A 57,671-nucleotide genomic window follows, 5' to 3' on the forward strand; every position below is an offset into this window, starting at 1 on the left:
TACTGGTGCAAAAGGACAGTTATCTGCTTGAAGTGAGTCGTTACATTGTATTAAATCCGGTGCGTGCAGCCATGGTGGAAAGCTGCGACGAGTGGCTCTGGAGCAGTTATCGCTTTACCTGTCATGATCAGGAGCCACCATCATGGCTGGCGGTGGACCAGTTGTTGTCGCTGTTTGGTAATGAGTGCTCTCAGGCTATTGGTCACTATCAGGATTTTGTAGCGCGTGGTGTGGGCAGAAGTTTGTGGCCTGAAGTCAAGCAGCTGATTTACCTGGGGTCTGATAGCTTTGTCAGCGAAATGCAAAGCAAAATTTCTTACCCTGAACTGTTATCTGAAGTTCCCGCGAAGCAAAAACGTTTACCTGCGAAGCCATTGGATTGGTACGTGCAGAACTACCCAAATAGCAGAAACGACGCTATTAGCATGGCATTTGCCAGTGGAGGCTATATACCCGTCGTCCTTGAAGCTGCGGCTTTGTTGACTGCGCCATCTCGCCCCAGTCACATAGGTTGACTATGCTCCTGGGGGCTCACCGGCTTGCCGCCTCGCCGCAACTTCAAGTCACTTGGGTATAGACAAGCTGAACTTAGTCGCTATTTTGATTTACATTACGGCACTATCAGCAGGATTATTTCTGGCAAAAGCCACAAGTAAAAGCGTTCGATCCTTAGCCCTGCTTACCCCAATGTAAAATCCGGCATAACTGCTAAAAATCCTGTAAACGATGCAAAATCACATGTTCGGTCACTGTCAGGCAAGTTTTCAACAAAATCAGTTCACTCAAACTCTTTTTAAATGGCTATAATTATATCCATTAATGACTATTTATTATAATAATGGACATGGTTGTGTCTGTTAGGGTTGCTATGGAACACTTAAGCCTTTTATCAGTCCACGACGTTCAAACCGATCTCAGCCAATGGCTGCGTGACCAGCGTAAAAAGCACAAGTGGTCCAGGGACGACTTAGCCGAAAAGAGCTTAGTGCCAGCCGCCACGATTAAAAAGTTTGAAACTACAGGTCAGATCTCACTGCGACAATTCCTGATGCTGTGGCAGTCTGTCGATGATCTGGCAAGGCTGCATCAGTTGACGACACTGACCGATCTTAAGCCACTGCCCACCAGCATTGACGAGGTATTAGCCAATGAACTTTAACCGCACCAATCGCTTAGATGTCTATCGTACCTTGTCGAATGGTGAAACAGTGTTAGTTGGTGTGATGGCGCAAAACCGTCAAGGTAGCTTTTTTCAGTATCAAGCTGACTATCTGCAAAAGTTTGGCAACTTGTCGCCATTTAAACTTAAATCCGATACGTCACTGCAACGTGCACCAACAGAACCACATTCAGGTCTGCATGGTGTGTTTGCCGATTCTTTACCTGATGGATGGGGTATGTTGCTGATGGACAGATTGTTTCGGCAGCATCAAATACTGGCTTCACAAATTACCGCGATGGACCGGCTGGCCTTTGTTGGCAATCGTGGTATGGGGGCTCTTTCATTTAAGCCAGTATCAGCATTGTGTATGCAGCAGCAAAATGAGTTTTTTGATCTCCATGCGTTAGGTACTGAGGCACAGTTATTTTTTGATGGCCATACAGAAGATGTTTTGTCAGTCTTAGTCCAGGCTGGTAGCTCAGGTGGTGCGCGTCCTAAAGCACAGCTGTATTTTGCAACTGATGATTATCTGTATTGTAGTACTGCAAAATTTCCGAAATCCGAGGCTTGGTTAGTCAAGTTTACTTCTGAGCGTTTAGCCCTTGGCCATGAGGAAGGTGTGTGTGAAGCCACTTATTTGCAGTTGGCCAAAACAGTTGGCATTGCAGTGCCTGATTGGAAATTGCTGGAGTTTGCGGATGGCCCTGCAAAAAGACGATGGTTGGCACTGAAACGATTTGATGTCGTCACTTCTGATACCAATGTCGATGGCCGCGTCCATCTCCACAGTGCTTGCGGTCTGCTTGACGCAAATTACCGGTTACCAAGTTTAGATTACGAAGATCTGATAAAAGTGAGCAGTACACTCTGTAAAAGTCCTGCAGCGGGTCAAGAACAATTCAAACGGGCTGTGTTTAATCTGTTTGCACTGAATCAGGATGATCACAGCAAAAACTCTGCTTTTTTGCAGGCTGACAACGGCCAGTGGCAACTAGCTCCATTTTATGATGTCACCTTCAGTCCATCAGCCTATGGCGAACATGCCACTGCGTTTAGCGGTTTTGGTAAAACACCTTCACTCAAGGCCATGCAAAAGTTAGCAGCGCAAGCCAACTTTTCTAACTGGCAACACGCACAGCGAGTGATCAAAGAAGTGATCGATGTGATACAGCAATTTGCTGTGGCGGCAAAAGAGAACGGTGTGTCTGCACAGACCATTAAGCTTATCTCGCTACAGTTGGAAAAGGTTCGAACCGCGAATAAATCGCTGATTAGCTAGATGTTTAGTTAACCTGAACGGGATAATGAGTGTCGAATACTCTAAATTTAACATTACAAATCAAGCAGATAAATCAATTCATTGAAGTTTATCCGGGGTCAGACAGTTTTGTCAGCGAAATGCTCCAGGGCGCTCACTGGCTTGCCGCCTCGCCGCAACTTCAAGTTACTTGGGTATACACAAGCTGAGCTTAGTCGCTATTTTGATTTACATTAGGGTACTATCAGCAGCATTATTTCTGGCAAAGTCACAAGTAAAAGCGTTCGATCCTTAGCCCTGCTTACCCCCAAGTAAAATCCGGCATAACTGCTGAAAATCCTGTAAACGATGCAGAATGACATGTTCGGTCACTGCCAGTTGCAAGCGTTGATATTCGTGCACAGCGATGTTTCTGAAACCAATTTTTTTTCAGATTGTCGGCAAGTTCAGCCGGAATAAATTCAGCTGTGGCTAACAGGCTAAATACGTCGCGGGAGCTTTGCGGCACCCCAAGCTTATGCAGGCGGATCAGATGCTGGCCCATATCAAGTGCCGCTTCACAAGCGCGTTGAATATTCAGAATGGCTGCATCCTGACGAGTAAAGTCTGTGGCAAAAGTGGCAGGGTTTTTATTGTATTCTTCCAGGGCACGAAGGATGCTACGCTCAATAGTTGCAGCTTTATTCAGCAGCACATCATCAGGTGGCGTATCAGAAAGCTGCTTACCTGAAGGCTGCTCACCAGAAAGCAGCTCACCTGAAGGCGGGGAGTCATTATCAACGGCCATAAACAGACCCATCCTTTTTAATATCAGCTAAGAGTCCGGCGCGGGCTTCGTTTAGTGTGGTCATTGCTGACAGCAGCGTAGCTTCATAACTGCCAACCTGTTGATCAAAGGCATAAAGCCGCTGTCCTTTGGTCAAAATTTGGTATTGCATCACAGTAGAGGCGGCACGAAAATCCAGTAAATCCACTTCAGAGTGCAGCAGCTCTGCCAGATCGCTACTGATATCCCATAAATCAATCACATCGGCATAACCTGGCACCAATACGGCTAAATCCAGATCGCTGTTCTTATTAGCAGTGCCTTCGACCTGACTGCCAAACGCATAGACAGCCATAAGACCAGGCAAGCGTTGCTGCAATAGATTAACAATAAGGGGAAAGTTCAACATAATCACTTGTTTGCTGCTTCTGTTCTGCCAATCATAGTAACTTTTAAGCCCAAGCACGACAAATAAAAGCACGACAAATAAAGATCTAGCCTGTCCGCTTTGGAAAGCTTTCCAATCCTTGCTGCAACCAATCCAGCAGTAAGCGCACTTTGACTGGTAAATGCCGGTTTAGTGGATACAAAGCCCAGATGCCTTCGTCGGACGGTTGTTGCTCTGGCAATAAGGCCACTAAACGGCCGTCTTCTAAAAAGGGCTTTAAGTAATAATCAGGCAGCTGAGTGATGCCTAAACCTTTCAGCACTGCATCTGTTAACGCCACACCGCTATTGCAGCGCAAATAAGGCTGGGGTTTAAATTGCAGCTTTTGGCCTTGTTGTTCAAAACGCCAGAAATCGACAGAGCCCACTAAACAGCGGTGCTGATGTAATTCCGCTACTGTAGCTGGAGTGCCGAATTTTTGCAGATAGTCGGGGCTGGCGCATAAATACAAGGTGCGCTTGCCTAAGGCTTTGGCTTGCAAGCTGGAATCGGTAAGATTTCCTAACCGGATGGCGCAGTCAAAACCGCCTTGGACTAAATCCAGTTGGTCATTAGTCAGCTGTAAATCCACTTGCACTTTAGGGTAACGCAATAAAAACTCATGCAGCAAAGGCGCGATAAATTGCTCGCCATAATACACAGGAGCGGTAATTTTTATCGCGCCAGAAGGTTCATGCTGCAAGCTGGTCAGCAGTTGATTGGCTTGTTGCAAGCCGTTCACTAAAGCGCGGCAATGTTGGTAATACAAAGTGCCTTGTTCAGTCAGTCGTACCTGGCGTGTGGTGCGAAGCACCAGTTTGCAGTTCAGCCGCTGCTCTAATTGCAGTACGGTGCGACTCACCTGAGCTACAGAAATAGCTAAGACTTTGGCTGCTTTAGAAAAACTTCCCAGTTCTGCTACAGCCACAAATTCGCTGATGCCTTGCCATTCTTTCATTTATGCAAAACTCATTTGTTATTTGCAGGGATTATCTTCGATTAAGAAAAAATTACAATAAGCTATAGTAACTACTAGTCTGGTTTGGAGAACAAGAATGAATATGATCAAAACACGTGCTGCTGTGGCCTGGGGCCCGGGTCAACCGTTAAAAATTGAAGAAGTAGATTTAATGCCACCACAAAAAGGCGAAGTGCTGGTGCGTATAGTGGCGACCGGAGTGTGCCATACCGACGCTTACACCTTGTCGGGTCAGGATTCTGAAGGCAAATTCCCTTGTATTCTGGGTCATGAGGGCGGTGGAGTAGTTGAAGCTATTGGCGAGGGCGTCACCAGCGTGGCTGTGGGCGATCATGTGATCCCGTTATACACGCCTGAATGTGGTAAATGTAAATTCTGTTTATCCGGTAAAACTAACTTGTGTCAGGCTATTCGTGCCACACAAGGTCAGGGTCTAATGCCGGACGGCACTACACGTTTTTCTAAAGATGGTCAGCCTATTTACCACTATATGGGTACTTCTACCTTTTCTGAATACACTGTGCTGCCAGAGATTTCGTTAGCCAAAATCAATAAAGCAGCACCTTTGGAAAAGGTCTGTTTATTAGGTTGTGGTGTCACCACAGGCATGGGCGCTGTAATGAATACCGCCAAAGTGAAAGCAGGCGATACAGTTGCTGTGTTTGGTTTAGGTGGTATAGGTTTATCTGCCATTATTGGCGCTGTGATGGCCAAAGCCAGCCGCATTATTGCCATCGACATCAATGAGTCTAAGTTTGATATTGCCCGTCAGTTGGGTGCTACTGATGTGATTAATCCAAAGAATTTCGACAAGCCTATTCAGGATGTGATTGTTGAAATGACAGACGGCGGTGTGGATTTTTCTTTTGAATGTATTGGTAACGTCAACGTGATGCGTTCGGCTTTAGAGTGCTGTCATAAAGGCTGGGGCGAGTCGGTAATTATTGGTGTGGCGCCTGCTGGTGCTGAAATATCTACCCGGCCATTTCAGTTAGTCACAGGTCGGGTATGGCGTGGTACTGCTTTTGGTGGTGTCAAAGGCCGTACTGAATTGCCGGATTATGTGGAGCGTTATTTAAAAGGTGAGTTTGAACTCGATACCTTTATCACCCATACCATGCCGTTGGAGCAAATCAACGAAGCCTTTGATTTGATGCATGAAGGTAAGTCGATCCGTACCGTGATACATTTCTAACTCTTTGTAGTTGAAGCAGCAGCTTTTTTGGCAGCTGTACTGTGGTTGGTTAAAATATGCTATTAGATGAAATGCGGGCAGGGCAGACTCTTTCTGACATCTGATTGGCATTACAGACGGGCGGGTACAAGACCCGCCCCTACAATTTTGCCTCGCCGCAATCCCAACTAAAGTGGGAATTCATTTTCATTAAAAGCCCGGTTCGCCGGGCTTTATCTACACAAGGATAAAGCAATGACCTTAATTCAGTTATCCGAACATAAGCTGTTTGCTGGCCGCCAGATTAAATATCAGCATCATTCAGAATCCGTCAAAGGCCTGATGCAATTTTCGGTGTATTTACCACCTGCAGCTGAAACACAAAAAGTGCCAGTGCTGTACTGGTTATCAGGTTTAACCTGCACTGATGAAAACTTTTCGGTTAAAGCCGGGGCGCAGCGTGTAGCCGCAGAGCTGGGCATAGCTTTAGTGATCCCTGACACCAGCCCACGAGGCGAGCAGGTAGCAGACGATGCCGCTTATGATTTGGGTCAGGGCGCTGGTTTTTATGTCAATGCGACCCAAGAGCCCTGGGCAGCCCATTATCAGATGTATGACTATATCAGCCGCGAACTGCCATCTTTAGTGGAAGCGCATTTACCTGTCACCACAGCCAAGGCGATTAGCGGTCATTCGATGGGGGGCCATGGTGCTTTAGTAATTGCTTTACGTGAAGTTGGCGCTTACCGCTCAGTGTCGGCTTTTTCACCTATTTGTCAGCCAACAAAGTGTGACTGGGGCAAAAAGGCTTTTACTGCCTATTTGGGCGATGAGCAAAGCCAGTGGCTGCAGTACGATGCAAGTTTTTTGCTGGCGCAACAACAGAGCAGTGTGCCTATGCTGATTGATCAGGGCGAGGGCGATCAGTTTTACCCGTCACAGCTTCGCACTGAAGCTTTGATCGAAGCCAATCAACGCAGCCAAAGTGGCGCGCAAATTCGTCTGCAACCGGGGTATGATCACAGCTACTTTTTTATCAGCAGCTTTATCGAAGAGCACCTGCGTTTTCATGCAAGGCACCTGAAAGACTAAGCTGGATAGTGCTTCGGCGGAGTTTTTGCTTGCCGAAGCGCCCGGATAGCGGCTAAAATGCCGACGCGCTTAGGGGAGTAATTTACAAAGCCGCCAGGTTTTGTGTTGTTGTCAACATACTTGTACCTCACTGTACATGGCAACAACGTCCCACAGATCAAGCTTGATCAGGTATTAATGAGACCTAAGACAACCTACTAACCCCAGGCGGGAGTTGGTCTGTTGTCTTATGTTTAGTTTTCCCGCCAGGTGCAGTTTATGTATTTTGATGCCTTTGTAGCCTCCTTCGCTTCTGTTGCTGTTGCAGAGATTGGCGATAAAACTCAGCTTTTGTCTTTATTCCTCGCTGCCCGCTTTCGCTCCCGTGGCGCTATTATTGCAGGTATTCTGGTGGCTACTTTATTGAATCACGCCGCATCGGCCTGGTTTGGTGCCTGGGTGGCGCAGTTTATTCCACAAGGTTGGCATGAGTGGCTATTAGGTGGCTCTTTTATTGCCGTAGCTTTGTGGTTGCTTATTCCGGATAAAGACGACAGTGAAGAAGTCAGCGTTTTAAAATATGGCGCTTTTTTTGCCAGCTGTATTTTGTTTTTCCTGGCAGAGATTGGTGATAAAACTCAGGTAGCGACAGTGCTATTGGCCGCCACTTACCCAGAAACCTGGCAGGTTATTTTAGGCACCACTGTCGGTATGCTGGCTGCCAATGTGCCAGTGGTCTATGCCGGCAGCTGGTTGCTGGAACGTATTTCCTTAGATTGGGCGCGCCGTGTGGCTTGTGCCATCTTTATGCTACTGGGTGTCGTGACTATTCTGATGTATTAGGTCGCACCAGAGCCGGTATTTGTACCACCAGACTGAGTTTTAAACGAAAGTCTGGTGATACAACCTTTCTGTAACTTCAATCTATGCTGTTTTTTTGTTTAATTTGTGAACATCATAGTTCTGCCTTAATGTTAGTATTCTTAAGCTGAGTCAAGTATAATGCGCGGCCATTTTTGGCAGGCAAAACCGAGTGAAACAACAGATGCAAACGAATCAGGTCCCTTTAAGAAAATCCGCAGCAGTGGACCGCATGGCGGCCGAGCGGGGACTATTTTCTTATCCTAAATACTGGGCTGAGTCCTTTGGTACTGCACCATTTTTGCCAATGAGCAGAGCCGAGATGAAACAGCTGGGTTGGGACAGCTGCGATATTATTTTGGTGGTCGGCGATGCTTATGTCGATCACCCCAGCTTTGGTATGGCCGTGGTCGGCCGTATGCTGGAAAGTCAGGGCTTTCGCGTCGGCATTATTGCCCAGCCAGATTGGTCGTCCAAAGACGCTTTTATGGCACTTGGCAAACCTAACCTGTTTTTTGGCGTCTCTGCCGGCAATATGGACTCGATGATTAACCGCTACACAGCGGATAAAAAATTACGGCACGACGATGCCTACACTCCTGGTAATGAAGGTGGAAAGCGTCCTGATCGCGCTGTGATTGTCTATTCACAGCGCTGTAAAGAAGCTTACAAAGATGTGCCAGTGATCATAGGTGGTATTGAAGCCAGCTTGCGCCGTATTGCCCATTATGATTATTGGCAGGAAAAAGTTCGTCGCTCCATTATTTTTGACGCCAAAGCCGAACTGCTGATTTACGGCAATGCTGAACGACCACTGGTCGAAGTGGCGCATCGCATTGCCAATGGCGAGGACGTTAATACACTTCACGATATTCGCGGCACTGCAGTTATTCGCAAAGAGCCGTTACCGGGCTGGCGTGGTGTCGATTCCACCGCTATTGATAAAGTCGGCAAAATTGACCCTGTGCCCAATCCTTATGGTGCAGACGATGTAGGTTGCGGCACCTTTTCTGAATTTGCGCAGCAGGGCATCGATTTAAGCAAAGCGCCTGAAGTGGAAGCTAAGCCAATACTAGTGCAGCCGCCACGCCAAAAGCCGTGGGAGAAAACCTATGTCAAACTGCCTGCTTTTGAGCAGGTCAGTGTCAATAAGTCGTTGTATGCCCACGCTTCGCGTATTTTGCACCAGGAAACTAACCCAGGTTGTGCCCGCGCTATTTACCAGCGCCACGGCGACCGTCATTTATGGGTTAATCCGCCTGCGTTTCCGCTGACCACTGAAGAGATGGATGGCGTTTTTGGTCTGCCTTATCAACGTGTGCCACATCCTGTGTATGGCAAAGCGAAAATTCCTGCCTATGAGATGATCAAAACTTCGGTCAATATTATGCGGGGTTGTTTTGGTGGCTGTTCCTTTTGTTCTATTACCGAACACGAAGGCCGCGTGATCCAAAGCCGTTCTCAGGAATCAATTTTAAAAGAAATTAAAGAAATTCGTGACAAAGTTCCGGGTTTTACCGGAGTGATCTCGGATTTAGGCGGCCCAACCGCGAATATGTATCGCTTACGTTGTAAAAATCCAAAAGCGGAGCAAACCTGTCGCCGGCCTTCTTGTGTCTATCCGACTATTTGTGAGCATATGGATACAGATCAAAGCCCAACTGTGGATTTATACCGTGCCGCCCGTAAAGTGGATGGCATTAAAAAGATTCTGGTGGCGTCCGGTGTGCGTTACGACTTAGCTGTTGAAGATCCAAACTATGTCAAAGAGCTAGTGCAGCACCATGTCGGTGGTTATTTAAAAATTGCTCCTGAGCATACTGAAAACGGGCCTTTGTCGAAGATGATGAAACCCGGCATGGGCGCCTATGACAAGTTTAAAGAAATGTTCGACCGTTTTAGCCGTGAAGCGGGCAAAGAGCAATACCTGATCCCGTACTTCATCTCCGCGCATCCTGGTACTACAGATAAGGACATGGTGAATTTAGCGCTTTGGCTGAAAGAACGTGATTTTAAACTGGATCAGGTGCAGAACTTCTACCCAAGCCCAATGGCAAACGCGACCACTATCTATCACACAGAGATGAACTCGCTGAAAAATATCAAAGGCAATACCGAAGTGGTGCCAGTGCCAAAAGGGGAACGTCAGCGCCGCTTGCATAAAGCACTGCTGCGTTACCATGACCCTAAAGGCTGGCCGATGATCCGCGAAGCTTTAGTCAAAATGGGCTTAAAACACCTGATTGGCAGAAGCAAAGGTTGTCTGGTGCCGGAAGAGGGTAAAGAGGACATGTTCCTTCGTAACATCAAGGTACCAGGTAAAAAACCAGGTCAGGTGGCATTAACCCGGCACACAGGGGTTAATCCAGCGGCCAAAGCTGTGGAAAAAATTAAACGCTCATCCGGTAAGCCATCTTTTAGCAAAAAAGCTAAGTAAAAAAGGGTCAGGCCTTGATTATTGAATCAATAATCAAGGCCTGACCCCGTGCGAGGGACATCGAATGAACGTCATACTTGAAACTCCCCGTTTAATCTTGCGCTCTTTTACGCTGGATGATGTGGATGCCATGTATCAGCTGATGACTGTGCCGCAAGTGATACGTTATGTTGGCAATAAACCAGCGCAATCGAAACAGGATGTGCTGGATTATCTGCAACAACATCCGTTGCGGGATTATCAGGTCTATGGCTACGGCCGTTTTGCCTGTGTCTGGAAAGCAACGGGGCAGGTGATAGGTTTTAGTGGCATTAAGTATCTTGAGGAAATTCAGGAAACTGAGCTTGGTTATCGTTTTTTACCAGAATTCTGGGGCCAGGGTTTAGCGACTGAAGCAGGGTCTGCCGTGATTCAGTTTGCTCAGGCTTTAGGCCTTAGTCGATTGGTCGCAGTGATCCATCCGGATAATTCTGGCTCGAAGCAGGTGGTCACTAAACTTGGCTTTCGTCTGGAAGGCAAAAGCCGTTTGTCTTTATTGGATGAGCTGGAGCCATTGCTGTTTTCCCGCTGCATTTAAGCAAAGTCTTTAAAAATGTGATCTGCCCCCATTTTTAGATGGTAAACTTTGCCGCCTTTTGATTGGAGTACCTATGGCGTTTAAGTTTCTGCTTCATTTACAGTCTGCAATTACTCAGTGGCTGCTTTGTTTGCTATTGGCGGGAGCCGCCGTTTTTGCTTATCAGACGAAACCCTGGTTAGCATTTTGGCTGTTACCTGAACCTATGACTCAAACTCAACTAAATCAGGCTATTGATTTTGAAACGAGAAACCCTGAAGCGGCGCAGGTGCTTCATGCCTATCTGGGGATCCGGTCTTTGATTGCTGAAGAAAAAGCTTTGCTGGCGCAACATGCAGAATGGGACGAACAAGAAAGAGACGAGGGCTGGGCTGAAGCCACTGAGTATCTGCTGGCCCATTTGGCTGTGACTACCACTAATAACGAGTTGCGTATTATTGCGAGTGAGTGCCGTAATACCTTGTGTCAGGTTAAGTTGATGGCCCCAACGCCTTTGACAAAAGAATTCACCGCAAAAATTCTGCAATACGCCAAAGTATTAAAAGCAGGAGAGCTGGAATATGCTGATCTGGAAACTTTGCAAGGTGCTGTTTGGTTAAAACTGAAAGCCAATAAAAGCTATAAGTTTGACGAAGCAACCACTAAAAAGCTGTGGCCGGAAGAACGTAAGCAATGGGAACAGGAGCTAAAAACATGGTACACAAAATAAAGTATCCAGCAGTATTCCTACTGATTTATTTAATTTGCGCTCTAATTGATTTGGGTACTACCTATTATCGCCAGGCAAAAATTCCAGCCACTACAGGCAGCAGCGCAGAGCTGTCAGTCGCTATGCAGCAACTGATGCAACAACATCGTTTGACCGGTACTGATTTATCTCAGGCGATCAGCGATCTGCAACAGCAGAAGAAACGATACCTTGAATAGGGGTTCAGCTTGAAAACCTCCAGGCTTATTCAAAGGTTTCAGTTGGGTCTGCTTGATAAACCACAACCTTGTTACGACCGGTTTTTTTACCCTGATACAGAGCTATGTCGGCGGCTGAATGCCAGTGGTTAAGCTCTAGCTCCACATCGTGTAACTGAGCAAGACCAAAAGTGGCGGTGACACTTATTTGATGTTCGCCATAGGCTATAAGCAGTCGCATCAGGCTCTGGCGTAATTCTTCACAGACCACAAAAGCCCCTTGTGCCGTAGTTTCAGGTAATAACAGAATAAATTCTTCACCGCCCCATCGAGCAAGGACGTCTTGTTGACGCAGGCGCTGATTTAAATTTTGCGCTATTTTAGTCAGCACCAAGTCACCGGCATCATGACCATAAGTATCATTAATTACTTTAAAGTGGTCGATATCCAGCAACACTAATGTAAAGGCTAACTTTTGTCGTATGGCTTGGCGTTGCAGTAGTTCAAACTGTTCTGAGAAAGCCAGTCTGTTGGGGAGGTCTGTTAAAAAGTCGGTGCGGGCTTGTTGATTTAAGGCTAAGTTCGCTTGTTCCAAATCCATAGTACGTTGTCGAACAAGCTCGTTCAGCCTCGAGTTTTGTTGATGCAAGTTGCGGGTACGAGCCTGCCACATCAACCAAAGCGATAATAAGCTCACCAGAGAGATAAATAACCACAGCCTTTTGTCTTGTGCCAAGGGAGTAGAGATCACAAAATACAAGCTGGCGATTCGTTGTTCTGAGTGCTCCAGGCTATTTCGTACTTGAAAGTGGTAATGACCAGGAGGCAATCTATTGAAACTGATCTGATGTTCATGTCCCAAATAATGCCACTCGTCGTCCAGGCCTGATAATTTGTATTGATATTGATGACTGTCAGTAAAAAAATACTCCAGAAAACTGAAATGAATGGTGATCTCTTTTGCTGTAGCCGGAAGTTCCAGTGGGTTTTGTACTGAGCTTTCAGGATCCAGCCACTGTTTCTGATCGGCTTTGAGCTTACTGATCAGCATAGGAGCGTTAAATTTATAACTCTGCATCAGTCTTGGGTTAAATTGGTATAAACCCGCTGCAGTCCCTAACCAGAATGTGCCTGAAGAGGAGCGGTTGAGCGCTCTGGTTTCGAGTAATAGTGAATTTGTGTTGATTTTTTCTGCAAAAATCTTGAAGGTTTTACTGGCTAAATCCAGTTCAGTCAGCCCTCTTTTGGTACTGACCCAGACTGACGCTGGATCCTGAGCATTGATAGCAACGACTCTGTTGTCTGGTAGACCTTGTTCTATCTGATAAAGCTCTGTGCGGTTGTGTTTTAAGTCCATAAAAAACAAGCCCTGATTGGTACAGAGCCACAACTGGTGGTCCTTGACTTTCTCGGCACAGAGTAGGACATCGCTTGGCAACTGAATCATGCTGTCTTTACCGCTGTGATAGCGAGTAATCAATCCCGTGCTGCGTTTGAGTTGATACAAACCGCTGAAACGACTGACCAGCCAGATGCTGTCTGATGTGTCGCTTATCATACTGATAATAGCGTCACCAGGTTGAGACGTGATATTGAAATATTCGAGCCTTCCTTCGCTGTTTTGTTGTGGCCACTTGATCAGGCCTTTCTCCCAGATCCCAAGCCATAGTGTGCCATCGGCATCAGCTGCCAGAGTAGTAACCCCAACCAGCTTTTTGATGCTATCGGGCAAATCTTGCTGGCTGAATGGGTCAGCTAAGCGGGGGGTAACAAATAAACCAAGATCAGAGCCCACCCAATACTTGCCCTGATGATCTACAGCCACAGCTTGGACCTGATTATGCGGACGACGGCTAGGCAAAGGGTAGGAGCGCCAGATCTGTTGATTCAAATCGTAGCTTAGTAAGTCATGATCCACTCCAAGCCAAATCTTGTCGTCTATGATGGTCTGACTGTAAATACGTCTTAAGGATTTTTCCGGGCCAGCAGCCAAGGGAAAAGGCAAAGCTTCAAAGTTCTGAGGCAGAGGATTCATTTTAAAAACGCCTCTGTTACGACTGGCAACCCAGATAACTCCAGTTTGATCTTTAAAAAATTTACGGATATCAGCTGTAGGCAAAAAGTGTTGCGGACTTCGCTGCTGCTCACTGCTGTTTATTCTGAACAGGCCAGCGCTGCTGCCTACCCATAGCTGATCGGGTTGAGGTTGAAACAAGGTGTTGATAACACCAAATTCAGCGGGATATAGATTGGTGACCTTGTCTGCTTCAAAGCTAAAGAAAAACAAACCGAGCTGAGTACCAAGCCATATCCCTTGTTCCACTGCCAACAAAGTCCTGATCTCGGTTGGATTCAAGACTTGCTCTCCCTCTGGCAATGAGGGTAAGGGTTTGTGGTCTAACTGCTGTAAATCTTCAGACAATCGATACAACCCTTTTGAGCTGGCAAGCCAAAGATAGCCATCGTCTGATTGTGTGATTTGCCAGACTCGCAAATCTGACAATAGCTGCACTTTTTCAAGTTTGTTTGGCTCAGCAGCCTGGACATAGCGCAGACCGCCTACTGTACTTATCCAGATCCTTTGTTGTTGGTCTTGAAAAAAGCTTTGCGCCCTGTCTGACGGCAGCTGTTGTGCAGCCTCTGCTTTGCTGTGATAACGCATCCTGACGTTTAGTTTTTCATCAAGTAATGTGACGCCTTGACCCCAAGTACTGATCCATAGTCGTTGCTGATTATCTATCAGCAATTGATTCACATTGGCCATGGTTGTGTCTTGCTCTGTCGGGCTCAGTATGTTCCAGCGGCTAAATTCGTACCCGTCAAAACGTTGTAAGCCGTCTAACTCGCTGGCAAACCAGATATAGCCTTTGCTGTCTTGTTTGATATCGTAACTGATGAGAGGTGCGTCAGTATGCTGTTGAACTAAGGAAGAAAACTGCATCGAAGCTGCTATTGGGGCAGGGAACAGCATCAGCGAAGCAAGAAGCAGACAGCAGATCAAAGCTTTATTCATAAGTTCAAAAAGCCTCGAAAAAACAAATAAATGGGCTCGGGTACCCGTACCTTCTGCAAATGCTAGCACTCAATAGACAGGAAGCAAAGTCGGAAAACGCTGTTCCGAACAGAAAAAACCGGCTTACGCCGGTTTTGTTGCTAAGGTCAGAGACTGAGGCCAACGCTCAAGGTTGAGAGCTAAAAAACCACTGGGCTCTTTGTTTTTTTTCTGGGTATATTTGGTTCATCGACGCTGCGTCATACAAACGGCCATTCACCATGCTATATTTCACTTTGTCGCTGTCCATTATATTTTTCAGCGGATCTGCATCCAGAATAATTAGGTCCGCCAGCTTTCCTGCTTTTATTGAACCGAGCTGATGGTCCATTCCAAAGGTTTTCGCTGGATTAATGGTCGCAGTTTTTAAGGCTTCAAGCGGGCTCATGCCACCTTGGGCAAACATCCAGATCTCCCAGTGTGCACCCAAACTTTCACGCTGGCCATGGGCGCCAATGTTAGTGACTACTCCCAAATCGGACAATTCTTTAGCCATTTTGGCAATAGCGATATGGTTGTAATGATGGTCCGGTGCTTTAGGCCGGCGCATGCTGCGTGGACGCAGTTCATCAGCTGGTACATACTGGCTTAAACGAGGATGTTTCCACACGTCAGTTTTATCGTACCAGTAGTTTTCACCAAAGATACCGCCGTAAGCCACCACTAGGGTGGGGGTATAGGCTGTGTTGCTTTGTTGCCACAGTTGCTTCACGTCATCATAAAGTACTGCCGCAGCCAGAGAGTGCTCCAGTGTGGTATGGCCGTCTACCACCATACTCAGGTTATGCTGCATCAGAGAGCCACCTTCAGGTACCACCATCATTTCGAGTTCACGAGCAGCTTCAATCACCTGTTGGCGCTGGTCGCGGCGCGGCTGGTTGTAGCTCTTTACTGAAAAAGCTCCGACTTTTTTCAGCCGTTCCAGATGGAATTTCGCATCGTCCAGGCTATCAATGTGCGAGGTATAACCTGCACCATAAGCGCCATACAAAATAGTTCCGGTGGAGAAAATACGTGGTCCTACAGTAATACCGGCTTTTTGCATTTCACTGGCGGTGAATATTTCCTGAGTATTATTCGACGGGTCGTGAATAGAAGTGACACCCAAAGCTAAGCTTGCGTAGTTGGCATAGTTTTGCTGTGGGATCAGTTGGTTAACCCCTTGAGGACCATGAGCGTGAGCATCAAATAAACCGGGCAATAATGTTTTTCCGCTAATATCTATAACTTCGGCACCAGTTGGGATTTCCACTTCAGTTTTGCTGCCAACGGCTTTTATTTTGTTGCCTTCTACTAGCACTACCGCATCCTGTAGCACTGAATCGCCTTCCATAGTGATGACCTGACCGCCGACAAAAGCAATCTGGCCTTTGGGTTTATCCATAGGCACACTGAAGCCAATAGTGCTGCCATTTTTAGCGTCCACTTTGATGTTGCTGTTCACATCAAACAACCCAGTAATGCTGTGATGGTATAGCTCTGGCCCTAAGTGCCAGTACAAGCTACTGCTGTCAGAGGTCCAACTGATATCAGTACCAGCTTTGACAGAGAGTTGTTTTACAGGAAATTGCTTGTCTGAGCCGCTGATATCAATGACTGCGCCACGTTCGGTAAAAGGCGTTACATAAACCTTGAAGCGATCAACAAAAGCTAAATATTTACCATCAGGAGACAGCTTAAATTCTGTGCCGTACTTGGCTGTATACAAAGTGCGTTGCTGCTCTGTCGCCAGGTCAATACTCAGTAGGGTGGGTGATTCGCCATAACCCTGTGCAAATACTCTGGTATTGCCTTTGCCGAACATAGGTGCAAAACCAGTGCGGCTGATCAATTTGGGCTGCTCAGCACCAGTGACGGCTACCGCGTACAGGCCAGTATGAAGAGACCACTTTTTGTCTAATAAAGAGCCAGCGCCGGTTTTACGGTACACCACAGTGCGTCCATCAGGGCTGAAGGTTGGCTCAACATATTTGCCAGGCTCTGACGTCAGGTCACGACTTTGCCCTGAAGCTAAATCTAAAAGTTTAACCCGACCTTGTTCTGTGTCATGCCAACTGACATACACCAGCTTGCTGCCATCGCGGGAGAATTGAGGATAAAATTCAAAATGCTGGTTCTGACTGGTCAGCCTTTTAGCTGAACCTGATTTTAAGTCTTTAATATACAAATGACCCAAAGCCGAATACACCGCCTTCTTAGCATCAGGAGACATCTGCAAGTTGCCCAGCACTTTCACGTCTAGCTGAGCTTTGTCTAAATCCTGCCGGAACTTCACCGCAGTTTGTATGGTTTTGCTGCGTTCAACAGAAAAAGGAATAGTGGTTTTTAGCTTATTGCTAACATCCAGACTATTAATTTTACCGCCCGCCCAGTACACCAGCTTTTTGTTGTCCGGAGTCCAGCTTAAGGTTGGATAAACGCCATGAATAGCCCAGGTTTCCTGCATATCACGGTCAAGCTGGTTATCCAGCTGCGTATGTTCGCCACTTTCTAGATTGTATAAAAATAAGCTGGTTTGAAAATCGACACGGCGTATATAAGCTAAGTATTTGCCATCAGGGGATGGGGTAGGGCGTATAGCTCCCCCTGCGCCTTGCAGCAGAAGATCAATGTTGCCGGTCTCACGCTCAAAACGTTTAATAACATAAATGCCTTGTTCTGAGTCTTTACTGTAATGGAAGGTTTTGCCTGGCGTATCGTCTTGCGAAAAATAGATGTATTTTCCATCAGGCGAAAAGGCGGGTTCACCCAGATCTTTTTGGTCATTGGCTTTGGCGGTTAACATCACACCAGCGCCGCCTGATTTATGGTATTGCCATACTTCACCAGCCCCTAAAGAGCGGCTTGCAGTAAAATGCTTGCGGGCAACAATAAATTCACCGTCCGGACTCCAGGCTGGGCTATTGAGCAACCTGAAGCTCTCTTCTGTCACTGCTTTTTGCCCCGTACCGTCGGCTTTCATCAGCCAAATATTATCGCCACCGCCCTGATCGCTGGTAAATGCAATGTATTTGCCATCAGGGCTGAATACTGGCTGCATCTGCCACCCTATATCTGACGTCAAGGCTTTGGCTTCGCCCCCGGTGATGGGCATCGTATAGATATCTCCTAATAAGTCAAAAGCAATAGTTTTGCCGTCAGGGCTGACACTGACATTCATCCAGGTACCCTGGTTTACATTAATTGTGACATCAGTGAATTTGCCTTGTGGCTTATCCACATGCCAGTCAGGTTTTTTATCTTCAGCTACGACCAGAGAAGAGCATAAAGCCAGAGCAATCAGACTGTAGTTATAGTTTTTCATCAATGGACCTCGTGTTGTTTGACCCTACGCTGCCATAAAGCCAAAGCGTCGTAAAGCGTGGGTATAAAAACTGCGGTTAAAAGCATAACTTCTCCGCCAGGCGGAGGAAAACTTTGGTCTGAATCAAAAACTGGTTACACTGAACTGAGTTAGAGTAAAAGCCGGAGTTGAAGTGGAATCTCCATGTGTAGCCTGTTGCAGGTTGAATGAAGAAAAAATATGTGTTGGTTGTTATCGCCATATGGACGAAATAGTCGACTGGCGGAAAAAAACGCCGGAAGATTATCAGCAAATTGCCATACGTATTGAGCAGCGTAAAGCCGCAGCCCGCAATCAGGGGGAGACAGTGCCTATGACTGAAGCTGAATGGAAAGCTGCCCGTGCACGTAATGCTCTCAAATTAATATCAGGGGGCTCCCAATGATATTGTCTTCTGACTGGTTTGATATCAGTCCTTTGTCCTGGCAAGCCTTAGCTGTGACTTTGTTGGCAGGCAGTATTGTTGGTCTTGAGCGGCAGTTAAGAGGTAAACCTGCAGGGATCCGAACCTCCATATTGATCACCATGGGGACTTACCTATTTGTCGCTTTGTCTTTAGGTCAGTCAGGAGTCATGACAAGCCCTCTGATTGGGAAAGTGGTGACAGACCCAAGTCGTATTATTGGTCAGGTAGTGACAGGGATAGGGTTTCTTGGTGCTGGCGTAATGTTGACACGTGAAGGCATAGTAGTGGGGGTCACCTCAGCTGCGACTATTTGGGTGCTTGCCGCCATAGGTGTTGCAACAGGTTTAGGTCACTACCAGGTTGCAATTTGGTTATCTGTGGTGGTAGTTGGGGTATTAACAGGTGTAGATATGCTGGAGAACGCCAGTAGCGCATTGCGTCGAGGAGTACACAGAACGACAAAAGACTGGATCTCCCGTAAAACTGCAAAGGATGTAAACGAAAGCCCGGATTCTGAACTAGAAGACGGTAAAAGATAAACAAAGAAGACAGGACGGCTATGTTAGAAGCAGTGTGGATAGGTTTTGCCTTCAGTTTGGGTTTGTTAGTGCGCTTAATTGGTCTGCCGCCATTGATTGGGTATTTGGCCGCGGGCTTTATGATCACAGCCACAGCCACAGATTTAGACTTGCCTAAAGAGGGGAATGCCATCATCGCCCATGTGGCACATTTAGGTGTGTTGTTATTACTCTTTACTGTGGGTTTAAAACTCAATATCCGAAGTTTAGGTAAGCCCGAGGTATTGGGTGGCAGTCTGGCGCATTTTGCCAGCTCAGTGCTGCTGTATGCCCCCATCATTTATTTAACCTTTGAGCCTGACTGGTATTATGCCTTGATGCTGGCTGCTGCTTTGGCATTTTCAAGCACAGTACTTGCTGCTAAAGTTCTGGAAGGCAAGCGAGAAATTCGGGCTTTTCACGGCAGAGTTGCTATCGGTATCCTGGTTATGCAGGATTTAATCGCTATGGGACTTTTGAGTTTCACGCAAGGAATTACGCCATCGCCTTTTGCATTACTCGTGTTACTGGTGCCTTTGCTGCGGCCCCTGTTATACAAGTTGATGGATTTAACAGGCCATGATGATTTACAGATTTTATTCGGTGTATTGCTAGCTGTCGTTATAGGTGGTTCGGGTTTTCTTGCGGTAGGCTTAAGTTCCGAATTAGGCGCTTTGGTATTTGGCGCTTTGCTCGCTGGACATAACAGAGCTGGAGAGCTTTCAAAAACGCTATGGGGCTTAAAAGAGTTTTTCCTGGTGGGCTTTTTCCTGAAAATTGGTTTAGGCGGTTTGCCGGATCAACAAGCCTGGTTATTTGCGGCCTTGATGACAGTGTTATTACCTTTCAAAGCTGTGCTGTTTTTCGCCTTATTGGTGTTGTTCAGATTAAGAGCCCGTAGTGCCTTTTTATCCGGTTTAGCTCTGAGTAACTACAGTGAGTTTGCGTTAATTGTTGCCGCTAGTGTAATGCCGCAATTTCTTATTCCGCTGGCGTTAACTGTTGCCTTGTCTTTTGTGGTTTCGGCGCCGTTAAATCGTTTTGCTCACCCCTTATATGAACGACTAGCAAACCGGCTTATTCCGTACGAGCGCGACATTCACCATCCAGATGAACAGCCAGTGTCTCTAGGCGATGCCGAAGTGCTAATTATGGGCATGGGCCGCACAGGCTCGGCTGCTTATGAATACTTGGAGCACAAATGCCATTTAGTTGCTTTGGATTCGGATCCATCGAAAGTGGCGGAACATCAGGAAAAAGGCAATAACGTACTCTTTGCTGATGCTGAGGATCAGGTATTTTGGCAAGGCTTAAAACTGCAGGCTGTTAAAGCTGTAGTACTTTGCTTAAATGATGTGGAAGCCAAAGTGATAGCCACCAAAAAGTTGCGACAAGCGGGCTTTAGCGGCTTAATCGTATCGCACAGTATGCATAAAGATGAGGCTGCAGCGATTTTAGACGCTGGCGCTGATCACACTTACCTGACGATGTCCGAAGCTGGTGTAGGTTTAGGTGAAAGGGTACGTCAGCATATTACGCTTTAATCCGTGGGGTCAGGCCTTGCATGTTGCATCGACGAAGCAACATGCAAGGCCTGACCCCCATAGCTGCCCATGGTTAGCTACTGAGTTTTAAGCCTATAATCCCCAACAAAATCAAGCCAATACTGATTAAACGTTCGGCAGTAGCCGGGTCGCCTAACAAATAAATTCCGACTATCACAGTGCCGACTGCTCCTATACCTGTCCAGACCGCATAAGCTGTGCCCACGGGTAAATCCCGCATCGCAAGTCCGAGCATAGTAATACTTAACAGCATAGCGCCAATAGTCCAGACCGACGGCCAGAACTTGGTAAAACCTTCAGTGTATTTCAAACCCACGGCCCAACCTACTTCCAATAAGCCAGCCCCAATAAGCAGCAACCAGTTCATAAACTGTTTCCATCTTTTTGCAGTTGGGGTCGTCCCCAGAATATAGATGCTCAGTCAGGTCGTCCCAACTGGCCAAAGAAGAAAAAGCGCCGTAATTTTAATCATGCGAGCGCTTTATGACAAGCTTTAGGCTGAAATCTAGTCGAGTGTGCCCGCCGCTATTTGTAAATCTTCAGTGGTTAAAAGCGCCACTGGCAAACAGATTTTTAAGGCCTGCACCACCATGTCTACAGACATTGAAGCCACAGCTTTGCCGATAGCTTGTTCCGGTGCATAAGGAATATGTAAAAAACCAGCCTTTACTTTGGCTTTGTCTTTCAACTGGTGCATCAACGCGTAAAACACAGTATTACAAACATAAGTACCAGCAGTGTAAGACACTGTTGCTGGTATGCCTTGTTGCTTCAGGCTGTTGACCATAGCTTTGACTGGCAAGGTCGTAAAATAGGCAGCAGGGCCCTCAGTTACTACAGCTTTGTCTACAGGTTGCAGTCCTGCATTATCAGCGATACGGGCATCGATAAAGTTGATAGCAACTTTTTCAAAACAAAGTTCAGTACGACCACCGGCCTGACCCAGAGCCAACACCAACACAGGTTTTAATTCAGCAATAGCGGCTTTAAGTTCCTGTTGGCTTTTTTCGAATACACAAGAAAGTTGTCTGCTGACAACCTGCACTTCATCGTCCAGTTGGTAACCATCCAGCTGCTGTACGGCCAGCCAGGACGGATTGTTTTGTTCGCCACCAAAAGGCTCAAAACCTGTTAGCAAAATAGTTTGCATTTGTGCTCCAGCTTTTAAAACATTAACAGATACATCAGCACTATATTGACACCAAGCAGCACCAGGGCTGTTGGAGCCTGAGCTTTAATGACAGCGTTTTTATCTGGCAGCTCCAGAAGTGCAGCCGGCACTATATTAAAGTTCGCCGCCATAGGGGTAAGCAAGGTGCCACAGTAGCCACAAAACATACCTATAGCTGCCATAATGGCCGGATCGCCGCCATGCTGCAGCACCAATAACGGAATGCCTATACCAGCGGTAATCACAGGAAATGCAGCAAAAGCGTTGCCCATAATAATAGTAAATAAGGCCATGCCTATGGCATAACAAGCCACAGCCAGCAAAGGATGGTTTAAATTCAAATACAAGCTGGTCAGTTCTGACACTGTTTCACCCACACCAGCCTGATTAAACAGCAAACCTAAAGTGGCCAGCAACTGGGGTAATAAAAAGGCCCAGCCTATGGCTTCAATTAAACGTGAGGATTCTTTAAATGCTTGTTGAGGTTTTTCCCTAGTCAGATACAAAGCCGCCAGTATGGCTAAAAAGGCCGCTAAACCTAAAGCCGATAAAGTGGCATTATTTTGGTCCAGTAAAGACCAGCCATCGCCTTTAACATGCACCAGAATCAATACAGAAAACACCGTGAGCAGTGGGATCATCAAAGCCGGGATAAACAACTTATTGCTAAGGCGTTTCACCGAATCCAGTCGCTGTTGTAGTGCCAAGGTTTGATAGGTGCCACCTTTGACACCACCAAAACCAGCCACTAAAGCCATCAGCACGACCAAAGCGCCGACCAGAGCGGACGGCATAAAATCACCCAGTAGGAAAATCAGGCCATAACTGAACCAGAACAAAGCGCTGCTGTATCTTTTATCTTTGGCGCTAAAAAAGGCCACAGCAAAAAATAGCAAAGCAGCGACATAATACAGCAAGCTCATACTAATCATGGCGCTGCTCCTGTCGAGGGGCTTGCTTCAGTTCATCTTTAAGCTGGCGTGCCAGATAAGCGTCAAACCTGAGTAAACGGCTACCATGAATCAGAAAAGCAGCAATGGCTGTTGGAATACCCCAAAGCGCTATATGCAGAGGGTCGGTCTCAATACCGGATTCACGCAAAAAGGTATGCATTAAAATAATGGCACCAAAAGCGACAAAAATATCTTCACCAAAAAACAGCCCTATATTGTCAGTCGCGGCCGACATAGCGCGGATTTTGAATTTGATTTTATCCGGCAAGGTTAAGTGTTTTTTCTCAAAAGCCGCTTCAGCCATAGGCGCAAGTAAAGGCCGCACCACTTGTGGGTGGCCACCTAAACTGGTCAGGCCCGCAGCTGCTGTGCTCTCCCTCAATGCCAGGTAGACCAGCAACAAACGCCCTGTAGTCGCAGCTTTGATGTTCAGGATCCAGGCTTGGGCTTTTTCGCGCAGGCCATGGCGCTCCAAAAGACCAATAACGGCTAAGGGCAATAATAAAATAAGCGGTAAGTTACGGGTTTTGATAAAAGCTGTGCCCAGTGATTCCAGCCAGGTCAAAATTGGCATTTTCACTGCCATGCCAGTAGCAAAAGCCGCCACTGTCACCACCAGCACAGGGTTAAATTTCAGTAAAAATCCTAGCATCACCACTGCGATACCAAGCAAAGGCCAAAGGCTGAAATCGGACATAAAAAATCCTGATATTTTTGTTTTCATTGCCTATTGGTACACAGAAGCGGGTTGAAATGCGAGAGTAAAAGACCAAAAATGTGCTGAAAAATAATTTTTACCCACCACTGTTTTTTTGACTGAATAACCAGAGCCTATACAAAAAAATAAAGTTAAATTCGGCCGCCAAGCCGCGCCAAACCTGATGTTTCATCAAAAGCTCGACTCGGCGAAAAACCCTCGCTATAATGCCGCGTCCTATATAACAGGTCTGGGTAATGCGTCCAAATGCAGAAGCCGGACAAGCGAAGAGATGGCGTAGTCAGACGCCCGATTTGATTTTGAGGTAACAAGATGCAAGTTTCTGTTGAAACCACACAGGGTTTAGAACGCCGTTTGACCATTACTGTTCCAGCTGCTGCAATCAGCACTGAAGTTGACAAAGAATTAAGAAACATCGCGAAAAATCGCCGTGTTGACGGTTTCCGTCCAGGTAAAGCGCCTGTTGCAATGATCAAAAAAATGTTTGGTTTGTCTGTATTACAAGACGTGGCTTCACGTCAGATGCAAAACCATTTTTATCAGGCCATCATCGCAAACAAATTAACTCCTGCTGGCGCTCCTACCTTTGCTCCTGGTCAACTGGCTGAAGGCAAAGATTTAGAATTCGCAGCAACTTTCGAAGTTTACCCAGAAGTTCAACTGAACGCTCTGGACAAAATCGAAGTCACTAAGCCTGTTGTTGAAATCACAGCAGATGATTTAGAAACTATGTTAGGCACCTTGCGCAAGCAACATGCAACATGGGCAAAAACTGAGGCTGCTGCAGCTTCAGGTGACCGCGTGATCATCGATTTCGTTGGTTCTATCGAGGGTGAAGAGTTTGAAGGCGGTAAAGCCTCTGACTTTACTTTAGAACTGGGTCAGGGTCGTATGATCCCTGGTTTTGAAGACGGTATCATCGGCAAGAAAGCGGGTGAAGAAGTGACAGTTGATGTGACCTTCCCAGCTGAATACCACGCAGAAAACTTAAAAGGCAAAGCAGCTAGCTTTGCTGTGACTGTAAAAGCAGTTGAAGCTCAACAGTTACCAGAAGTAAACGACGAGTTCGCTAAGCTGTTCGGTCTGGCTGAAGCCACTGTTGATGCATTAAAAGTTGAAGTGAAAAAGAACATGGAGCGTGAGCTGAACAACAGCATCAAAGGCCGTGTGAAAGAACAAGTGATCAAAGGTTTGTTAGCGACTCACGAAGTTGAAGTGCCACAAGCTCTGATCGAAAGCGAAATTGACGTGTTACGTCGTCAGGCCTTACAGCGCTTCGGCAATAATCTGGATCCAAAACAGTTACCAGAATTACCAGCTGCGCTGTTCACTGAACAAGCCAAAGATCGCGTCAAAGTCGGTCTGTTATTAGGTGAAGTGATCAAAACAAACAACTTGCAGGTTGAAGATGCACGAGTTCAGTCTCTGATTGAAACTGTAGCTTCTGCGTACGAAGATCCACAAGAAGTGGTCCAGTACTACAACAGCAACAAAGAGCTGTTGCAAGGCATGCGTAACGTTGCTTTAGAAGAACAAGCCATTGACTTAGTTCTGGCAAAAGCCAAAGTCACAGAAGAAAAAGCCAAGTTTGATGAGATCATGAATCCACAAGCTGCAAACTAAGATTTGACATCTGTTTGTCAGGCAGTTTTAATGGCTCGAACATCATAGTTCGGGCCATTTTTATTTGTAGCCGCCGTACTTAATGCTTCAGCATTGTTGATCGACTATTCTTCCCCGGTGCACAGAATTTCTTTGCTCAAGGGAACCCAGATCTTTTCGCTGCGCTGTAACCTTAATTACTCAGGCTCTAATTACAGCCCCTCTTTTCAATGAAGGAAATCGCATTATGGCATTTGAGCCGAGAATGAATGAGTTAGTGAATGCCTTAGTTCCTATCGTTATTGAACAAACTGCTAAGGGTGAGCGCTCTTTTGATATTTATTCACGTTTATTAAAAGAACGGGTGATTTTTTTAACAGGTCAGGTCGAAGACCATATGGCCAATTTGATCGTTGCTCAGCTGTTGTTTTTAGAATCTGAGAATCCGGAAAAAGATATTTATATCTATATCAATTCACCAGGTGGCTCTGTCACTGCGGGTTTATCTATCTACGACACTATGCAATATATCAAGCCAAATATTGCTACAGTCTGTATAGGTCAGGCCTGCAGCATGGGTGCATTTTTATTATCTGGTGGTACTAAAGGCAAGCGTTATTGCTTACCTAACGCTCGTGTAATGATTCACCAACCTTTAGGTGGTTTCCAGGGCCAGGCGACTGATTTTGAAATTCATGCCCGTGAAATTCTTTATATTAAAGAAAAATTAAACCGCTTGATGGCAGAGCACTGTGGCAAAACTTATGAACAGGTTTGTAAAGACACAGAGCGTGATAACTTCTTAAGTGCACAGCAAGCCTTGGAATATGGCCTAATCGATGCCATATTAACTCAAAGGGATGCGAAGTAAGTTTAATTCAGGGGTGGTGAAAGGCGCTAAGCCAGCCACCCCTATGTAGTGGAAGAGGAAGTTACATGTCTGATCATCGCTCTGATGGCGAGAAAAGCAGCAAACTGTTGTATTGCTCTTTTTGCGGCAAATCACAACACGAAGTGCGTAAACTGATTGCAGGCCCACAGGTTTATATCTGTGATGAATGTGTCGATTTGTGCAACGATATCATTCGCGAAGAAATCAAAGATATTTCGCCAAAACGCGACAGCAACAAATTGCCGGTGCCAAAAGAGATCCGTGCTCACCTTGATGACTATGTCATAGGTCAGGAGCATGCGAAAAAAGTTCTGGCGGTAGCGGTCTACAACCACTACAAACGTTTACGCAGCGTGCAGCATAAGCAGGACGTTGAATTAAGCAAAAGTAACATTCTGCTGATTGGCCCTACAGGTAGTGGTAAAACATTATTGGCTGAAACCTTAGCCCGTTTATTGGATGTGCCATTTACCATGGCCGATGCCACCACCTTAACCGAAGCAGGTTATGTCGGTGAAGACGTTGAAAACATCATCCAAAAGTTACTGCAGAAATGTGATTACGATGTAGAAAAAGCCCAGCGTGGCATTGTCTATATTGATGAAATCGACAAAATTTCACGCAAGTCTGACAATCCATCTATTACCCGTGACGTATCGGGTGAAGGTGTACAACAAGCACTGCTGAAACTGATTGAAGGCACAGTAGCTTCAGTTCCGCCTCAGGGCGGCCGTAAGCATCCACAGCAAGAATTTTTGCAGGTCGACACCTCGAAGATCCTGTTTATCTGTGGCGGTGCTTTTGCAGGTTTAGATAAAGTGATAGAACAGCGTTGCGCTAAAGGTTCAGGTATAGGTTTTGGCGCACAAGTGCGAGCTACGTCACAAAGCCGTACTCTGACCGAAAGCTTTAAAGATGTGGAACCAGAAGATTTAGTTAAATATGGTTTAATCCCAGAGTTTATTGGTCGCCTGCCTGTGGTTGCGACTTTAACTGAGCTGGATTTAGCTGCATTAATGCAAATATTAAGTGAACCTAAAAATGCTCTGGTCAAACAGTTTGGTGCATTATTCCAGATGGAAAATGTGGAGCTGGAGTTCCGTGAAGATGCGCTCAAAGCTATAGCGCAAAAAGCCATGGAACGTAAAACCGGTGCTCGTGGCTTGCGTTCTATCGTTGAGAACGTATTGTTGGATACTATGTACGATTTACCCTCTATGGAACATGTCAGCAAGGTTGTTATTGACGAGACGGTGATCCGCGGAGAGTCTCAACCCATACTAATCTATGAGACTGTAGAAGCTGCGGCTTCACAGTAAGTAAATTGGGGTCAGAGCAAAATTAAGTCTGCGATTTAATTTTACGCTGACCCCATTTTTACTGCGCTAATTCATTGAAGTGACATAAACAGCCCCCATATACTGTTGAATCATGTCACCTGCAGTAAATAATTCGAGAGAGATTTCATGACAGTAGCAAAGACTGATCGTTTGCATATGCCTGTATTGGCATTAAGAGACGTGGTCGTTTATCCGCATATGGTGATCCCGCTGTTCGTTGGCCGGGCTAAATCCATCAAATGCCTGGATGCAGCGATGGAAAAAGAGAAACAAATCTTTTTAGTTGCGCAAAAAGACGCCACGCTGGATGACCCTAAAGATTCTGATTTGTATCAGGTGGGTACTGTCGCCACTATTTTGCAATTACTCAAACTTCCGGATGGCACTGTAAAAGTGCTGGTCGAAGGGGGGAAACGTGCTCAATTAGTGGAGTTTACCGACACTCATGATACTTTTGCGGCTTATGTGGATTTGATCCCAACACCAGAAATGGACAGCCGTGAGCAGGAAGTGATTTTACGTTCCGCCATCAACCAGTTTGAAGGCTATATCAAACTGAATAAAAAGATCCCTCCGGAAGTACTGACAGCGCTTTCAGGTATAGAAGACGCGGCCCGCTTAGCAGATACTATGGCAGCTCATATGCCGCTTAAAGTGGACGACAAGCAAAAGGTGTTAGAGATCATCGATGTGACGGAACGCTTAGAGTTTCTGATGGCGATGATGGAAAGCGAAATCGACATTCTGCAGGTCGAACGTCGTATCCGCAGCCGTGTTAAAAAGCAAATGGAAAAAAGCCAGCGCGAGTACTACCTGAATGAGCAAATGAAAGCCATTCAGCGTGAACTGGGCGAGCTGGAAGATACACCAGATGAGTTTGAGGCTTTATCGAAAAAAATCGAATTGGCTCAGATGCCGGAAGAAGCGCGCACTAAAGCGACGGCTGAACTGCAAAAGTTAAAAATGATGTCACCTATGTCAGCTGAAGCCACTGTGGTGCGTAGCTACATCGACTGGCTGACCAATGTGCCCTGGAAAAAACGTAGCAAGGTGAAAAAAGACCTGGCTGGCGCAGAACGTATTCTGGACTCGGATCATTATGGTTTGGATAAAGTCAAAGAACGCATTCTGGAATATCTGGCAGTGCAGCAGCGCGTCAACAAATTAAAAGGCCCGATTTTATGTTTAGTCGGACCTCCGGGTGTAGGTAAAACTTCACTAGGTCAGTCTGTTGCCAAAGCAACAGGGCGTAAATATGTGCGAATGGCCTTAGGTGGTGTGCGTGACGAAGCGGAAATTCGCGGTCACAGACGGACTTACATCGGCTCAATGCCAGGAAAAATCATCCAGAAAATGGCAAAAGTAGGGGTGCGTAATCCTTTATTCTTGCTGGATGAAATTGACAAAATGGCGTCGGATTTCCGTGGTGATCCAGCAGCTGCTCTGCTTGAGGTGTTAGATCCTGAGCAAAACACTTCATTCAGTGATCACTATCTGGAAGTAGATTACGACTTATCCGACGTGATGTTTTTCGCTACATCGAATAGTTTAAATATTCCGGCTGCTTTATTGGACCGGATGGAAGTGATTCGTTTAGCGGGTTATACCGAAGATGAGAAGCTGAATATTTCCAAGCAGCATCTGATCAACAAGCAGATTGAACGTAATGGCTTAAAACCTCATGAAATTGAGATTGAAGACAGCGCTATTGTAGGCATTATCCGTTATTACACCCGCGAAGCCGGTGTGCGTAACTTAGAGCGTGAAATCTCCAAGTTATGCCGCAAAGCAGTGAAAAACATTCTGCTGGATAAAAACCTGAAAAAAGTAGTGATCAATCAGGACAATCTGGAAGATTTCTTAGGTGTACAACGTCATGACTACGGCAAAGCGGAAGACAGCAACCGTATTGGTCAGGTGACAGGCTTAGCCTGGACTTCTGTCGGTGGTGATTTACTAACGATTGAAGCCGCTGCAGTGGTTGGGAAAGGCAAACTGACGTACACAGGCTCTTTGGGCGATGTGATGAAAGAGTCGATTCAGGCCGCCATGACAGTAGTGCGAAGCCGTGCGGAGAAACTGCGTATTAACGAAGACTTCTATGAAAAACGTGATATTCACGTGCACGTGCCAGAAGGTGCAACTCCAAAAGACGGTCCAAGTGCTGGTATAGCTATGGTAACAGCTCTGGTATCCAGCTTAACAGGCAATCCGGTTCGTTCTGATGTGGCCATGACAGGTGAAATCACGCTACGTGGCGAAGTGTTGCCTATAGGCGGCCTCAAAGAGAAGCTGCTGGCAGCGCATCGAGGTGGTATTAAGAGGGTTTTAATCCCACATGACAATGTGCGGGACTTAAAAGATATCCCGGATAATGTCAAAGGTGATATTGAAATTCGTGCGGTGAAATGGATTGACGAAGTGCTGGAACTGGCTCTGCAAGAGCCGCCAACCGGTATGTCGGTGCTTGAAGTGGAAAAAATTCCAGCAAAAAGCAAAAAAATCCAAAAAAATCCAGCCTAGGGGCTTTTCAATTACTCTGGCTGTGTTAAGTTATGGGCAGTTTCGACGCAGCCCTTGCGCAGCAAGGGTTGTGGCCTAACAGAAATTTTTGTAGGGCGTCGTTTTGTGCTTGCAAGACTATATCAGGCTTGATATAAGGAACGCGCCACTACGACAAAACAAATTTACTGTAGTTGTTGAAAATAATAACAATTGAAGGGGATGATATTGTGAACAAGTCTCAACTTATCGACAAAATCGCTGCTGGCGCAGATATTTCTAAAGCGGCAGCTGGTCGTTCTCTGGACGCGTTCATCGACGCTGTTACTGAGGCTCTTAAAGAAGGCGATTCAGTAGCCTTAGTTGGTTTTGGTACATTCGCAGTTCGCGAGCGCGCTGCACGTTCAGGTCGCAACCCGCAAACGGGTGAAACTATCCAAATCGCTTCTGCGAAAATTCCTTCGTTCAAGCCAGGTAAAGCGCTGAAAGATAGCGTAAACTAAGCTGAACGCTCGGCTCATGTCGCCGGGCTTATGAAGCTGGTGGTTCTGTCAAATTCAGTAGTGATACTGGCAGAGAAAAGCACAACGCATTCAGCCTGACGCTGCCACAGCTTTTATGAAAAAGGCGTATCTGTTAAGATGCGCTTTTTTTTTAAGACAACCAAAAGTTGCCAAAAGAGACGTAGATACAATGTTAGAAAAGATCAGAGAAGGTTCGCAGGGTATGATCGCCAAGGTCATTCTTGGCTTTGTGATCCTGACTTTTGCTTTAGCCGGGGTTGGCAGTTATCTAGGCAACAGCAGTGAGCTGCCTGTAGCCACAGTCAACGGTGATGAAATTACCAAGGTGCAGTTTGACACCGCATACCAGAATGAGAGAGCCAGAATGCAGCAGCAGTTTGGTGAAATGTTCGGCATGCTGTCTGCTGACCGCAACTATATGAGCAATTTCCGCAATTCAGTGTTGGAAAAACTAATTGACGAACAGTTACAACGTCAATTGGTTGCAGAGCTGGACTTAATGGTCAGTGATGACGTGTTACGGGATACTATCCGTAGCCTGCCAGAGTTTCAGGTCGAAGGTGTTTTTAACAACGACCGTTATATAGCTTTACTGCGCCAGAATGGATACGAGCCAAACCAGTTCCGTGATTATCTGCGTGCGCAGATGTCGGCCAACCAGTTGGTGGTAGGTTTGGCAGGTTCGGAATTTGCGACTGTGTCAGAAATGCAATTGTTGTCTAAGCTGCAACAGCAAAGTCGCGATATTCAGTTCGCAGTATTAAAAGCAGAAGACTTTGCGTCAGCGGTAGAAATAAATGACCAATTGCTGCAGGACTATTATCAGATTAATGCCAACCAGTTTGTGTCGCCAGAGACTGTCTCAGTAGATTACGTGCGTCTTAATGCAGCGGACATAGCGACAGATATCCAAGTCACGGATGCAGATTTATTAGCTTATTACGAGGCAAATCTGGTTCGTTACCAAACAGAAGAGCGTCGTCGAGTCTCACACATACTGTTAGAGTCTGTTGAAGATAATGCTGAGGTAGAAGCAAAAGCTCAAGCTTTAGCAGAGCAATTACAGCAAGGCGCAGATTTTGCTGAGCTGGCGATGAAAGAATCGGCTGATACTTTTTCAGCTGAAAAAGGTGGGGATTTAGACTTTATCGAACAAGGTGTGATGGATGCTGCATTTGAAAAAGCGGCCTATGCCTTGGCTAAAGCCGGCGATATCAGCCCCGTCGTAAAGACTGAGTTTGGTTACCATATTATCAAGCTGACTGAAGTTCAACCTGGCACTGTGAAGTCTTTTACTGATGTAAAGGAGCAAATACTAGCTACAGTAAAGAGTGATAAAGCAGCTGAGAAGTTCATCGACCTACAACAACTTTTGGGTGAAAAAAGCTTCGAAATTGCGGATAGTTTGCAAGAAGCTGCTGAAGCTGTTGGTTCTAAAGTGGTTTCTGTTCCAGCTTTTAGCCGGGCCACTGCCCCTGTTGAACTAACTGCCCCCAAAGTTTTGGAGACGCTGTTTTCAGATGATTTTATTAGTGCTGGCGTAAACAGTGATGTCATCGAAGTAGCACCACAAGACGTCATCGTAGTCCGTATCAATACACATCAGCCTGAGACCACTAAGACGCTTGACGAAGTGAAGCTACAGGTGCAGGCCGCAGTTGTTGCAACAAAGAGCTCTGAGTTAGCTCGCGCTAAGGCTGAATCTCTATTCGCTGAAGTGACCGCAGGGAAGTCCTTTTCTGACGTAGCTGCAACTGCGCAGTTAAATCTTGAAACTAAGGTTGCTGTTCCTCGTTTTGGTGGTGATATCGACTCTGATATTCGCACTAAGGCGTTTGAACTTGCTAAACCTACAGATGCTCAACCTGCTACTGTGGCTGTATTAAATCTAGCAAGCGGTGATGCGGCCTTAGTTGCGGTGACCAAGGTGACCGAATCTGACGTGACTGATAAACCTCAGCTTGAGCAGTTGCAGCAGTTTGCAGATCAAAAAGCGCAAAGTAGTTTTGGCGCTTTGCTTGCCGCATTAAAAGCGAAAGCAGACATCACCCGCTCATTACCTGAAGCTGCAGCAGACGAATAAGTTGAAGCTTTACCAGCAAAAAAAACCAACCTTCGGGTTGGTTTTTTTTGCTGATTTCGTTATGGTTATCTTTAGCTTTGAGCACTGCTGATCAGTTTCCTGCTGTAGTCGTGTTGAGGGTTATCAAACACCTCAGTGGTAGAGCCGTAATCCAAAGATTTCCCTTGATGTAACACCAGGATAGTGTCGCTAATATGTCGTACCAGACGCAGATGATTGGTGATCAATAAATAAGACAAACCTGTGCTTTGCTGGAGTTCAAGCAGGAGATTAACAATCTGAGCTCTTAAAGACGGATCAAGCGCTGTTAAGGCTTCATCCAGTATCAGCAGCTTAGGATCCATAATCAGAGCTCTGGCAAGGGCTACACGTTGCAATTGGCCACCAGAGAACATATGGGGGTAGTAAGCGGCGTGTTCTTCCATTAATCCCAGCTGAGCTAGGGTTTGGTGGATCTTCTGTTCGCGCTGACTTTCGTTTAGTGCTGTGCTGAAACGCAGTACGTCATCCAACATTTGCCCTATCCGCTGATGCGGATTCAAAGAGCGGGCAGGGTCCTGAAAAATGTAGCGAATGACGTGGTTATACTTTTTATGGTCGCTGATGGATACTGCCTTGCCTTCCAGCAATATTTCACCACTGTCAGGTGTTTCTATACCGACCAGCAATTTAGCCAGGGTACTTTTACCTGAGCCTGTTTCTCCGACTATAGCCAAGGTCTGACCTGTATGTAAACTAAAGCTAACATTTGACAGTGCCTGAATGGTTTGACGTCGAAAAATGCCCTGAGCTTTCTGGTAGCTTTTATACAGTTGCCGGATTTCAAGTAAAGGAATTGTCATATCTTTTTACCCTGCAAAGGAAAATGGCAACTGTAATAGTGATTCTGGAGACGTTCCAGCACTGGTGTTTTTACACATTCTTTGCGGGCATTGGGGCAACGTGGACCAAGACGGCACCCTATAGGTAAATGCTGTAAGGTTGGAATACTGCCATGCAAAGCATACAAAGGTTGTTTACTGGCAAGTTGTGGCTGGAATTCAGGCACGCTTTTGATCAGTGCGTCTGTATAAGGATGAAAAGGAGACTTTAAAATAGCCGCGGTTTCACCTGCTTCAACCAATTGGCCACAATACAATACACTCAAGGTTTGAGTATTACGGGCTACAGTTTCAAGCTCATGACTGATTAGTAAAATCGACATACCTTTGAGCTGGTTAAAGCTGGCCAGCAAACGAAATAACTGTGCCTGTGTAGTACTTTCCAGCGCTGTAGTGGGTTCATCTGCTATCAGCAGCTTCGGCTTTTTCGCAATGGCCATGGCGATCATTATTTTCTGGCAGACTCCCTCAGGTAACTGATAAGGGTATGAGTTTAGAATAGCTTTATGATCTCTGATCCCCACCTTGTGCAATAAGGCGATAGCTTTTTTGCGGCGTTCAAAGGGGCGGCTCCACCAGCTCCCAACCAACTCAGAATCCGGTATAGCCTCCAGCAACTGGTCAAGAATTGGGGCTGTAGGGTCCATGCTCCTGCTAGGTTCCTGATAAATCATGGCAATATCGCGGCCAATAATTTTGCGCTGCTGGTCATACGACAGGCGCAACAAATCCTGCCCAGCCCAGCTGAATCTGTCGGCTGTGATATGCCATCTTTTATTCAGTACACCTACTATGGCTTTGGCGATTAAACTTTTACCTGAACCTGATTCGCCCACTAAACCACGAATTTCACCTTCCCGGATCGTCAGGTTTACCTTGTCTACGGCACGAATTAAACCTTCTGGGGTTTCCAGCTCAATCGTCATGTTTTTTATATCAAGCAAAATCATCAGTTGTCCCGCCGCTTTGTCATCGCAGTTCGTAAGCCATCGCCGACCAAATTCACTGACAACACTGAAGCAAAAACTAAAATTCCTGGCAAAGCGATAGCCCAAGGCGCCAGATAAATGAGATCGAGCGCATCAGCGATCATGGCGCCCCATTCTGACGTCGGAGCTTGAGCGCCAAGACCAAGGAAACCCAAGGCGGCAATATCCAGAATAGCGGTCGATAAAGCCATAGTGGCCATAACGGTAATGTGTTCCCAGATATTGGGCAAAACAGCGTAACGCAATACTTGCCAGTTTGATGCACCATCAAGTCGATAAGCTGCGACGTAGTCTTGCCTTAAGGTATCTTGTATGGCGTTGCGAATACCATGCACAAATTGTGGCAATAGCGCGAGCATAATGGCCCAGGTGGTATTCCACAGCCCAGGGCCTAACACTGCCACTATGATAATGGCCAGTAGCAGAGAGGGGATAGTCAGGGCCAAATCCAATACATGATTAAAAATACTGGATTTGACACCTTTGCTCATTCCGGCTGTTGCGCCCAAAGCCAGTCCCATCAGTAAAGATCCAATCACAGTTATCAGTGCGATGCCAAAAGTGTAAGTTGCTCCTTTCATCAGTCTGGACATCAGATCCCGGCCTAAATCATCAGTTCCAAAAGGATACTGCACCAGGCCTTCCGGACTCCAGGAGGGGGCCAACAGCAACAAGTCCGAGTTTTGCTGATAAGGGTCATGAGGGGTCAGTATGAGCGCAAATAAGGTCAGTAACAAAAAAAATGAAAACAATACCAGGCCAAATACTGCTGCATGCTGACGTTGAAACTGAAGCCAGAGCTGCGTTAATGGACCTCTGTTATGTTCCTCAAAATACAGCCGGAATTTTTTCATCTCAGACTTTCCTGGCCAGAGGATTAAACAAAGTGTGTAATATTTCAGTTAGCATATTTACTACTATGACTAAACAAGACACCACCAATAAGCCTCCCTGTATAGCGGGATAGTTCCGCTGATAAATACTGTCCAATAGCCATTGACCTAAACCAGGCCAGGAAAATATGACCTCGGTAATCATTGCTAGTGTAATCAGTGTGCTGAATTGTAATCCAATCTGACGTATTACAGGCAATAACGCATTGCGCAAACCATGGTGATAGAGCACCTGAGTCCGGCTTAAGCCTTTAGCCCGCGCTGTTTTTATGTAGCTTTGCTCAAGTACCATGAGCATCGAATCGCGGGTAAACCGGATCATTACAGTTGTTGGGTAAGTGGCAAGCACCACAGCAGGCAATAGCAAGTGTCGCAGCGCGTCCATAATAGCTTCAGATTTATAGCTAATGTCGGACAGCAATATATCCGGTAACATAAAACCTGTAGAAGTAGGAATATCAAACAGCACATTGATACGTCCTGCGGTCGGTAGCAGGCCCAGGGTCAACGAAAATAGCATGATAAGCAGAAGTGCCCACCAGAAAATAGGAATGGAATAAGCCACCAGCGTAATTCCAGAGATCAGCTTGCCGAAAAAGTGGTCCGCTTTGACCGCTGCAAACAAACCCAAGGGGATCCCAAGAACAAAAGACAGGATAAGTGCATAACTTGCCAGCTCTAATGTAGCTGGGAACACCGCAAAGATTTCAGCCAGCACAGGTTGCTGACTGGAGAAAGACAAGCCCCACTCGCCATCCAGAATACGGTTTAGATAAGCCAGATACTGCATCAGTACAGACTGGTCCAGAGCATAATACTGTATAAGCGCTTGGCGCTGCTCAGGCTCAATAGTGGTCAGGCCTGATACATTGTTCAGCACTTCGCCTGGAAACAAGTAACTTAAACTAAAAGCCAATACAGTCAAAGCGACAAAAACAAAGGAGATTAAAAAAGCGCGGCGTAAAAAATAGTGCAGCATCATAAGGCTTTTCTCGCTGCAGCCATAGAAATACCGCCGTAAGGGTTGATAGTGACCCCAGTAATTTTGACACTTTTCGCCTGAAAACGTTTGGAGTGCGCTATGCTGACTAAGGGCATTTGCTCGTCAAGATAAAGCTGTGCAGTCAGATAAAAACTGCGTCTTTGTTTAATATCCGCGGTCAACAACGCTTGGTTGATCAGGTTATCAAAATTCGGATCGCACCAGTTGGCTCTGTTGCTGCCTGAGCCCGCAGCACTGCAACTTAACAGAGGTCGGAAAAAGTTATCTGGATCGGCATTATCAGCGGCCCAGCCGATCAGTACTGAATCATGCTCAAACTCTGACAGTTTACGCCTGAAACTATTCCATTCAAAGGAGACTATTGAGGCTTTGACTCCTATTTTAGCTAAGTCGGCCTGCATTAACTCGGCCATCTTTAATGCGTTCGGGTTGTATAAACGCTGCACTGGCATAGCCCAAATATCCATACTGAACCCCCTGGGGTAGCCAGCTTGTGCCAGCAACTCTTTTGCTTTGGACGGGTCGTACTGCTGTTCGGGTAAGTCTTGGTAAAAAGCCCATGAGGTTGGTGGGAGTAAGGTTTTAGCTTTGTCAGCATAACCAAAATAAACAGCATCGAGTATAGCGTCTTTATTGATGGCATAAGCAAGAGCTTTGCGCACTAATACATTATCAAAAGGTGGTTTTTGGGTATTAAAAGCCCAAAATCCAACATTCATGCTGACCTGGCTTTGCACTTCGACATCAGGCCGCTCTGCGATAAGTTTCAGCTCTGCATTGCGGGGGTAGGCAACTACATCACATTCATGAGTCAGTAATTTCGCCATACGTTTGGCGTTATCCGGTACCAAGTCAAACACCAGTTGGCTGAGTTCTACTTTACCCCGCCAATATTCGGGATGGCGATAATAACGAATAAACTGATTTTTTTTATATTCTTTAAAGAAAAATGGACCTGTACCTACGGGCTTTTGATCCAATAATTCAGCTTTGCTTTGTTGCAGTAGCTGCTCTGCATATTCTGCCGACAAAATGGCGGCAAAGTCTGTGGCGAGATTAGATAAAAACGAGCTGTCAGGACGGTTTAGTTCAAAACGCACTGTGCTGTCATTTTCTGCGACTACGGCTTTAACCAGCGAACTCCAGTCGACACTTTGAAAATAGGGGTAAACTGCACCGCCCACTGCATGGTATGGATGCTCAGTGTGCGTTATACGATTAAAAGTAAAAGTAACGTCCTGGGCATTGAAAGTTCTACCGGGAGAAAAAAAAGCAGTGTGATGAAATTGTACGTTCTGGCGTAGAGTAAACCAATAGGTTTTGCCATCTTCACTTAAACGCCACTGAGTTGCCAGAGCTGGAATTAATTCACCGCTGGCCGGGTCTATGTCCAAAAGGCGATCGTAGAGTTGCTGGCTTATCGCATCAATAGTGGTACCTGAAGTCACGCGTTGTGGGTTAAATGTCTCGGGCGATCCTTCTGCACAATAAACCATACCTTGTTGAATTGTTTCAGGAATATCAGGCAGACAGGCGCTGAGGAATAACACAGAGCCACAGGGAACCATCAGGCTTAGTAAAGCTTTGATCATTGTTGGCTGTCCAGCAATTTGTACTTTTTCATATAACCACGTAACTGATGATAGGTCAGATTGAGAGCTTCAGCGGTTTTCTTCTGATTAAACTGACAAGTTGCAAGTGCTTGTTTTATTAAATCCATTTCAAAGTTCTCTGACAATACTTTGAAATCCTGAGGTTGGTTAAAATCAAAAGCTGAAACGGCTTGCACTGCGCAGCGTTGATTATCGCTGCTTTGCTCTTGAATGGCTACCACCGCATGTTCTATTTGTGGTTTTCGATCTAAAGTACGAACTCTGGTTCTGGGTCGGAACGGCGATTCAAAAGGGTCTAACTGAATATGATGCACTGGAACATAAGGATTGTTGGTGCGATAGACGCTGCGCTCCACCACGTTTTTCAATTCCCGCACATTACCTGGCCATTCATGCTCCAGCAAAATACGTTTGGCTTTTTCACTAAAGCCGCTAAAGAGTTCAAAGCCCAGCTCACGCGCCATATTGACGGCAAAATGCTCCGCCAGCACCAGAATATCTTCTCGTCTTTCTCTCATTGGCGGCAAAGTGATCACATCAAAAGCCAGCCGGTCAAGTAAGTCAGCCCTAAACTCGCCATGTTCGGCCATTGAAGGTAAATCTTCGTTGGTGGCACAAATTAAACGCACATCCACTTTCACTGAACGACTGCCACCAACCCGCTCAAATTCGCCGTATTCAATCACACGTAGCAATTTTTCCTGCACCATGGCAGGTGTATTGGCTAATTCGTCCAGGAACAAGGTACCGCCATTGGCACGTTCAAAACGGCCTTCATGGCGTTTGGCTGCACCGGTAAAGGCTCCGGCTTCGTGGCCAAAGAGTTCACTCTCCAGCAAATTTTCGTTTAATGCGGCACAATTTAAGGTTAGATAATTTTGATCCCAGCGCTGAGAAAGGTAATGTAGACGCGCTGCTATCAGCTCCTTACCTGTGCCTCTTTCGCCTATGATCAATACAGGCTTGTGTAAAGGCGCGATTTGAGAAACCTGGTCCAACACGTTTAAAAAGCTGTTAGATTGGCCTATTAAATTATCTTGCTGAAAAGTTCTGCTCATCTGAAGTCACGAAGTGGTGAAATTAACTAATAAGTAGTGTATTTCATAATTTGAACTTGGCATAGCTTTTTTGTTTTTCAAATAAAATCTATATAAAACATATGTTTATTTTTTTTTGCAACTTGGCAAGAAACCTGAATAAGTAATAGCGAATCCAATAAGTCATTTAGAGGTAAATAGTATGGGTATCTTCTCTCGCTTTTCAGATATCGTAAATTCCAACATCAATGCTTTATTAGATAAAGCAGAGGATCCGGAAAAAATGGTTCGCCTGATTATTCAGGAAATGGAAGACACATTGGTTGAAGTACGCTCTACCTCTGCAAAAACTATTGCAGAGAAAAAAGAACTGCAACGACTAGTGTCAAAATTAGAAGCTGAAGTGGCCGACTGGCAGGCAAAAGCTGAACTGGCTTTAAGCAAAGAACGTGAAGACTTAGCTCGCGCTGCATTGGTTGAACGTCAAAAAGCTGCTGACCAGGCTGCGGCAGTCGCCGCCGACATCAGTCATTTAGACGAGCATGTCAGCAAGTTGCAGGATGAAGTTGGTCAGCTGCAGGACAAACTGGCAGATGCTAAAGCTCGTCAGAAAGCCATGCTGATGCGTCAAAAAACGGTATCTTCCCGTTTGGACGTAAAACGTACCTTAGACAGTACACGTTTAAATGATGCTATGTACAAGTTTGAACGTTATGAGCAAAAAATCGATTCACTGGAAGCTCAGGTTGAATCCTACGATTTAGGTAAAAAAACCTTAAAAGATGAGTTTGCAGAACTGGCGTCATCTGACAAAATCGATAACGAACTGGCTGAATTAAAAGCTAAAATGTCTAAAAAAGATAACGCCTGATTATCAGGCGTTATAGGAGTTAAAGATGGAAATAACGGACGTCATTGGTGTACCTTTTATCCTGTTCATGATTTTTGTCGCGCCGCTGTGGGTCTTTATGCACTACAGAAGCAAAAACAAAATTGGTGAAGGCTTGGGGGACAGTGAACTGGCTCAACTGAATGAGTTGTCCCATCGTGCCGAAAAAATGGCCGACCGCATAAAAACGCTGGAAGCGATTTTAGATGCGGAGTCGCCGAAGTGGAGGGAGAAACATGACTAAAATACGCAAAGAGCTGTTGCGGGATGACCGCAACGGCAAACTGGCCGGGGTCTGTGCTGGTATTGCAGACTACTTCGGTTGGGAAGTGTGGTTAGTGCGGTTGATTGTGGTTACTTCAGTGTTATTAGGTTTAGGTGGTTTGTTGCCTGTTTTGTACGTCGCGGCCTGGTTTATTCTTGAAAAAAAATCAGTGCATGAAGCAAAAAAAGGTATTACTGAGCCTGCTTACGATGAGCGGCCGGTGGAGGTGAAAACCCGAGTCTGGCAACGCGGTGAAGTGCCTAAGTCGGCCTTGCATCACTTAGTTAATCAGTTTAATAGTATGGAATTACGTTTACGCGACATGGAAACTCATGTTACCTCTGCCAAGTTTCAATTGAACAGAGAAATCAGCAAGTTATAGTCTTACTCGAGAGCGAGTCTGTCGAAAAGACGCCAACTAGGAACACTGCATGGATTGGTTAAAAAAGGCGCGCTGGCATTCAGAACAATTGACACAGCGTGCCTTTCACCGTCAGCTCAGACTGGGCGTGACCGGCTTAAGTGGTGCTGGAAAAACTGCACTGCTTACAGCCATAGTGCATCAGTTGACCCAAAGTCATAGCGCTCATTTACCATTTTTCTCCGTGATGCAAAAACGCTGGTTAGGGGCTTGCATTGATGACAATCAATTACCACAATTGCCTCGTTTTGGTTTTGAAAAAAACTTAAATTGCCTGCAGCAACAGCCTGCTTGCTGGCCACCTTCGACTGTCGGCTGGAGTCAGTTGACTTTAGCTTTGCGTTATCAGAGCGAATCGAGTTTACGCGCCCGTTTTCAGGATTTTCAGGAAACTGAATTGGTGCTGGTGGATTATCCGGGTGAGTGGCTGCTGGATTTGCCTATGCTGCAACAAAGTTACCAGCAGTGGTGTGAACAAAGCTGGTTGTTGTTTGCTCAACCTCATAGGGCAGCCACAGCAGCTGCTTTTAAACATCGATTACAAGCCATTGATTTGAGTGATACTTCTGTGCTTTTTGTGCAGGAGCTGTGCAGCGAATACAGCAGCTTACTGCAGCAGTTCCGTGAAGTGGCTGGTGCTTATTTGAATCAACCAGGCCGATTATTGGTACCTGGTGAATTTGAAGGCACGCCTTTACTGCAACTCCTGCCTTTGTTGCCAGAACAGCTGGAACAAGGTGGCGCTCTGGTGGACTTGATGCAAAAGCACTTTGTCTGTTACCAAAGCCAGGTGATTGAGCCTTTTTACCGCCAGTACTTTTCAGGTTTAGACCGCCAGGTGGTGCTGGTTGATGTTTTGGGCGCACTGAATGCCGGTGAGTCTGCACTTTTAGAGCTGAAACAAAGTTTATTATTGATTTTACAGAGTTTTGATTACGGTCCTGAACACTGGCTGCGGCGTATTTTCAAACCCCGTATCAGCAAAGTACTATTTGCCGTCAGTAAAGCTGACCATGTCACGCCCGATCAGCATCAGGCGCTCACTTTGTTGTTGCAGCAGCTGCTATTGCAGCATCTGCAGAGCGTAAAGTTTCAACTTTGTCCTTACGAAGTGATGGCGATAGCTGCAATTAAGGCCAGCGAAGCAGGTTTTGTGAAGCACAATGCTCAGCAACAGCCTTGTTTAAGGGGGGTTAGTGCAGCAACGGGCGAAGCCTTGATTTATTATCCGGGCGACGTGCCACGTTACTGGCCAGATCATCAGCTTTTTACCGAACATCATTTTGAGTTTCAGTCATTGGCGCCTTTGCCATGGCCTAAGCAGCAAGTGCTGGGGCATATCCGTTTGGATCATCTGCTGGAGTACCTGTTAGGAGATAAACTGACATGACAGATTTAAAGCAAGCCAAAAGCTTCAAAGCCGCCGACTTTATAGGCTCTGATACAGTTTCGGAACTGCCTATGGCAAAGGCTGTGCAGTTTGAACAGGCAGATTTTGTGGTTGAGCCACAAGTTGAACCAGAACAACCAAAGCGCAAGCCCTTTTCTGCACTGATGTGGGCTGGGATCAGTAGTTTTATGCTGTTAGTGGTTGTAGCTTTGTATAGCGTTGTGACGACCATCCAGCAGGCTTTTATAGCTCCAGGCATCAGTACTGTGCTCGAAGCCTTATTTTGCGCTGCTTTATTAACTTTAACCAGCTTGTTGCTAGCAAGGGAATGGCGCTTGTGGCGACGTTTAGCCAAAACCCGCATTTGGCAGCAAGCCCATCAGCGTATTCATGCCAGTGTTCAATACGGTGAAGCAGAACAGCTTTGTCTGGATATCGCTGCCGTTTTACCTGAATCAACAAAACAGGATGTGGCTGACTGGAAAGCGCAAAAAAAAGCAGAGCATAGCGATCGGGAGCTGCTGGATTTGTTTGAACTCAAAGTGTTGAGTAAAGCCGACGCCCAAGTGCGTCAGCATATACATCAAGCCTCCGCTGACGCCGCCATGGCCGTTGCCGTGAGTCCTTTTGCTTTGGCCGATATGCTTTTGGTGCTTTGGCGCACCAGTAAATTACTACGTCAAATGGCTGAAACTTATGGCGCTTCTTTGGGACAGCTACGTAGTCTGATCCTGATTAAACATTTATTTGCTGCTTTGTTGTGGGCTGGCAGTTCAGAGCTAGCGCTGGATTTAGGGGCTGATGTAGTGGGCGCTGAACTGACCAGTAAACTGTCAATGCGGGCGGGGCAGGGGTTAATAGCCGGTATGCTGGTGGCTCGTTTAGGTTTAGCTGCACAGCAATTGCTACGCCCTTTGCCATTGGCGAAAAGTCAGAAACTAAGTTTGCTGGATTTAAGCAAAGCTTTAGTAGGGCGTTTGCTCGGTAAGCTTACTCCTTTGTCAACTTAACACTACATCCCCTCGTGTTTTTGCTAAAACTGACGGTGCTGCTTCAGACCGTCAGATGTCTATATGCCTTGTCGCTGATATAACCTTTTGTTTAGATAAAATAAAAAAACGCATAATAAGTAAATACATACCCAAAGTAACTGGTGCTGTAGCCAGTTGATCCTGCAGGTGCTGAGTTTACCCCAGCCCGTTGCACCATATCCTCACCATGATATGGAGTGCGGTCAACAATGCTGCAGCTTCTAATACGAAGGGTATACAGCAACAGGTGTCCTATGAGTAAGCAGTACAGTCATCCAGATACGGTATGTATCCATGCCGGAAAAACCGGTTTAAATCCACATGGCGCTTTAGCTACGCCTTTGTACCAGACCTCAACTTTTGTATTTGATAGTGCCGAACAAGGCGCAGCCCGTTTCGCTGGGGAGCAGCCTGGTTATATTTATACCAGATTAGGCAATCCAACCACACGAGAGCTGGAACTGAAAGTTGCAGCCTTGGAAGGCATGGAAGATGCTGCAGCGACAGCCACGGGTATGGGCGCTGTAGCCGCTGCTACTATGGCCTTTTTACAACAAGGTGATCACCTGATTGCCAGCAAAGCCATTTATGGCTGTAGCTTTGCGCTGTTTAATCATCAGTTTGCCCGCTATGGTATAGACGTCAGTTTTGTTGATATGACAGACCATAACGCCGTCAAACAAGCGCTAAAACCTAACACCAAAATGATTTTTGCGGAAACGCCAATTAACCCTACTTTGACCGTGCTGGATTTAGATTTCATCGGTCAGTTTGCTCAGCAGCACCAATTGATCTCGGTGATCGATAACACCTTTCTGACCCCTTTACTGCAAAAGCCGGCGGACTATGGCATAGACCTGATTTTGCACAGTGCCACCAAGTACCTGAACGGCCATGGTGATGTGGTGGCAGGTATTATAGTCGGCAGCACTGAGCGTATTACTCAGATTAAACTGACTACCTTAAAAGATATGGGCGCTACCATCAGCCCGCACGATGCCTGGCTGATTATCCGTGGTTTAAAAACCTTGTCGGTACGAATGGAAAGGCATTGTCAGAATGCGCAAAAAGTAGCGGAGTTCCTGGAAGCACATCCTGCAGTAGGCCAGGTGTATTATCCGGGGTTAAAATCGCATCCGGGTTATAAATTTATCGGCAAACAAATGAAAGCCGCTGGTGGTGTGTTGGCCTTTGAGCTGAATGGCAGCCTGGATGATGGCCGCTACTTTATTAATCAGTGTCAGTTACTAAGCCTTGCGGTCAGCCTTGGCGATGCCGAGTCGTTGATTCAGCATCCTGCTTCAATGACTCATAGTCCTTATACGTCAGAAGAGCGCCAAATGGCCGGTATCAGTGATGGCCTAATTCGTATTTCTGTCGGTCTTGAGCATGTCGAAGATATTATTGCTGATCTGGAGCAAGCTCTTGCCTTGATGTGCAAGCGGCAGCAGAGCTAAACACTTTGTTGTAACCATAGCTTTACAAAATCAGCAGAGTTGACGTGAACGTCAACTCTGCCATGGGTTAACAGCCGTTGTCCAATCCTCTAGTATCGGCCCCAACTAAAAGGTTGATAAAACCGCTATAAGATCGAAACAACAGGGTTCTATGAGCAAATCAAGTAAATATGTATCGCATCAGTCGGATGAGAATGGCTTTATTCACTGGTCAACTGAAGAGCATCAAATCTGGTCTGAATTAATGCAGCGGCAGCTGTCCTGCATCGAAGGTAAGGCCTGTGATGAATACCTGGACGGACTGAAGAAGCTGAATTTGCCGCTGGATCGCATACCACAGCTGGCAGAAATTAATGCAGTATTGCAGCCAAGTACAGGCTGGAAAGTGACTGAAGTGCCAGCTTTGATTAGTTTTGACAGGTTTTTTCAGCTGTTAGCCAATAAAGAGTTCCCAGTTGCCACTTTTATCCGTAGTAGGGAGGAGTTTGATTACCTGCAGGAGCCGGATGTATTCCATGAAATATTTGGTCACTGTGCCATGCTGACTCATCCTGCTTTTGCTGAATTTACCCACACCTACGGTAAACTCGGCTTAGCGGCCAGCAAAGAAGATCGTGTGTACCTGGCGCGTCTGTACTGGTTCACTATCGAATTTGGCTTGTTAAACAGCAAAGATGGTTTGCGTATTTATGGCGGTGGCGTTTTATCCTCACCAGGTGAAACTCAATACGCTATTGGATCGGACGCGCCAGAGCGTAAGGTCTTTGATGTTGTGGATGTACTGCGTACTCCTTACCGTATCGACATTATGCAGCCAGTGTATTTTATGATTAATTCAATTAACGATTTATTTGATGTATCCCAATTGGATTTGATGGCTATGGTCCAACAGGCTCGATCTCTGGGTTTACATGCACCTAAATTTCCGCCTAAAGAAAAAAAGGCAAGTTAAGCTTTGCCGATAACTGAGAACACACTGATGTCTGAATTAAAACAAGCTAAATGTGAAGCCTGCCGTGCCGATGCACCCAAGGTATCTGATGAAGAACTAGCACAACTGATGCACCAGATCCCGGACTGGACCCCAGTGGCCCGTGATGGCATTTTGCAATTGGAGCGTGAGTTTAAATTTAAAAACTTTAAGCTGGCTTGGGCCTTTCACCAGAAAGTAGCGCAACTGGCTGAAGATGAAGGTCATCATCCGGCTTTGCTGTTGGAATGGGGCAAGCTCACTGTGACCTGGTGGTCGCATTCGATTAAAGGTCTGCATAAAAACGACTTTATTTGCGCCGCTAAAACAGACGCTTTGTTAGCTTTTTAATACCTGCTATTTGAGGGATGGGCTTGTCCCATCCCGTCATTTCCCCAACACAGAGCCCTCCAGGTTCGCACCCTGCCTGTCGTGACTATCCATGCTTTGCAGCTAGTGCAAAGGGGATGTGCATATTTCTTTACAAATAATACTGGTCTGCCCGAGTCTCTTTACCGTATCATGAAAACTAGGCAAAAGCATAAGGTGGTTTTGTATCATGAGGTTAGAAATTCATTGCCAGGATCGACTGGGGATCACTCAGGAAGTGTTAAATATTCTGGTCAGTTATCAGCTGGATTTGCGTGGTATAGAGGTAGATCCTGCCCAGGGAAGGATTTTTGTGTCTTTCCCAACGGTCAAGTTCGAGAAATTTCAGGAGCTGATGGCAAAGATCCGTCGCATTCCTGGCGTCGATGATGTCAAAACCACAGCTTTTATGCCATCCGAGCGGGAGCATAACGAACTCAGCACCTTATTGCGTACTTTGCCTGACGGTATTGTTGCAATAGATACCCGCGCCAATGTAACCATTATTAACGAGGCTGCGCTTGAAGCTTTGTCAATGGAGCGCAGTGAAATCGAGGGGCAGTCTCTGACTGCTATGGTCAAAGGCTTTAATTTAAGCCGTTGGCTGGAAAGTGATGATGTGCTGGCTCAAACCCGTCGGGTAGAAATACAGAATAAGCGTTTTATAGCCGATTTATTGCCAGTGCTGGTGCCGGATGATTCAGGCAAAGATATTCTGGCGGGCGCTGTGCTGAACCTAAAATCTGAGAGCCGTTTAGGCGAGCAGATGGTGGTGTTTAAAAAAGGTGATCAGGACAGCTTTAACAATTTACATGCGCATAGCAACTTAATGCGCAAAGTAGTGCGTGAAGCGAAAAAAATGGCCCAGCTCGATGCGCCAATTCTTATTATGGGTGAAACCGGTACTGGCAAAGAAGTGTTGGCTCGTGCTTGTCATGCGGCCAGTAGCAGAACTGGTAAACCTTTTTTAGCGGTCAATGTAGCTGCTATGCCGGACTTAGTCGCTGAGTCAGAGCTTTTTGGCCATGGCCCTAATGCTTTTCCTGGGGCAAGTGAAGCGAAAAAAGGTATTTTTGAACAGGCCAACAAAGGCACAGTGTTTCTTGATGAAGTAGGGGAGATGTCGCGTGAGCTGCAAACCAAGCTTATTCGCTTTTTGCAGGATGGCAGTTTCCGACGAGTAGGTGATGAAAACGAAGTCAAAGTGGACGTGCGGGTGATTTGTACCACACAAAAAGACTTACCGGCCATGGTGCAGGAAGGCAAATTCCGTGAAGATTTATTTTATCGTCTGAATGTCCTGACGCTCAGCTTGCCGCCTCTGCGCGAGCGTAAGCAGGATGTAGCGCCTTTAGCCGAGTTTTTTATCGCCCGTTTCGCTGCCCGCTTAGGCCGCAAAGCGCCAAAACTAACAGATTCCTGCGCTAATTTTCTGCAGCACTATCCCTGGCCTGGCAACGTGCGTCAGTTAGAAAATGCTTTGTACCGCGCAGTGACTCTGCTGGAAGGTTATGAGCTGGATAAAGAGCATATGCAATTACCAAGTTATACCAGTGACTTTGGGTATTTGGAAAAAGACTTTGACGGCACACTGGATGAGGCGGTACGAAATTTCGAAGCTGATTTATTACGTAAACTCTATCCGGCTTATCCAAGTTCACGTCAATTGGCGAAAAAACTCGGTTTAAGTCACACAGCTGTCGCTAATAAATTGCGCGAATATGGTATTAATCGCAAGAGCGTAAAAATTTAGATACGCTTTGTGTGATTAGCTCTACAAATTTCTGGCCCTAAAGCTCGTTTTGGGGTCTTTTTGCTTGTTAAATGAGCGGCATTGCGTTTTTGTCAGTTATTCTGTACAAAAAAGCCGTTTTTTCGTCTCTAAGTCATCCATGAAGCCTCTCTTCCATTTTTTTTCTGCAAGCGCAAGATAAGCACAAATTAGCCTGATTTTTTCTGGAGATCTTGATGTTTGACGCTATTAACCCTTTGGGTACCGATGGTTTTGAATTTGTTGAATACACTGCAGCTACAGAGCAGGGAATAGCAGACCTGAAGCAACTGTTTGCCTCTTTAGGTTTTACGGAAGTGGCCAAACACCGTTCTAAGGAAGCCTGGTTATACAAACAAGGCGATGTGAATTTTATTGTGAACGGTCAGCCAAATTCTCAGGCTGAACAATTTGCCGCCGAACATGGTCCAAGCGTCTGTGCTATGGCCTTCCGTGTCAAAGATGCAGCAGAAGCTTTAAAGCACGCCGTGGCCAATGGTGCTAAAGCCTATCAGAATCAGGTGGGCCCTATGGAGCTCAATATCCCGGCAGTGTACGGCATAGGCAGCAGCTTGTTGTATTTTGTTGACCGTTACGGTCAGAATTCAGTCTATGACGTTGATTTTAAATTCTATGACAACTGGCAAACTGAAATGGCGAAAAACCAGGTGGGTTTAGAGGTGGTTGACCACCTGACTCACAATGTCCGTCGTGGCAATATGGCACTGTGGGCTGGTTTTTACGAGCGTATAGGCAATTTCCGCGAAATCCGTTATTTTGATATCGAAGGTAAGCTGACCGGCCTGGTGTCTAAAGCCATGACAGCGCCTTGTGGCAAAATCCGTATTCCAATTAATGAATCTTCTGATGATAAATCTCAGATCGAAGAGTTTATCCGTGAATACAAAGGCGAAGGTATTCAGCACATCGCCATGACCACCGACAATATTTACGAAACTGTGCGTACTTTGCGCCAACGTGGCATGGACTTTATGCCAACGCCAGATACCTATTACGAGCGCGTCAATGCCCGTGTTGAAGGCCATACTGAAGATCTGGAGCAGTTAAAGGAGCTGCGTATTCTGATCGACGGTGCACCAATGAAAGACGGTATTTTATTGCAGATCTTCACCCAAACTGTGATAGGCCCTGTATTCTTTGAAATCATTCAGCGTAAAGGCAATGAAGGTTTTGGTGAAGGTAACTTCAAAGCTTTGTTTGAATCCATCGAAGAAGATCAAATTCGTCGCGGAGTACTGTAACCATGCGTAAGTGGGCGTCTTTTCCGATTAAAGAAGGTGAAATTTCCCGCCAGGCTCATGCTGATTTCCCGGATAGAGCCATTTATGAACGGGAAACAGGGCGTAGTGGCTTTTTTGGACCGGCTACCCATTTCCATCACACCCATGCTCCTACGGGCTGGAGTGACTGGGAAGGGCCGTTAAAACCACGTCTGTATAACTTTAACGACATAGCCGGCAATCAAAACGTGTCGCCATGGCAGGTGCCGACTTTATTGCACAATGCGCATTGCAAAATGCGCACCTGGCGATTAACAGAGTCGATGAATGATTTGGTGCGTAATGCTGATGGGGATGAGCTGCTGTTTGTGCACGAAGGTGCGGCAGAGCTCTATTGTGACTATGGGCATATGAGCTTACGTGATGGCGATTATGTGGTCATACCAAGATCCACAATGTGGCGTCTGGAAGTCACAGAGCCGCTGTTTTTGTTGATGATTGAAGCGACCAATGACTCTTTCCAGTTGCCGGAAAAAGGCCTGGTCGGTAATCATGCTATTTTTGATGCGGCGATGATCGACACACCAAAAATAGATGAGGCGTTCAGAGCTCAGTACAGCGAAAAACAAAGCCGGGTTCAGGTCAAACGTCACGATCAGGTGTCAGTCATTACCTATCCATACAATCCACTGGATGCGATTGGCTGGCATGGCGATTTAGCCGTGATGCGGATCAACTGGCGTGATATCCGGCCTTTAATGAGCCACAGATACCACTTACCGCCATCTGCGCACACTACTTTTGTCGCGCAGCGTTTTGTAGTTTGTACCTTTGTACCTCGTCCTATTGAAAGTGATCCGGGCGCATTAAAAGTTCCTTTCTATCACAATAACGACGACTATGACGAAGTGCTGTTTTACCATGCTGGTGATTTCTTCAGCCGTGACAATATTGAACGTGGCATGGTGACCTTCCATCCGGCGGGTTTCACCCACGGGCCTCATCCTAAAGCCTTTGCTGCGGGCCGTGAATATAAAAAGAAATTTACCGACGAAGTGGCCGTTATGCTGGATACCCGTGATGCACTCTTGGTGGGCGACGCTGCTTTAGCCACTGAAAACCCGGACTATGTAAATAGCTGGAAAATTAAACCGGCCGCTCTGTAAGGATTAAAAATGAAGTTAGCAAGTTTGAAAAACGGCCAGCGCGATGGCCAGCTCGTGGTCGTCAGCCGTGATTTGAGTCGTTGTTTGGCTGTGCAGCATATTGCAGGCACTATGCAACAGGCATTGGATCACTGGTCTGTGGCTGCGCCACAACTGTCTGAAGTGTATCAGGCGCTGAATAGTGGTTCTGTGCAAGGCGAACAAGCTTTCGACCAAGCTCAGTGTGAATCGCCATTACCACGGGCTTATCAGTGGGCGGATGGCAGTGCTTATGTTAATCACGTTGAATTGGTGCGTCGTGCCCGTAATTCCGAAATGCCACCCAGTTTCTGGACTGATCCTTTGATGTATCAAGGTGGCTCTGATGATTTTATTGGTCCTCGCGATGTTATCGAAGTAGTCAGCGAAGACTACGGCATCGACTTTGAAGGTGAAGTCGCAGTGATCACTGACGATGTACCTATGGCAATCAGTGCCGAAGAAGCCCGGCATAAAATCCGTCTGGTGATGCTGGTGAACGACGTGTCTCTGCGGGGGTTAATTCCAAACGAACTGGCGAAGGGTTTCGGTTTTTTTCAATCAAAACCTGCGTCTGCCTTTAGTCCTGTGGCCGTGACTCCAGATGAATTAGGCACTGATTGGCAAGATGCCAAGCTGCACTTGCCTTTAGTGTCATATTTAAACGGCAAGCTGTTTGGTCAACCAAACGCTGGCGTTGACATGACTTTTGATTTTGGGCAACTGGTCGCTCATGCCGCCAAAACCCGTAATTTAGGTGCTGGTGCTGTAATAGGTTCTGGTACTGTGTCGAATAAACAAGGTACAGATTATGGCACTTCTATTGATGAAGGTGGCTTAGGCTACAGCTGTATTGCTGAAATCCGTATGATTGAAACTATTCGAGACGGCGCGCCTAAAACTTCGTTTATGAAGTTTGGTGACAGCATCCGTATTGAAATGCTGGATAACGCAGGTCAGTCGGTGTTTGGTGCCATAGAACAAAAAGTGGTGAAATACGGTGTTTAATTGACGTGAATACATCAAGCCAGTCGATTTCTCTGTCAGAGGCGGCTGGCTTTTTTGTGTCTGCTTTACAAGGGGAAATCACAACATGAAATTACATGGTTACTGGCGCTCCAGCGCCGCCTACAGGGTACGTATAGCGCTGAATATCAAAGGTCTGGAGGCAGAGCATTGTCCTGTGCATCTGATCAATAACGGCGGAGAGCAGCACAGTTCCGGTTATCAGCTGTTAAATCCTGCAAAACTAGTGCCTACGCTGGAGGATGGCGAGCTGAGTTTGAATCAGTCACTAGCCATTATTCAGTACCTGGAAGACTGCTATCCAGCTTCCCCTCTCTTGCCAAAAGACCCTGTAGAGAAGGCTGCAGTAATAGCTTTTGCTTTGGATATAGCCTGTGACATTCATCCCTTAAACAACTTGCGGGTACTGCACTACCTGACAGGGCCGCTGGCTTTGTCAGAAACTCAAAAATTGCAGTGGATCCAGCATTGGCTGGCAGTAGGTTTTAGTGCTTTGGAAAAGCGTTTGCAGACAACGTCAGGCTTGTATTGTTTTGGGGATGCAGTGACCTTGGCTGATCTTTGTTTGGTGCCGCAGGTTTACAATGCGTTGCGTTTTCAACTGGATATGACAGATTATCCACTGATCCATGCTATTTATCAGCGTTGTAATACAATAGAGGCCTTCCAACATGCAGCTCCTGAACGACAGGTTGATGCTGTTTAAGTCGCTTCAGATCCTTGTATTTGTTAAGCTGTGTTGTAGTGGAGTAGCTAAAGGGTGAAGCAAAATGAAACTACCGAAAAAACCTGTTAATGCAGTACTGTTTTATGTGGGAACCGCAGGGCTGGTGACACAGGTAGTTGTTAGCTTTTACTTACTGACGCAGGGACGCACCATGGAATGGCATTGGTGGTTTCACTGGCTTGCCCCAACACTGTGCTTGCTTTGGGGCTTGATCCCCAGACTACAATTGCAGAGAGAACAGTAGCCCCATCGTATTACCCCTTTTAACGACCCGGAGTAAACATACCCTCAATACGCACTTCGCTTATCCCATCCTTGTTGAAATGGAATTTTATTTGCGCCATGTTTTTATGGAAAAAGTATGGTGTATTGTTGAACATCAATACATAACCAGCGCGGGCTTTATCCCGATACTTAGCATCGCTGTTTTTACTGAGTTTAAAGCTGTATTGCCCCAGGATCCATTCAAAAGCTTGCAAAGGTTTGTCGCTCCAATCCGTGACCCAAATTTGTTCATCTTTGTGCAAAACCAAAGCCAAAGTATATTTTGAGGGTAACTCAGCAACTTCAAGCGTTTGAATTCCAGCCTGAAATACTTCGGTTCCATTCTGCTGTTTATATGCAAAACCAAACTGCAGACTTTGTTTTGAGCCGTCCAGGAAGGTTAGCTGGCCTTGTCCTGGCACAGTAAAATAAGCCCATGCGGTGGGAGCACATAGTAAAAGGAGCAACATCAAGCTCGATTTAACCATACAATACCTCAAACTTCTTGTGATACTTCATTTAGCTTGCCAGATACAAAGTGAGTTGCTGTCCAGGCTGTAAGTACTTATTTGTTTTAATATTATTCCACTTGACGATATCAGCAACTTTTACTTTGAAACGTTCAGCTATGCTGGCTAGCGAATCTCCCTGCTTGACTTTGTACGTTACAGTTTTTGCTTCAGATGCTCTTTGTTGCGGTGCGCTTGGGACGTAGGTCAGGGTTTGACCTGGTTTCAATTGAGCTTTTGTATCTAGTTTGTTCCAGTTGCTCAGTTGCTCAGTGCTGACATTCAGCTTTTTGCCTATTTCCCATAAGCTATCACCACTTTTGACGGTGTAAGTTTGCACCGCTGAAGCTGTTGCAGTGGTTTTTTGCGTCGAGCGAGCGGTAACTGCAGTTTCGTCAGGCAGAGTCAAACCTGGGATAGTCAACAGCTGGCCAATTTTTAACTGGCTGGAATTTAAATTATTGGCGCGCTGTAAGGCTTTTACAGAAGTTTTGTGAGCTGCAGCAATCTTACTTAAGCTGTCACCGGATTTGACCTTGTAGCGGCCAGTGGAAGCTACAGGGGCTACTTTTACTTTGGGCAAAGCAGCTATTTGCTGGTCAATATCATCGGCTGCACCAAAAGGCACCACTAATTGATAACTTGAACTGGGTACAGTGGTTGTTTTGAAACCTGGATTCAGACGTCTGAGTTCGGCCACTCTCAGATTCAGTAAATCCGCAGCTTTGACTAAATCCAAACCTCTATTGATTTGAATCACTTTGGTTTGCGGTTTATTAGCCAGCAAAGGCATGGGAATAGCGTACTTTTCCGAATTCTTTAATAATTCTGCTAATGCCAACAGTTTCGGAATGTAAGCTGTAGTCTCTTTGGGTAAGTTTAACGACCAGAAATCTGTGGCTTTGCCGCTTTTTCTGTTTTTGTTGATGGCAGCAAACACGCGACCTTCACCTGCATTGAACGCTGCAATTGCGCTCAGCCAGTCCTGATTCACGTTACTGTAAAGGTATTGTAAATAGTCCATAGCGGCGCGACTGGATTCAATAACATCACGGCGACCGTCATACCAGGCATTTTGTTTTAACCCAAAACTGCGACCTGTGCCAGAGCTGAACTGCCAAATGCCCAGCACAGTAGAAAATGAACCAGCTTTTGGATTGTAAGTGCTTTCCACTATGGGAAGTAGTGCAAGTTCAAGTGGCATTTTGCGCCGTTCTAGCTCTGTAACTATGTGATATAAAAAAGGTTCTGCATTATGTGAAGCGATTTTTAACAACTTTTGGTTGCGAAGGAAAAAGCGTTTTTGGACTTCTATATCTTCGTGACTCGGTATTGGCAGTGTCATTTGGTCGGCAACTCGTTGCCATAGATTCTCGTACTTCGCCAGTTCGACCTCAGCTTCGAATGACGCACTATGCTTGAAAAGAGCATTGGCAACTTGCTCTGCTGTGGCTGCTTTGTCCTGAATAGATTGATCAGGAACTGAAGTTTGGTATTGCTCCTCACCAGAGCCTGCTGTTTTATCCTGAGAGGTTGGAACGGCACAACTGGCCAGCAGTGCAGCCGCTACAGCGACAGATAATTTTTTCAGCATTCGCTTTTCCCAAAATCAAAAATCAGCCTTATGTTACCTGCTCAGCCTTCAAAAGCAAGGTTGTCGATCAAAATCGATCTTTGGCTGATCGTAACGCAGTGAACAGATCCACTGCATTGTGTTGTTGCCAGCGGTGTTGTAACACCGCATCTTCAGCCCTTAAAAAAGGATTAATTTGCCGCTGTACAGCTAAGGGAGTGGGCAAGGTAGCTTGCTGTTGTTCCCTTTGTTGTAGACACCAGTGTTGATAGTCCGCAAGTTTTGTATTGTCCGGATCGGCCCAGCGAGCAAATTCCAGATTGGCTAAGGTATATTCGTGGGCGGCGTACACTAAAGTTTGATCGGGTAATGTCAGAATGCGCGACAAACTCTGCCACATCTGCTCTGCTGATCCTTCAAACAGACGACCACAACCTGCGTTAAACAAAGTATCACCGCAAAACAGAACGGGCGCTGAATAGTAAGCTATATGACCTAGGGTATGGCCAGGAAGTTGCATCACCTGAAAAGTTAAATCGAAATCGGGTAGTGCAATCTGATCCTTGTCCTGTAACCAGATATCTGCATAGGGGATTTTTTGCTGTTCTAAAGCGGGTGCATAAACTATAGCATCTGGCCAATGCTGCTTTAATGCATTGATGCCCCCGGTATGATCAGGGTGATGGTGGGTGATCAGGATCACTGCTAATTGTAGCTGCTGATGTTGCAGGTAGTGCTGCACTACCGAGGCATCACCTGGATCGACAATCAAAGCCAACTCTGCTTGGCGCAGGCACCAAATGTAGTTATCCTTAAAAGCGGCTAGAGCAGTGATGTCTGGCATAAATAATTTCCGTAGCTGATGTTGTTAGAAAGTGAAGTGTATCCGATGAAACCTGCGTTAAGTTACCACAGTACAACAGTACCCCGACAGTGGCAGCAGTTGCCGCAGGGAGAACAGATGGCTAAAGCGTTAGAGCAGCAGCTAAGTCAGTGGTGGCCAAAGATTTTTGGTTATCATCTGCTTAAAGTGGGAAGTTTAAGTAGTGGCTTAGATACTTCCGACTGTAACATCAAGCACCAAATTTGTTTAAACGAGCACCTTGAGCAGGCGTCTGTAGTGGCTGAACCTGATGCTTTGCCTTTTTTGGAACAATCAATAGACGCTGTCTTACTGGCGCATTGTCTGGAATTTTACCCGGATCCTCACCATATAGTGCGTGAAGCTCACAGAGTGCTGATGCCGGATGGCTACTTATTATTAAGTGGTTACAATCCGTTAAGCAGTGCCGGATTACTGAAACTATGGCCCGGTGTCAAGCAGCAATTGCCTTGGGCGGGGCGTTTTTTCACACCATCCCGTGTCAAAGACTGGTTGCATTTGTTGGGTTTTGAAGTGATGTACGAACAACGTTTTTTCTGGTCCAGTTTACTTGGACAGTATAAACCTGACAGCCGCTGGCAGAAATGGTGTGAAACTTATTTAGGGTATTTTGGCGCTTCTTATGTGCTGGTTGCACGTAAAAGAGTACTGCCTTTAACTCCAATACGACCGAAATGGCAACGAGCGCCAGCTTTTCAAACTGCGGTAAAAGGCATCAGTGCCCGGCAAGAGGTCAATCAGGATTAGGAGGTTTTGGGCTGTTTTTGCAGCCACTGATCCAACTGATTGGCGAACTGCTGTTTATCTTGCTGGCCCAAAGGCGCCGGGCCAGATAGCTGCACACCACTGTTGCGCAGTTCTTCCTGCAAATTGCGCATGGTCAGTCTGTCGCTGATATTGTCCGGAGTCAGTAATCTGCCTTTACTGGTGATACAAAGCGCACCTTTAGCCACAGCAGCAGCTGCCAGAGGAATATCGTTGCTGATCAGCAAATCGCCCTTTGCTATGCGTTCTTCGATATAACGGTCTGCTACATCAAAACCATGCTCAACCTGCACTGCTCTGATATAAGGGCTGCGTGGAATTTGAAAGCTATGATTCGCAACCAGATAGAGCTGGACTTGTCGGCGTTCAGCAGCTTTAAACAACATCTCTTTTAATACTTTGGGGCAGGAGTCTGCATCAACCCAGATTGGCATCCTGATGATCCTTTAATAGTTGTCTTGCTTGCTTGTGGCCTAATTTCATAAAAAACAGCAATGGGTCGGCAATACCAGGTTGTTCGGCTTCAACAAAACCTAATTGCCGATAACACTGCACTGCTATCTTGTTGCTCTGATAAACAAATAACGAAAAATCCCGTTGTGGCTGCTGTTGTAAACCTTGCGCAATCAAACCCTTGATCAGTGTTTTGCTATGGCCCTGTCCTCTGCTATCCGGATGCACTAATAAACGGGCCAGATGATTGCAGTCAAAACGATCGCAAAGCTGGCCAAAGGCAACACGTTGTCTGTGCTGATACAACCAATAACTTTGTGTGCCCGGCAAATACAGTTGCTGTAAAAATTGCAAGGCTCTGATGGGAAACTGAAAGCCTTCGCCACCCCATTGATCCAAGTCTTGTTGTGAATCAAACCAGATGTGTAAATAAGCAGATTGTTCTGGTGTCACTGGACTTAATTGATAAGGGGCATGTTTCATAACTTATCCTTCAGCGGCGTGATCTGGTATCCCTGTTGAGTCAGTTGTTCAATTAAGCCCTGATCTCCGGCCAGATGCAAAGCGCCGACCACAACAAAAAACGGCTTAGTCTTAGGTTCCGCGACCAGCTGTTTCAGCCATGTATTGTTTCTTTTGACAATAAGAGTCTGATAAATAGCTGGGTAGTTTTTTAAGTCGTGCAAGTATAAGTGGTCTAACTGCTCGAGATTGCCGCTACGCCAGGCTTTTCGCATTGCGTCAAAATCTTCGCTACTGTCTTTTAGATCATCCATGGTGCTATTGATCAGCGTTTCAGCGCCGCTGTTATTCAACTCAGTAATTACATCGAGATGCTGTTGCATAGTTTCAAGGCCAGCTATCTTTTTGCCAGATTTTTTAGCTTCATCCTGCAAAAATGCGTCGACTCCGGGTGCGTTGGCCCCTTGAGCTTGCAGTTGAGTGGTGGTCAGCATAATAGCGGCAAATGCAGGTTTAAAGCGGGTGATTTGCTCCAGTGGTATTTTATGTTGTCTGCAGTAATCAGCCAGTTGTTTTGCCAAGGGCGCTGAGAGGTGTTGCAACAAGTTTTCGCCTGAAGGGTAAGAGTTTAAACTGATCATTTGCTGTATGCCGGAGGGACTTGATAATTGCTCTAGATCGGTTTCCAGCACTAAGGAGTCACTCTGTTGCAGTGCCAGCAGGTATTCAGGCGGTAAAGGGTAATCTTGGGCGCTTAGCATATGAACTGAGCCGGCAAGATAAAAATGCTGTTTGTCTTTACTGACTTTCCAGACGCCATCGGCCAATACAGTGCTGCTAAGCAGCAGCAGAAAAGAAATAAAAATACGGGTCACTGTTGAGAGCCTCTGGTAGATATTATCTGATTAGTCAAAAGAACCTACTTTGCCACGCAACTTCTTGCGTTCTTTGTGCTGAGTTTTTTGTTTCAGCCTGTCCATTCGTGCACCAAAAGTTGGCTTGGTCGCGCGTCTTTTTTTCGCTTCAAAACTGGCAGATTGCAGCAGTTGTATTAACTTAGCCACTGCATCCTCTTTGTTCATATCCTGACTGCGGTGAGCCTGGGCTTTTATCACAATAACGCCACTTTTACTGATCCTGTCATCCGGATACTGCAGCAGCTTTTGTTTAAACTCATCCGGTAAACTGCTGCGTCCTATATCAAAACGCAGCTGCACCGCTGTAGATACTTTATTGACATGTTGACCGCCACTGCCCTGAGCCCGGATGAAACTGAATT

The 57,671-nt window shown here is 46.1% G+C and carries 54 protein-coding genes and 2 pseudogenes (1 of these 56 running past the window's edge); 33 read left to right on the plus strand and 23 right to left on the minus strand.

Annotated features, from left to right (window positions below):
* The 3 genes and pseudogenes from EMM73_RS20060 to EMM73_RS11295 form a co-directional block, all read left to right on the plus strand.
* A pseudogene (locus EMM73_RS20060) lies at positions 1-515 on the plus strand (addiction module toxin RelE); the annotation flags it as partial.
* Positions 516-850: 335 nt separating this feature from the next.
* Positions 851-1,159, plus strand: coding sequence for a helix-turn-helix domain-containing protein (locus EMM73_RS11290; protein ID WP_261373386.1), 309 nt, complete (start codon positions 851-853; stop codon positions 1,157-1,159).
* Entirely contained in the window at positions 1,149-2,441 is a 1,293-nt protein-coding gene (locus EMM73_RS11295; protein ID WP_127686542.1) for a type II toxin-antitoxin system HipA family toxin, read from the plus strand. The genes EMM73_RS11290 and EMM73_RS11295 overlap by 11 nt, the downstream gene beginning before the upstream one ends.
* 270 nt (positions 2,442-2,711) lie before the next feature.
* Here EMM73_RS11295 and EMM73_RS20520 read toward each other — a convergent pair whose 3' ends face one another.
* From EMM73_RS20520 to EMM73_RS11310, 4 genes and pseudogenes are all read right to left on the minus strand, one after another.
* Positions 2,712-2,822, minus strand: a complete 111-nt coding sequence (locus EMM73_RS20520; RefSeq protein ID WP_409994306.1) for a hypothetical protein — start codon at positions 2,820-2,822, stop codon at positions 2,712-2,714.
* Between the two features lie 82 nt (positions 2,823-2,904).
* A pseudogene (gene hepT, locus EMM73_RS20525) lies at positions 2,905-3,219 on the minus strand (type VII toxin-antitoxin system HepT family RNase toxin); the annotation flags it as partial.
* Positions 3,197-3,595, minus strand: coding sequence for a type VII toxin-antitoxin system MntA family adenylyltransferase antitoxin (gene mntA / locus EMM73_RS11305; RefSeq protein ID WP_222422650.1), 399 nt, complete (start codon positions 3,593-3,595; stop codon positions 3,197-3,199). The gene mntA and the pseudogene hepT, both read right to left, overlap by 23 nt.
* Before the next feature lie 85 nt (positions 3,596-3,680).
* Complete coding sequence (locus EMM73_RS11310; RefSeq protein WP_127686543.1) at positions 3,681-4,571, minus strand: LysR family transcriptional regulator; 891 nt, start codon at positions 4,569-4,571, stop codon at positions 3,681-3,683.
* A 106-nt stretch (positions 4,572-4,677) separates the two neighbouring features.
* On the opposite strand from EMM73_RS11310, the gene EMM73_RS11315 reads away from it, so the two are divergent.
* The 7 genes from EMM73_RS11315 to EMM73_RS11345 all read left to right on the plus strand — a co-directional run bounded on the left by EMM73_RS11315 (position 4,678) and on the right by EMM73_RS11345 (position 11,639).
* Entirely contained in the window at positions 4,678-5,787 is a 1,110-nt protein-coding gene (locus EMM73_RS11315; RefSeq protein ID WP_186435200.1) for an S-(hydroxymethyl)glutathione dehydrogenase/class III alcohol dehydrogenase, read from the plus strand.
* 234 nt (positions 5,788-6,021) lie between these two features.
* Entirely contained in the window at positions 6,022-6,858 is an 837-nt protein-coding gene (fghA, locus tag EMM73_RS11320) for an S-formylglutathione hydrolase (protein WP_127686545.1), read from the plus strand.
* 258 nt (positions 6,859-7,116) lie between these two features.
* Positions 7,117-7,680, plus strand: coding sequence for a TMEM165/GDT1 family protein (locus EMM73_RS11325; protein ID WP_127686546.1), 564 nt, complete (start codon positions 7,117-7,119; stop codon positions 7,678-7,680).
* Positions 7,681-7,930: 250 nt separating this feature from the next.
* Positions 7,931-10,135, plus strand: coding sequence for a YgiQ family radical SAM protein (locus EMM73_RS11330; RefSeq protein ID WP_186435201.1), 2,205 nt, complete (start codon positions 7,931-7,933; stop codon positions 10,133-10,135).
* A 64-nt stretch (positions 10,136-10,199) separates the two neighbouring features.
* Positions 10,200-10,712 (plus strand): GNAT family N-acetyltransferase, encoded by a 513-nt coding sequence (locus EMM73_RS11335; RefSeq protein ID WP_127686547.1) that lies wholly within the window; start codon positions 10,200-10,202, stop codon positions 10,710-10,712.
* A gap of 73 nt (positions 10,713-10,785) precedes the next feature.
* Positions 10,786-11,421: a hypothetical protein gene (locus EMM73_RS11340; protein ID WP_127686548.1), complete on the plus strand. Its 636-nt coding sequence runs from the start codon at positions 10,786-10,788 to the stop codon at positions 11,419-11,421.
* Positions 11,406-11,639 (plus strand): hypothetical protein, encoded by a 234-nt coding sequence (locus EMM73_RS11345; protein WP_127686549.1) that lies wholly within the window; start codon positions 11,406-11,408, stop codon positions 11,637-11,639. Before EMM73_RS11340 ends, EMM73_RS11345 begins: the two co-directional genes overlap by 16 nt.
* A gap of 25 nt (positions 11,640-11,664) precedes the next feature.
* On the opposite strand, the gene EMM73_RS11350 is transcribed toward EMM73_RS11345, so the two are convergent.
* Together EMM73_RS11350 and EMM73_RS11355 are read right to left on the minus strand one after the other, a co-directional pair.
* Complete coding sequence (locus tag EMM73_RS11350) at positions 11,665-14,559, minus strand: ligand-binding sensor domain-containing diguanylate cyclase (protein ID WP_186435196.1); 2,895 nt, start codon at positions 14,557-14,559, stop codon at positions 11,665-11,667.
* A 238-nt stretch (positions 14,560-14,797) separates the two neighbouring features.
* On the minus strand, positions 14,798-17,974 hold the full coding sequence (locus tag EMM73_RS11355) for an amidohydrolase family protein (RefSeq protein WP_127686551.1): 3,177 nt from the start codon (positions 17,972-17,974) through the stop codon (positions 14,798-14,800).
* A gap of 172 nt (positions 17,975-18,146) precedes the next feature.
* Between EMM73_RS11355 and EMM73_RS11360 the strand changes: the two genes are divergently transcribed.
* The 3 genes from EMM73_RS11360 to EMM73_RS11370 are packed head-to-tail and all read left to right on the plus strand — an operon-like array spanning position 18,147 to position 20,520.
* Positions 18,147-18,398, plus strand: coding sequence for a DUF1289 domain-containing protein (locus EMM73_RS11360; RefSeq protein ID WP_127686552.1), 252 nt, complete (start codon positions 18,147-18,149; stop codon positions 18,396-18,398).
* The gene (locus EMM73_RS11365; protein WP_127686553.1) at positions 18,395-18,958 is read left to right on the plus strand and encodes an MgtC/SapB family protein; all 564 of its coding nucleotides are present in this window, start codon (positions 18,395-18,397) and stop codon (positions 18,956-18,958) included. Before EMM73_RS11360 ends, EMM73_RS11365 begins: the two co-directional genes overlap by 4 nt.
* Before the next feature lie 20 nt (positions 18,959-18,978).
* The gene (locus EMM73_RS11370) at positions 18,979-20,520 is read left to right on the plus strand and encodes a cation:proton antiporter family protein (protein WP_127686554.1); all 1,542 of its coding nucleotides are present in this window, start codon (positions 18,979-18,981) and stop codon (positions 20,518-20,520) included.
* Positions 20,521-20,593: 73 nt separating this feature from the next.
* Here the strand turns inward: EMM73_RS11370 and sugE are convergent, their stop codons facing one another.
* From sugE to EMM73_RS11390, 4 genes are all read right to left on the minus strand, one after another.
* Positions 20,594-20,908 carry a quaternary ammonium compound efflux SMR transporter SugE gene (sugE, locus tag EMM73_RS11375; RefSeq protein WP_127686555.1) on the minus strand — a complete coding sequence of 105 codons (315 nt, stop codon included), beginning with the start codon at positions 20,906-20,908 and terminating at the stop codon, positions 20,594-20,596.
* A 138-nt stretch (positions 20,909-21,046) separates the two neighbouring features.
* Positions 21,047-21,691 (minus strand): pyroglutamyl-peptidase I, encoded by a 645-nt coding sequence (pcp, locus tag EMM73_RS11380; RefSeq protein WP_127686556.1) that lies wholly within the window; start codon positions 21,689-21,691, stop codon positions 21,047-21,049.
* 14 nt (positions 21,692-21,705) lie between these two features.
* The gene (locus EMM73_RS11385) at positions 21,706-22,644 is read right to left on the minus strand and encodes a DUF979 domain-containing protein (protein WP_127686557.1); all 939 of its coding nucleotides are present in this window, start codon (positions 22,642-22,644) and stop codon (positions 21,706-21,708) included.
* Entirely contained in the window at positions 22,637-23,362 is a 726-nt protein-coding gene (locus EMM73_RS11390) for a DUF969 domain-containing protein (protein WP_127686558.1), read from the minus strand. The genes EMM73_RS11385 and EMM73_RS11390 overlap by 8 nt, the downstream gene beginning before the upstream one ends.
* Before the next feature lie 333 nt (positions 23,363-23,695).
* On the opposite strand from EMM73_RS11390, the gene tig reads away from it, so the two are divergent.
* From tig to EMM73_RS11420, 6 genes are all read left to right on the plus strand, one after another.
* Entirely contained in the window at positions 23,696-25,006 is a 1,311-nt protein-coding gene (tig, locus tag EMM73_RS11395; RefSeq protein WP_127686559.1) for a trigger factor, read from the plus strand.
* Between the two features lie 226 nt (positions 25,007-25,232).
* The gene (gene clpP / locus EMM73_RS11400) at positions 25,233-25,856 is read left to right on the plus strand and encodes an ATP-dependent Clp endopeptidase proteolytic subunit ClpP (protein WP_315851043.1); all 624 of its coding nucleotides are present in this window, start codon (positions 25,233-25,235) and stop codon (positions 25,854-25,856) included.
* A gap of 65 nt (positions 25,857-25,921) precedes the next feature.
* The gene (gene clpX, locus EMM73_RS11405; protein ID WP_127686560.1) at positions 25,922-27,196 is read left to right on the plus strand and encodes an ATP-dependent protease ATP-binding subunit ClpX; all 1,275 of its coding nucleotides are present in this window, start codon (positions 25,922-25,924) and stop codon (positions 27,194-27,196) included.
* A 147-nt stretch (positions 27,197-27,343) separates the two neighbouring features.
* Positions 27,344-29,740: an endopeptidase La gene (lon, locus tag EMM73_RS11410; protein WP_127686561.1), complete on the plus strand. Its 2,397-nt coding sequence runs from the start codon at positions 27,344-27,346 to the stop codon at positions 29,738-29,740.
* Positions 29,741-29,949: 209 nt separating this feature from the next.
* The gene (gene hupB / locus EMM73_RS11415; protein ID WP_008898812.1) at positions 29,950-30,222 is read left to right on the plus strand and encodes a nucleoid-associated protein HU-beta; all 273 of its coding nucleotides are present in this window, start codon (positions 29,950-29,952) and stop codon (positions 30,220-30,222) included.
* Positions 30,223-30,412: 190 nt separating this feature from the next.
* On the plus strand, positions 30,413-32,326 hold the full coding sequence (locus EMM73_RS11420; protein ID WP_127686562.1) for a SurA N-terminal domain-containing protein: 1,914 nt from the start codon (positions 30,413-30,415) through the stop codon (positions 32,324-32,326).
* A 71-nt stretch (positions 32,327-32,397) separates the two neighbouring features.
* On the opposite strand, the gene EMM73_RS11425 is transcribed toward EMM73_RS11420, so the two are convergent.
* The 6 genes from EMM73_RS11425 to pspF are packed head-to-tail and all read right to left on the minus strand — an operon-like array spanning position 32,398 to position 38,763.
* Complete coding sequence (locus EMM73_RS11425) at positions 32,398-33,168, minus strand: ATP-binding cassette domain-containing protein (protein WP_127686563.1); 771 nt, start codon at positions 33,166-33,168, stop codon at positions 32,398-32,400.
* Positions 33,165-34,157, minus strand: a complete 993-nt coding sequence (locus tag EMM73_RS11430) for a peptide ABC transporter ATP-binding protein (RefSeq protein WP_127686564.1) — start codon at positions 34,155-34,157, stop codon at positions 33,165-33,167. The genes EMM73_RS11425 and EMM73_RS11430 overlap by 4 nt, the downstream gene beginning before the upstream one ends.
* Complete coding sequence (locus tag EMM73_RS11435; RefSeq protein ID WP_127686565.1) at positions 34,157-35,050, minus strand: ABC transporter permease subunit; 894 nt, start codon at positions 35,048-35,050, stop codon at positions 34,157-34,159. Before EMM73_RS11435 ends, EMM73_RS11430 begins: the two co-directional genes overlap by 1 nt.
* A 1-nt stretch (position 35,051) precedes the next feature.
* On the minus strand, positions 35,052-36,071 hold the full coding sequence (locus tag EMM73_RS11440) for an ABC transporter permease (RefSeq protein ID WP_186435197.1): 1,020 nt from the start codon (positions 36,069-36,071) through the stop codon (positions 35,052-35,054).
* Positions 36,068-37,684 carry an ABC transporter substrate-binding protein SapA gene (gene sapA / locus EMM73_RS11445; RefSeq protein ID WP_127686566.1) on the minus strand — a complete coding sequence of 539 codons (1,617 nt, stop codon included), beginning with the start codon at positions 37,682-37,684 and terminating at the stop codon, positions 36,068-36,070. Before sapA ends, EMM73_RS11440 begins: the two co-directional genes overlap by 4 nt.
* Positions 37,681-38,763, minus strand: a complete 1,083-nt coding sequence (gene pspF / locus EMM73_RS11450) for a phage shock protein operon transcriptional activator (RefSeq protein ID WP_127686567.1) — start codon at positions 38,761-38,763, stop codon at positions 37,681-37,683. Before pspF ends, sapA begins: the two co-directional genes overlap by 4 nt.
* Positions 38,764-38,944: 181 nt before the next feature.
* Here pspF and pspA point away from each other — a divergent pair, with 181 nt between their 5' ends.
* From pspA to maiA, 13 genes are all read left to right on the plus strand, one after another.
* Positions 38,945-39,613 carry a phage shock protein PspA gene (gene pspA / locus EMM73_RS11455; RefSeq protein WP_127686568.1) on the plus strand — a complete coding sequence of 223 codons (669 nt, stop codon included), beginning with the start codon at positions 38,945-38,947 and terminating at the stop codon, positions 39,611-39,613.
* 25 nt (positions 39,614-39,638) lie between these two features.
* Positions 39,639-39,875 (plus strand): envelope stress response membrane protein PspB, encoded by a 237-nt coding sequence (gene pspB, locus EMM73_RS11460; RefSeq protein WP_127686569.1) that lies wholly within the window; start codon positions 39,639-39,641, stop codon positions 39,873-39,875.
* Positions 39,868-40,278: an envelope stress response membrane protein PspC gene (pspC, locus tag EMM73_RS11465; protein WP_127686570.1), complete on the plus strand. Its 411-nt coding sequence runs from the start codon at positions 39,868-39,870 to the stop codon at positions 40,276-40,278. The genes pspB and pspC overlap by 8 nt, the downstream gene beginning before the upstream one ends.
* A gap of 49 nt (positions 40,279-40,327) precedes the next feature.
* Positions 40,328-41,707, plus strand: a complete 1,380-nt coding sequence (locus EMM73_RS11470) for a YcjX family protein (RefSeq protein WP_127686571.1) — start codon at positions 40,328-40,330, stop codon at positions 41,705-41,707.
* Entirely contained in the window at positions 41,704-42,717 is a 1,014-nt protein-coding gene (locus tag EMM73_RS11475) for a TIGR01620 family protein (RefSeq protein WP_222422651.1), read from the plus strand. Before EMM73_RS11470 ends, EMM73_RS11475 begins: the two co-directional genes overlap by 4 nt.
* A gap of 275 nt (positions 42,718-42,992) precedes the next feature.
* Positions 42,993-44,195, plus strand: a complete 1,203-nt coding sequence (gene megL / locus EMM73_RS11480; protein ID WP_127686572.1) for a methionine gamma-lyase — start codon at positions 42,993-42,995, stop codon at positions 44,193-44,195.
* Positions 44,196-44,346: 151 nt separating this feature from the next.
* Entirely contained in the window at positions 44,347-45,147 is an 801-nt protein-coding gene (gene phhA / locus EMM73_RS11485) for a phenylalanine 4-monooxygenase (protein WP_127686573.1), read from the plus strand.
* Between the two features lie 27 nt (positions 45,148-45,174).
* Complete coding sequence (locus tag EMM73_RS11490) at positions 45,175-45,516, plus strand: 4a-hydroxytetrahydrobiopterin dehydratase (RefSeq protein WP_127686574.1); 342 nt, start codon at positions 45,175-45,177, stop codon at positions 45,514-45,516.
* A 208-nt stretch (positions 45,517-45,724) separates the two neighbouring features.
* Positions 45,725-47,287, plus strand: a complete 1,563-nt coding sequence (tyrR, locus tag EMM73_RS11495) for a transcriptional regulator TyrR (RefSeq protein WP_127686575.1) — start codon at positions 45,725-45,727, stop codon at positions 47,285-47,287.
* A gap of 215 nt (positions 47,288-47,502) precedes the next feature.
* Positions 47,503-48,567 (plus strand): 4-hydroxyphenylpyruvate dioxygenase, encoded by a 1,065-nt coding sequence (hppD, locus tag EMM73_RS11500; protein WP_127686576.1) that lies wholly within the window; start codon positions 47,503-47,505, stop codon positions 48,565-48,567.
* A gap of 2 nt (positions 48,568-48,569) precedes the next feature.
* The gene (locus EMM73_RS11505) at positions 48,570-49,712 is read left to right on the plus strand and encodes a homogentisate 1,2-dioxygenase (RefSeq protein ID WP_127686577.1); all 1,143 of its coding nucleotides are present in this window, start codon (positions 48,570-48,572) and stop codon (positions 49,710-49,712) included.
* A 9-nt stretch (positions 49,713-49,721) separates the two neighbouring features.
* On the plus strand, positions 49,722-50,738 hold the full coding sequence (locus tag EMM73_RS11510) for a fumarylacetoacetate hydrolase family protein (protein WP_127686578.1): 1,017 nt from the start codon (positions 49,722-49,724) through the stop codon (positions 50,736-50,738).
* A gap of 85 nt (positions 50,739-50,823) precedes the next feature.
* Positions 50,824-51,462 carry a maleylacetoacetate isomerase gene (gene maiA / locus EMM73_RS11515; protein ID WP_127686579.1) on the plus strand — a complete coding sequence of 213 codons (639 nt, stop codon included), beginning with the start codon at positions 50,824-50,826 and terminating at the stop codon, positions 51,460-51,462.
* A gap of 284 nt (positions 51,463-51,746) precedes the next feature.
* Here maiA and EMM73_RS11520 read toward each other — a convergent pair whose 3' ends face one another.
* The 3 genes from EMM73_RS11520 to gloB all read right to left on the minus strand — a co-directional run bounded on the left by EMM73_RS11520 (position 51,747) and on the right by gloB (position 54,673).
* Positions 51,747-52,235, minus strand: a complete 489-nt coding sequence (locus tag EMM73_RS11520) for a hypothetical protein (RefSeq protein ID WP_127686580.1) — start codon at positions 52,233-52,235, stop codon at positions 51,747-51,749.
* A gap of 31 nt (positions 52,236-52,266) precedes the next feature.
* On the minus strand, positions 52,267-53,850 hold the full coding sequence (locus tag EMM73_RS11525) for a lytic transglycosylase (protein ID WP_127686581.1): 1,584 nt from the start codon (positions 53,848-53,850) through the stop codon (positions 52,267-52,269).
* Between the two features lie 67 nt (positions 53,851-53,917).
* Positions 53,918-54,673, minus strand: coding sequence for a hydroxyacylglutathione hydrolase (gene gloB / locus EMM73_RS11530; protein ID WP_127686582.1), 756 nt, complete (start codon positions 54,671-54,673; stop codon positions 53,918-53,920).
* 18 nt (positions 54,674-54,691) lie between these two features.
* On the opposite strand from gloB, the gene EMM73_RS11535 reads away from it, so the two are divergent.
* On the plus strand, positions 54,692-55,459 hold the full coding sequence (locus tag EMM73_RS11535) for a class I SAM-dependent methyltransferase (RefSeq protein ID WP_261373388.1): 768 nt from the start codon (positions 54,692-54,694) through the stop codon (positions 55,457-55,459).
* Here EMM73_RS11535 and EMM73_RS11540 read toward each other — a convergent pair.
* The 4 genes in view from EMM73_RS11540 to arfB are tightly spaced (at most 30 nt apart) and all read right to left on the minus strand, a layout consistent with a single transcriptional unit that may run on beyond the window.
* Entirely contained in the window at positions 55,456-55,911 is a 456-nt protein-coding gene (locus EMM73_RS11540; protein WP_127686583.1) for a YaiI/YqxD family protein, read from the minus strand. The two genes, EMM73_RS11535 and EMM73_RS11540, sit on opposite strands and share 4 nt — an antisense overlap.
* Positions 55,895-56,413, minus strand: a complete 519-nt coding sequence (locus tag EMM73_RS11545) for a GNAT family N-acetyltransferase (RefSeq protein ID WP_127686584.1) — start codon at positions 56,411-56,413, stop codon at positions 55,895-55,897. The genes EMM73_RS11540 and EMM73_RS11545 overlap by 17 nt, the downstream gene beginning before the upstream one ends.
* Complete coding sequence (locus EMM73_RS11550; protein WP_186435198.1) at positions 56,410-57,267, minus strand: TraB/GumN family protein; 858 nt, start codon at positions 57,265-57,267, stop codon at positions 56,410-56,412. Before EMM73_RS11550 ends, EMM73_RS11545 begins: the two co-directional genes overlap by 4 nt.
* Before the next feature lie 30 nt (positions 57,268-57,297).
* Positions 57,298-57,671, minus strand: partial view of an alternative ribosome rescue aminoacyl-tRNA hydrolase ArfB gene (arfB, locus tag EMM73_RS11555; RefSeq protein WP_127686586.1) — the 3' portion only. The gene runs 55 nt beyond the window's last position; the window shows 374 of its 429 coding nt (coding positions 56-429); the start codon falls outside the window, past its right edge; the stop codon is at positions 57,298-57,300.

Source organism: Rheinheimera sediminis (assembly GCF_004005375.1).
Classification (GTDB): domain Bacteria; phylum Pseudomonadota; class Gammaproteobacteria; order Enterobacterales; family Alteromonadaceae; genus Pararheinheimera.

Coding starts and splice junctions, on each gene's coding strand:
- hppD (WP_127686576.1), top strand. CDS start 47,503: ATGTTTGACGCTATTAACCCTTTGGGTACCGATGGTTTTGAATTTGTT.
- EMM73_RS11425 (WP_127686563.1), bottom strand. CDS start 33,168: ATGACAATTCCTTTACTTGAAATCCGGCAACTGTATAAAAGCTACCAG.
- EMM73_RS11325 (WP_127686546.1), top strand. CDS start 7,117: ATGTATTTTGATGCCTTTGTAGCCTCCTTCGCTTCTGTTGCTGTTGCA.
- EMM73_RS11510 (WP_127686578.1), top strand. CDS start 49,722: ATGAAGTTAGCAAGTTTGAAAAACGGCCAGCGCGATGGCCAGCTCGTG.
- EMM73_RS11520 (WP_127686580.1), bottom strand. CDS start 52,235: ATGGTTAAATCGAGCTTGATGTTGCTCCTTTTACTATGTGCTCCCACC.
- pspC (WP_127686570.1), top strand. CDS start 39,868: ATGACTAAAATACGCAAAGAGCTGTTGCGGGATGACCGCAACGGCAAA.
- EMM73_RS11535 (WP_261373388.1), top strand. CDS start 54,692: ATGTTGTTAGAAAGTGAAGTGTATCCGATGAAACCTGCGTTAAGTTAC.
- EMM73_RS11430 (WP_127686564.1), bottom strand. CDS start 34,157: ATGATTTTGCTTGATATAAAAAACATGACGATTGAGCTGGAAACCCCA.
- mntA (WP_222422650.1), bottom strand. CDS start 3,595: ATGTTGAACTTTCCCCTTATTGTTAATCTATTGCAGCAACGCTTGCCT.
- sugE (WP_127686555.1), bottom strand. CDS start 20,908: ATGAACTGGTTGCTGCTTATTGGGGCTGGCTTATTGGAAGTAGGTTGG.
- EMM73_RS11370 (WP_127686554.1), top strand. CDS start 18,979: ATGTTAGAAGCAGTGTGGATAGGTTTTGCCTTCAGTTTGGGTTTGTTA.
- gloB (WP_127686582.1), bottom strand. CDS start 54,673: ATGCCAGACATCACTGCTCTAGCCGCTTTTAAGGATAACTACATTTGG.
- phhA (WP_127686573.1), top strand. CDS start 44,347: ATGAGCAAATCAAGTAAATATGTATCGCATCAGTCGGATGAGAATGGC.
- maiA (WP_127686579.1), top strand. CDS start 50,824: ATGAAATTACATGGTTACTGGCGCTCCAGCGCCGCCTACAGGGTACGT.
- EMM73_RS11295 (WP_127686542.1), top strand. CDS start 1,149: ATGAACTTTAACCGCACCAATCGCTTAGATGTCTATCGTACCTTGTCG.
- pspB (WP_127686569.1), top strand. CDS start 39,639: ATGGAAATAACGGACGTCATTGGTGTACCTTTTATCCTGTTCATGATT.
- EMM73_RS11340 (WP_127686548.1), top strand. CDS start 10,786: ATGGCGTTTAAGTTTCTGCTTCATTTACAGTCTGCAATTACTCAGTGG.
- EMM73_RS11475 (WP_222422651.1), top strand. CDS start 41,704: ATGACAGATTTAAAGCAAGCCAAAAGCTTCAAAGCCGCCGACTTTATA.
- clpP (WP_315851043.1), top strand. CDS start 25,233: ATGGCATTTGAGCCGAGAATGAATGAGTTAGTGAATGCCTTAGTTCCT.
- EMM73_RS11420 (WP_127686562.1), top strand. CDS start 30,413: ATGTTAGAAAAGATCAGAGAAGGTTCGCAGGGTATGATCGCCAAGGTC.
- EMM73_RS11330 (WP_186435201.1), top strand. CDS start 7,931: ATGGCGGCCGAGCGGGGACTATTTTCTTATCCTAAATACTGGGCTGAG.
- EMM73_RS11540 (WP_127686583.1), bottom strand. CDS start 55,911: ATGCCAATCTGGGTTGATGCAGACTCCTGCCCCAAAGTATTAAAAGAG.
- EMM73_RS11390 (WP_127686558.1), bottom strand. CDS start 23,362: ATGTCCGATTTCAGCCTTTGGCCTTTGCTTGGTATCGCAGTGGTGATG.
- pspA (WP_127686568.1), top strand. CDS start 38,945: ATGGGTATCTTCTCTCGCTTTTCAGATATCGTAAATTCCAACATCAAT.
- EMM73_RS11525 (WP_127686581.1), bottom strand. CDS start 53,850: ATGCTGAAAAAATTATCTGTCGCTGTAGCGGCTGCACTGCTGGCCAGT.
- pcp (WP_127686556.1), bottom strand. CDS start 21,691: ATGCAAACTATTTTGCTAACAGGTTTTGAGCCTTTTGGTGGCGAACAA.
- EMM73_RS11335 (WP_127686547.1), top strand. CDS start 10,200: ATGAACGTCATACTTGAAACTCCCCGTTTAATCTTGCGCTCTTTTACG.
- EMM73_RS11355 (WP_127686551.1), bottom strand. CDS start 17,974: ATGAAAAACTATAACTACAGTCTGATTGCTCTGGCTTTATGCTCTTCT.
- EMM73_RS11490 (WP_127686574.1), top strand. CDS start 45,175: ATGTCTGAATTAAAACAAGCTAAATGTGAAGCCTGCCGTGCCGATGCA.
- sapA (WP_127686566.1), bottom strand. CDS start 37,684: ATGATCAAAGCTTTACTAAGCCTGATGGTTCCCTGTGGCTCTGTGTTA.
- EMM73_RS11505 (WP_127686577.1), top strand. CDS start 48,570: ATGCGTAAGTGGGCGTCTTTTCCGATTAAAGAAGGTGAAATTTCCCGC.
- EMM73_RS11365 (WP_127686553.1), top strand. CDS start 18,395: ATGATATTGTCTTCTGACTGGTTTGATATCAGTCCTTTGTCCTGGCAA.
- tyrR (WP_127686575.1), top strand. CDS start 45,725: ATGAGGTTAGAAATTCATTGCCAGGATCGACTGGGGATCACTCAGGAA.
- pspF (WP_127686567.1), bottom strand. CDS start 38,763: ATGAGCAGAACTTTTCAGCAAGATAATTTAATAGGCCAATCTAACAGC.
- fghA (WP_127686545.1), top strand. CDS start 6,022: ATGACCTTAATTCAGTTATCCGAACATAAGCTGTTTGCTGGCCGCCAG.
- megL (WP_127686572.1), top strand. CDS start 42,993: ATGAGTAAGCAGTACAGTCATCCAGATACGGTATGTATCCATGCCGGA.
- clpX (WP_127686560.1), top strand. CDS start 25,922: ATGTCTGATCATCGCTCTGATGGCGAGAAAAGCAGCAAACTGTTGTAT.
- EMM73_RS11350 (WP_186435196.1), bottom strand. CDS start 14,559: ATGCAGTTTTCTTCCTTAGTTCAACAGCATACTGACGCACCTCTCATC.
- EMM73_RS11345 (WP_127686549.1), top strand. CDS start 11,406: ATGGTACACAAAATAAAGTATCCAGCAGTATTCCTACTGATTTATTTA.
- EMM73_RS11545 (WP_127686584.1), bottom strand. CDS start 56,413: ATGAAACATGCCCCTTATCAATTAAGTCCAGTGACACCAGAACAATCT.
- EMM73_RS11385 (WP_127686557.1), bottom strand. CDS start 22,644: ATGATTAGTATGAGCTTGCTGTATTATGTCGCTGCTTTGCTATTTTTT.
- EMM73_RS11470 (WP_127686571.1), top strand. CDS start 40,328: ATGGATTGGTTAAAAAAGGCGCGCTGGCATTCAGAACAATTGACACAG.
- tig (WP_127686559.1), top strand. CDS start 23,696: ATGCAAGTTTCTGTTGAAACCACACAGGGTTTAGAACGCCGTTTGACC.
- EMM73_RS11435 (WP_127686565.1), bottom strand. CDS start 35,050: ATGAAAAAATTCCGGCTGTATTTTGAGGAACATAACAGAGGTCCATTA.
- lon (WP_127686561.1), top strand. CDS start 27,344: ATGACAGTAGCAAAGACTGATCGTTTGCATATGCCTGTATTGGCATTA.
- EMM73_RS11310 (WP_127686543.1), bottom strand. CDS start 4,571: ATGAAAGAATGGCAAGGCATCAGCGAATTTGTGGCTGTAGCAGAACTG.
- EMM73_RS11440 (WP_186435197.1), bottom strand. CDS start 36,071: ATGATGCTGCACTATTTTTTACGCCGCGCTTTTTTAATCTCCTTTGTT.